This window comes from Gemmobacter aquarius (assembly GCF_003060865.1).
Lineage (GTDB): Bacteria > Pseudomonadota > Alphaproteobacteria > Rhodobacterales > Rhodobacteraceae > Paragemmobacter > Paragemmobacter aquarius.
Map to the genome: position 1 here is coordinate 55,294 of NZ_CP028920.1, position 57,671 is coordinate 112,964.

The 57,671-nt window shown below is 60.3% G+C and carries 51 protein-coding genes (2 of these 51 only partly in view); 21 read left to right on the plus strand and 30 right to left on the minus strand.

Going from position 1 to position 57,671, the window contains the following annotated elements; translation table 11 throughout:
- The 14 genes from HYN69_RS19520 to HYN69_RS19580 form a co-directional block, all read left to right on the plus strand.
- A protein-coding gene (locus HYN69_RS19520; RefSeq protein WP_108437575.1) for a VirB4 family type IV secretion/conjugal transfer ATPase crosses the window boundary here: on the plus strand, nt 1–2,138 show its 3' portion. The gene continues 205 nt to the left of window position 1, outside the view; only the last 2,138 of its 2,343 coding nucleotides appear in the window; the start codon falls outside the window, past its left edge; the stop codon is at nt 2,136–2,138.
- 31 nt (nt 2,139–2,169) lie between these two features.
- Nucleotides 2,170–2,349 carry a hypothetical protein gene (locus tag HYN69_RS21270; protein WP_216824711.1) on the plus strand — a complete coding sequence of 60 codons (180 nt, stop codon included), beginning with the start codon at nt 2,170–2,172 and terminating at the stop codon, nt 2,347–2,349.
- A 10-nt stretch (nt 2,350–2,359) separates the two neighbouring features.
- The gene (locus tag HYN69_RS19525; protein WP_159082588.1) at nt 2,360–3,472 is read left to right on the plus strand and encodes a lytic transglycosylase domain-containing protein; all 1,113 of its coding nucleotides are present in this window, start codon (nt 2,360–2,362) and stop codon (nt 3,470–3,472) included.
- The gene (locus HYN69_RS19530) at nt 3,469–4,260 is read left to right on the plus strand and encodes a type IV secretion system protein (protein ID WP_108437577.1); all 792 of its coding nucleotides are present in this window, start codon (nt 3,469–3,471) and stop codon (nt 4,258–4,260) included. Before HYN69_RS19525 ends, HYN69_RS19530 begins: the two co-directional genes overlap by 4 nt.
- Before the next feature lie 2 nt (nt 4,261–4,262).
- Complete coding sequence (locus tag HYN69_RS19535) at nt 4,263–4,745, plus strand: hypothetical protein (RefSeq protein ID WP_108437578.1); 483 nt, start codon at nt 4,263–4,265, stop codon at nt 4,743–4,745.
- The gene (locus tag HYN69_RS19540) at nt 4,745–5,743 is read left to right on the plus strand and encodes a type IV secretion system protein (protein WP_108437579.1); all 999 of its coding nucleotides are present in this window, start codon (nt 4,745–4,747) and stop codon (nt 5,741–5,743) included. The genes HYN69_RS19535 and HYN69_RS19540 overlap by 1 nt, the downstream gene beginning before the upstream one ends.
- A gap of 66 nt (nt 5,744–5,809) precedes the next feature.
- Nucleotides 5,810–6,490: a virB8 family protein gene (locus tag HYN69_RS19545; protein ID WP_108437580.1), complete on the plus strand. Its 681-nt coding sequence runs from the start codon at nt 5,810–5,812 to the stop codon at nt 6,488–6,490.
- A 1-nt stretch (nt 6,491) separates the two neighbouring features.
- Nucleotides 6,492–7,208, plus strand: coding sequence for a TrbG/VirB9 family P-type conjugative transfer protein (locus HYN69_RS19550; RefSeq protein ID WP_108437581.1), 717 nt, complete (start codon nt 6,492–6,494; stop codon nt 7,206–7,208).
- Nucleotides 7,205–8,524, plus strand: coding sequence for a TrbI/VirB10 family protein (locus tag HYN69_RS19555; protein ID WP_108437582.1), 1,320 nt, complete (start codon nt 7,205–7,207; stop codon nt 8,522–8,524). Before HYN69_RS19550 ends, HYN69_RS19555 begins: the two co-directional genes overlap by 4 nt.
- The gene (locus HYN69_RS19560) at nt 8,524–9,510 is read left to right on the plus strand and encodes an ATPase, T2SS/T4P/T4SS family (RefSeq protein ID WP_108437583.1); all 987 of its coding nucleotides are present in this window, start codon (nt 8,524–8,526) and stop codon (nt 9,508–9,510) included. Before HYN69_RS19555 ends, HYN69_RS19560 begins: the two co-directional genes overlap by 1 nt.
- A gap of 70 nt (nt 9,511–9,580) precedes the next feature.
- Nucleotides 9,581–11,764, plus strand: coding sequence for a hypothetical protein (locus HYN69_RS19565; RefSeq protein ID WP_108437584.1), 2,184 nt, complete (start codon nt 9,581–9,583; stop codon nt 11,762–11,764).
- A 2-nt stretch (nt 11,765–11,766) separates the two neighbouring features.
- The gene (locus HYN69_RS19570) at nt 11,767–13,758 is read left to right on the plus strand and encodes a type IV secretory system conjugative DNA transfer family protein (RefSeq protein WP_108437585.1); all 1,992 of its coding nucleotides are present in this window, start codon (nt 11,767–11,769) and stop codon (nt 13,756–13,758) included.
- 640 nt (nt 13,759–14,398) lie between these two features.
- Nucleotides 14,399–15,214, plus strand: coding sequence for a Hachiman antiphage defense system protein HamA (locus HYN69_RS19575; RefSeq protein WP_108437671.1), 816 nt, complete (start codon nt 14,399–14,401; stop codon nt 15,212–15,214).
- On the plus strand, nt 15,204–17,687 hold the full coding sequence (locus HYN69_RS19580; protein ID WP_108437586.1) for a DEAD/DEAH box helicase: 2,484 nt from the start codon (nt 15,204–15,206) through the stop codon (nt 17,685–17,687). Before HYN69_RS19575 ends, HYN69_RS19580 begins: the two co-directional genes overlap by 11 nt.
- An 86-nt stretch (nt 17,688–17,773) precedes the next feature.
- Here HYN69_RS19580 and istB read toward each other — a convergent pair whose 3' ends face one another.
- Together istB and istA are read right to left on the minus strand one after the other, a co-directional pair.
- Complete coding sequence (gene istB, locus HYN69_RS19585) at nt 17,774–18,532, minus strand: IS21-like element helper ATPase IstB (protein WP_108434714.1); 759 nt, start codon at nt 18,530–18,532, stop codon at nt 17,774–17,776.
- Nucleotides 18,533–18,546: 14 nt separating this feature from the next.
- Nucleotides 18,547–20,085 (minus strand): IS21 family transposase, encoded by a 1,539-nt coding sequence (gene istA, locus HYN69_RS19590; RefSeq protein WP_108434414.1) that lies wholly within the window; start codon nt 20,083–20,085, stop codon nt 18,547–18,549.
- A gap of 146 nt (nt 20,086–20,231) precedes the next feature.
- Here istA and HYN69_RS19595 point away from each other — a divergent pair, with 146 nt between their 5' ends.
- The gene (locus tag HYN69_RS19595) at nt 20,232–20,927 is read left to right on the plus strand and encodes a hypothetical protein (protein ID WP_108437587.1); all 696 of its coding nucleotides are present in this window, start codon (nt 20,232–20,234) and stop codon (nt 20,925–20,927) included.
- A gap of 38 nt (nt 20,928–20,965) precedes the next feature.
- Here HYN69_RS19595 and HYN69_RS19600 read toward each other — a convergent pair whose 3' ends face one another.
- The 5 genes from HYN69_RS19600 to HYN69_RS19620 form a co-directional block, all read right to left on the minus strand.
- Nucleotides 20,966–22,237, minus strand: a complete 1,272-nt coding sequence (locus HYN69_RS19600; protein ID WP_108437588.1) for an abortive infection family protein — start codon at nt 22,235–22,237, stop codon at nt 20,966–20,968.
- A 14-nt stretch (nt 22,238–22,251) separates the two neighbouring features.
- On the minus strand, nt 22,252–23,136 hold the full coding sequence (locus HYN69_RS19605; RefSeq protein WP_108437589.1) for a hypothetical protein: 885 nt from the start codon (nt 23,134–23,136) through the stop codon (nt 22,252–22,254).
- Nucleotides 23,133–23,744 (minus strand): zeta toxin family protein, encoded by a 612-nt coding sequence (locus HYN69_RS19610; protein ID WP_108437590.1) that lies wholly within the window; start codon nt 23,742–23,744, stop codon nt 23,133–23,135. Before HYN69_RS19610 ends, HYN69_RS19605 begins: the two co-directional genes overlap by 4 nt.
- Entirely contained in the window at nt 23,741–24,100 is a 360-nt protein-coding gene (locus HYN69_RS19615; RefSeq protein ID WP_108437591.1) for a TA system antitoxin ParD family protein, read from the minus strand. The genes HYN69_RS19610 and HYN69_RS19615 overlap by 4 nt, the downstream gene beginning before the upstream one ends.
- Nucleotides 24,101–24,326: 226 nt before the next feature.
- Nucleotides 24,327–26,420: a UPF0149 family protein gene (locus HYN69_RS19620; RefSeq protein WP_108437592.1), complete on the minus strand. Its 2,094-nt coding sequence runs from the start codon at nt 26,418–26,420 to the stop codon at nt 24,327–24,329.
- Between the two features lie 367 nt (nt 26,421–26,787).
- On the opposite strand from HYN69_RS19620, the gene HYN69_RS22005 reads away from it, so the two are divergent.
- Nucleotides 26,788–27,126, plus strand: a complete 339-nt coding sequence (locus HYN69_RS22005; protein WP_407925267.1) for a thermonuclease family protein — start codon at nt 26,788–26,790, stop codon at nt 27,124–27,126.
- A gap of 38 nt (nt 27,127–27,164) precedes the next feature.
- On the opposite strand, the gene HYN69_RS19630 is transcribed toward HYN69_RS22005, so the two are convergent.
- On the minus strand, nt 27,165–28,988 hold the full coding sequence (locus HYN69_RS19630; RefSeq protein ID WP_108437594.1) for a relaxase/mobilization nuclease domain-containing protein: 1,824 nt from the start codon (nt 28,986–28,988) through the stop codon (nt 27,165–27,167).
- Nucleotides 28,981–29,367 (minus strand): plasmid mobilization relaxosome protein MobC, encoded by a 387-nt coding sequence (gene mobC / locus HYN69_RS19635; RefSeq protein ID WP_159082590.1) that lies wholly within the window; start codon nt 29,365–29,367, stop codon nt 28,981–28,983. The genes HYN69_RS19630 and mobC overlap by 8 nt, the downstream gene beginning before the upstream one ends.
- 708 nt (nt 29,368–30,075) lie before the next feature.
- On the opposite strand from mobC, the gene HYN69_RS19640 reads away from it, so the two are divergent.
- The 3 genes from HYN69_RS19640 to HYN69_RS19650 are packed head-to-tail and all read left to right on the plus strand — an operon-like array spanning nt 30,076 to nt 31,735.
- Nucleotides 30,076–30,801 (plus strand): nucleotide-binding protein, encoded by a 726-nt coding sequence (locus HYN69_RS19640; protein WP_108437596.1) that lies wholly within the window; start codon nt 30,076–30,078, stop codon nt 30,799–30,801.
- Nucleotides 30,798–31,517, plus strand: a complete 720-nt coding sequence (locus HYN69_RS19645; protein WP_108437597.1) for a hypothetical protein — start codon at nt 30,798–30,800, stop codon at nt 31,515–31,517. Before HYN69_RS19640 ends, HYN69_RS19645 begins: the two co-directional genes overlap by 4 nt.
- Nucleotides 31,514–31,735, plus strand: coding sequence for a hypothetical protein (locus tag HYN69_RS19650; protein WP_108437598.1), 222 nt, complete (start codon nt 31,514–31,516; stop codon nt 31,733–31,735). Before HYN69_RS19645 ends, HYN69_RS19650 begins: the two co-directional genes overlap by 4 nt.
- A gap of 118 nt (nt 31,736–31,853) precedes the next feature.
- On the opposite strand, the gene HYN69_RS19655 is transcribed toward HYN69_RS19650, so the two are convergent.
- From HYN69_RS19655 to HYN69_RS19720, 14 genes are all read right to left on the minus strand, one after another.
- Complete coding sequence (locus HYN69_RS19655; RefSeq protein ID WP_008030505.1) at nt 31,854–32,258, minus strand: single-stranded DNA-binding protein; 405 nt, start codon at nt 32,256–32,258, stop codon at nt 31,854–31,856.
- An 824-nt stretch (nt 32,259–33,082) separates the two neighbouring features.
- On the minus strand, nt 33,083–33,343 hold the full coding sequence (locus HYN69_RS19660; protein WP_108437599.1) for a WGR domain-containing protein: 261 nt from the start codon (nt 33,341–33,343) through the stop codon (nt 33,083–33,085).
- 82 nt (nt 33,344–33,425) lie between these two features.
- A complete protein-coding gene (locus HYN69_RS19665; RefSeq protein WP_159082591.1) occupies nt 33,426–34,157 on the minus strand; it encodes a hypothetical protein in 732 nt (243 codons plus the stop codon).
- A gap of 94 nt (nt 34,158–34,251) precedes the next feature.
- The gene (locus HYN69_RS19670; protein ID WP_108437601.1) at nt 34,252–34,827 is read right to left on the minus strand and encodes a PIN domain-containing protein; all 576 of its coding nucleotides are present in this window, start codon (nt 34,825–34,827) and stop codon (nt 34,252–34,254) included.
- Nucleotides 34,824–35,303, minus strand: a complete 480-nt coding sequence (locus HYN69_RS19675) for a helix-turn-helix domain-containing protein (protein WP_230426606.1) — start codon at nt 35,301–35,303, stop codon at nt 34,824–34,826. Before HYN69_RS19675 ends, HYN69_RS19670 begins: the two co-directional genes overlap by 4 nt.
- Before the next feature lie 148 nt (nt 35,304–35,451).
- A complete protein-coding gene (locus HYN69_RS19680) occupies nt 35,452–36,471 on the minus strand; it encodes a hypothetical protein (protein WP_108437602.1) in 1,020 nt (339 codons plus the stop codon).
- A gap of 40 nt (nt 36,472–36,511) precedes the next feature.
- Nucleotides 36,512–37,984 carry a class I SAM-dependent DNA methyltransferase gene (locus tag HYN69_RS19685; RefSeq protein ID WP_108437603.1) on the minus strand — a complete coding sequence of 491 codons (1,473 nt, stop codon included), beginning with the start codon at nt 37,982–37,984 and terminating at the stop codon, nt 36,512–36,514.
- The gene (locus HYN69_RS19690) at nt 37,981–39,912 is read right to left on the minus strand and encodes a DUF262 domain-containing protein (RefSeq protein WP_108437604.1); all 1,932 of its coding nucleotides are present in this window, start codon (nt 39,910–39,912) and stop codon (nt 37,981–37,983) included. The genes HYN69_RS19685 and HYN69_RS19690 overlap by 4 nt, the downstream gene beginning before the upstream one ends.
- Nucleotides 39,902–41,476 carry a restriction endonuclease subunit S gene (locus HYN69_RS19695; protein ID WP_108437605.1) on the minus strand — a complete coding sequence of 525 codons (1,575 nt, stop codon included), beginning with the start codon at nt 41,474–41,476 and terminating at the stop codon, nt 39,902–39,904. The genes HYN69_RS19690 and HYN69_RS19695 overlap by 11 nt, the downstream gene beginning before the upstream one ends.
- Nucleotides 41,473–44,223, minus strand: coding sequence for a type I restriction endonuclease subunit R (locus HYN69_RS19700; protein ID WP_108437606.1), 2,751 nt, complete (start codon nt 44,221–44,223; stop codon nt 41,473–41,475). Before HYN69_RS19700 ends, HYN69_RS19695 begins: the two co-directional genes overlap by 4 nt.
- Nucleotides 44,224–44,441: 218 nt before the next feature.
- A complete protein-coding gene (locus HYN69_RS19705) occupies nt 44,442–46,412 on the minus strand; it encodes an ATP-dependent nuclease (RefSeq protein WP_108437607.1) in 1,971 nt (656 codons plus the stop codon).
- Between the two features lie 175 nt (nt 46,413–46,587).
- Entirely contained in the window at nt 46,588–47,523 is a 936-nt protein-coding gene (locus HYN69_RS19710) for a DUF2493 domain-containing protein (RefSeq protein WP_108437608.1), read from the minus strand.
- 362 nt (nt 47,524–47,885) lie between these two features.
- Nucleotides 47,886–48,917, minus strand: a complete 1,032-nt coding sequence (locus HYN69_RS19715) for a DUF7146 domain-containing protein (RefSeq protein WP_108437609.1) — start codon at nt 48,915–48,917, stop codon at nt 47,886–47,888.
- An 11-nt stretch (nt 48,918–48,928) separates the two neighbouring features.
- Complete coding sequence (locus HYN69_RS19720; RefSeq protein ID WP_108437610.1) at nt 48,929–53,320, minus strand: strawberry notch family protein; 4,392 nt, start codon at nt 53,318–53,320, stop codon at nt 48,929–48,931.
- A 176-nt stretch (nt 53,321–53,496) separates the two neighbouring features.
- On the opposite strand from HYN69_RS19720, the gene HYN69_RS19725 reads away from it, so the two are divergent.
- Both HYN69_RS19725 and HYN69_RS19730 read left to right on the plus strand, forming a co-directional pair.
- A complete protein-coding gene (locus HYN69_RS19725; RefSeq protein ID WP_108437611.1) occupies nt 53,497–53,793 on the plus strand; it encodes a hypothetical protein in 297 nt (98 codons plus the stop codon).
- 81 nt (nt 53,794–53,874) lie between these two features.
- Entirely contained in the window at nt 53,875–54,138 is a 264-nt protein-coding gene (locus HYN69_RS19730) for a hypothetical protein (protein ID WP_108437612.1), read from the plus strand.
- Nucleotides 54,139–54,440: 302 nt separating this feature from the next.
- Here HYN69_RS19730 and HYN69_RS19735 read toward each other — a convergent pair whose 3' ends face one another.
- The 7 genes from HYN69_RS19735 to HYN69_RS19765 form a co-directional block, all read right to left on the minus strand.
- Nucleotides 54,441–55,058, minus strand: a complete 618-nt coding sequence (locus tag HYN69_RS19735) for a GNAT family N-acetyltransferase (RefSeq protein WP_108437613.1) — start codon at nt 55,056–55,058, stop codon at nt 54,441–54,443.
- Nucleotides 55,059–55,367, minus strand: a complete 309-nt coding sequence (locus HYN69_RS19740; RefSeq protein ID WP_108437614.1) for a type II toxin-antitoxin system TacA family antitoxin — start codon at nt 55,365–55,367, stop codon at nt 55,059–55,061.
- An 89-nt stretch (nt 55,368–55,456) separates the two neighbouring features.
- Nucleotides 55,457–56,101, minus strand: coding sequence for an antitoxin of toxin-antitoxin stability system (locus HYN69_RS19745; protein ID WP_108437615.1), 645 nt, complete (start codon nt 56,099–56,101; stop codon nt 55,457–55,459).
- A complete protein-coding gene (locus HYN69_RS19750) occupies nt 56,094–56,513 on the minus strand; it encodes a hypothetical protein (protein ID WP_108437616.1) in 420 nt (139 codons plus the stop codon). Before HYN69_RS19750 ends, HYN69_RS19745 begins: the two co-directional genes overlap by 8 nt.
- An 87-nt stretch (nt 56,514–56,600) precedes the next feature.
- Nucleotides 56,601–56,795 (minus strand): hypothetical protein, encoded by a 195-nt coding sequence (locus tag HYN69_RS19755; RefSeq protein ID WP_108437617.1) that lies wholly within the window; start codon nt 56,793–56,795, stop codon nt 56,601–56,603.
- A 1-nt stretch (nt 56,796) separates the two neighbouring features.
- Nucleotides 56,797–57,174 carry a DUF6915 family protein gene (locus HYN69_RS19760; protein ID WP_108437618.1) on the minus strand — a complete coding sequence of 126 codons (378 nt, stop codon included), beginning with the start codon at nt 57,172–57,174 and terminating at the stop codon, nt 56,797–56,799.
- A gap of 10 nt (nt 57,175–57,184) precedes the next feature.
- Nucleotides 57,185–57,671 carry the 3' portion of a DUF6878 family protein gene (locus HYN69_RS19765; RefSeq protein WP_108437619.1) on the minus strand. Its footprint extends 5 nt past the window's final position, so 487 of the gene's 492 nt are visible here — the last part of the coding sequence; the start codon falls outside the window, past its right edge — the gene reads right to left on this strand; it ends in the stop codon at nt 57,185–57,187.

Genomic DNA, 57,671 nt, shown 5'->3' on the forward strand with positions numbered 1-57,671 from the left:
GGTTCGCGCATCTGCTCGACACGTTGGATGAACGTTTCAGCTTCTATCTGCACCGGATGATGCGCCCGGCCCAAGCTCAGCTGAAACCGATCCACGGCCAAAGCTTTGCAGCCGATATCGACCGGGCATGGAACACGGAACTGCAGCGCCGCAACCTGCAGGAATCCGTGCTGATCCTCACGGTCGTCCGGCGGCAAGTTGCTCCGCTGGCTGTCCCGCTCTTTGGCAAAGCGGCGGCAAAGGTCTGGGGCGAGGATACCGACCGGCGCTTGGAAGAGTTGCGCGAGGTGGTTTCGATCCTCGAGACCGGACTTGGCGTCAAATCCCATCGGCTCAAGATCAGCGATGGCAGCCTGATCGGCTTTTACGCCTCGCTCCTGACCGGCGAGTTGCGCAGCAAACCACGCAGTCCCTTTGGCATCATCGCCGAAGATGCCAGCGATGCCGCCATTCGCTTCGGCAAAGGTCAGTTCGCGGTGGAGGAGGGGGCAGATACGCCGCGCGTCGGTGCTGTTCTCTATGTCAAATCCTATGCGACCTCGACCTGGCCCGGCATGCTGGATGCACTCGGGGCCTCCCGCAATACCATTATCACCCACAGCTACACGCCGATTGAGCGAGGCAGCATCACCGAACGCGTGAAACGCCGCGTGGCGCAAATGCGGGCTTCCGAAGACATCGCTGCGACGATCGAGGCCCAACTTTTTGAGGCTGCTGACAAATCCGAAAGCGGCGAGCTCGGCTTTGGTATCCATCAGATGACCATCACGGTCTTTGCCAGTGATCAGGCGGCACTGGATACCGAAGTCGCCCGCATCCGCGGAATCGCGCATCAAAACGGCATGCGGTTGGTTCGCGAAGTCACAGCGCTCGAGGCCGCCTTCTTCGCCATGCACCCCGGCAACATGGACTACCGGGCGCGGGACATGACGGTCTCGTCCTTGAACTTCGCCGATATGGCAGCACTACATGCCGCAGATACCGGGACGGAAGCCGCGCGCCTGCCATGGCAAACGCCGCTGACGTTGTTTCAAACTTTGCAGGGCAGTCTGCATCGGTTCAGTTTCCATGAACCCGGCGACCCGAAAGCTGAGCCGACCAACGGCCATACGCTCGTCTTGGGCAAGTCCGGCGGTGGTAAGACCACCACTGTCGCCTTCCTCGCGGCCCAGGCTCAAAGGGTAGGGGGCCGTACGATCATCTTTGACAAGGAAGCGGGGCTCAAAATGGCGGTCCGTGCCCTTGGTGGCCGCTATGCAGAAATCCGTGCCGGACGGCCGACCGGGCTGAATCCGCTTGCCACAGAATCCGGCGAACGCGGAGAGGCGTGGTTTCTGGATTGGCTGGTGGCCCTTCTCGAACAGCGCAGCGGGCCGATGACACCGATGCAGTCTGAGGCCCTCAAATCCGCCATTTCTCAGAATGGCAAAGCCCGCGAAGGGTTGCGGAACTTCCGCGCGTTTCAGGAGCTTTTCGGTGATGTCGGCGATGGGCTCGATCTCGCGCAGCGGATCAGCGAATGGGGGCCGGAAGGGCGCTACGGCTGGGTGTTCGGCGAGGCCGAAGAGCCGGTGGTGGATTTCACCAGCCATGATGTGACGGCCGTGGATCTGACAGAAATTCTCGACCTCGGCACCGAACGCACCGCGATCCTCGGCTATCTCTTCCGCCGTATCGAGATGCTGATCGAAGAAAAGCGCCCGACGCTCATTCTGATCGACGAGGCATGGAAGGTCCTCGACGACGAATACTTCGCCAAGAAGCTCGCCGAATGGTTGGTGACCGCGCGCAAGAAAAACGTCGTCGTGGTGATGATGACCCAGTTTCCAAACCAGATCCGGGGCTCAAAAGCCCGCTCGATCCTTGAGGCACTGCCAAACCAGCTCCTGTTCCCGAACGGCGAAGCTGCAAGTGCTGACTATGACGGTTTCCGGTTGACCGATGGCGAGTTGGACTTTGTCCTGAGCCCGATCCCGGGCCAGCGCATGGTTCTGTCGCGCACACCGCGCAGCTCCACAGTGCTGAACGTCGATCTCAAAGCCCTGGGTCCGCTGTTGACAGCCCTTGGCGGTGGTCAGGCTGGGCTCAATGCCTTTGGCGCCGACTATGCCACGCGGCCCAAATTTTGGAAGGAATGATAGTCCAATGAAATCAATATATTACATAACCTTGATTATCGGACTCGGGTTCTTGCCCCTCGCTGGCTGCACCGGCGTGCCGATTGCCAAGACCAATTGCTGGGCCACCGCTGGGTCCAATGTGACCACTTCCACCATGGGTGCAAGCCCGGATGCGGGCCTTGTCTCACGCGGCAACACCTCGGTTCTCGATGTCATTCCCTGCGAATAAACCTCTTGGCATGATCGGGGCATTGGCCTTGGGCGCGGCGGTCCTGCCTTGGCCTGCGACGGCGCAAGGCGTGCCGATTGTCGACCCGAAGTCGATCATCCAACACGGCCTGGAAATCGCTCAGATGTCCTATTTGACCGGTGGGCGCGAACTTGAGGCCGACAAGAAGCGTCGCATTAATGAGTTGCATCAGGACCAGCTTGACGCGCTGGATGCCACGCTGGCGATGATGACGGGCCAAACGCCGTGGATCGGCGATCTCGAAGTGATCCCCGGGGCTGAGGCGGAAGTTCTCTATGCCGTCGAGGACAACAATCCCTATGCCGACCGTCTTTTTGGCGATGCCAAGACCAGCATCGAAGAGATGATCGTGGCCACGGCGCAGAAATACGCCGGTCACCCGGGCCTTGCCCGCGCCGGTTTGAACCCGGTCGAGTTCCGCATCTGGTTCCAAAGCCTTGTGAAACAAGAATCCGGGTTTTCAATCGGGGCGCGCAGTCCTGTTGGGGCCTTTGGCCTGACGCAGGTGATGCCGGACACCGCGAAAGGTCTTGGCATTTACCCTGCCTATTACGATGACCCGATGCTGCAGCTCGATGGCGGCGCGCGGTATTTCCTGACCCAACTCAACACCTTCGGTTCTGTGCCGCTGGCCTTGGCGGCGTACAATGCCGGACCCGGCAACGTCACCAAGTATGGCGGTATCCCGCCCTTTGAAGAGACGCAGAATTACGTCGTTCGCATCACCGGGTTCTTCAACGCCTATGCGGGCAAGATCACCGGCGTGGATCAAGTCGGCACCTTCGATCCCCGCGATATGGCGATCGCCGAGGCCAGCAACACATCAGACGCAGGCCTCCACTATGGGATGGCCGCGTCGCTCGAGATTGAGGCATCGCTGAAGCGGCTGCGCGCCATTATCGAGCGCATCCCGACAACCAAATCGACCAAAGAGGCGCTGGACCTCAACAGTTATGCCCGGGCGGAAGCCGTCCGCATCGGGCTGATGGTCGAGCGGGTTAAGGCAGCCCGCGTGAAAGTCGATCAGGCCCGCTACGCCCTGTGGCTGCAGGCCTATGCCATCGACGCAACATTCATCAAAGTGAAGGGTGGTTCCGAATGATCCGCAATCTTGTCCGGGGTCTTGGCCCCCTTCTGATTTCTGCCGCGATGCTCTCCCCTGCCCTCGCGCAGGGCGTGCCGACCGTTGACCTCACCAGCATCGCCAAGATCGGCGAGGTGCTGACCGAGGCCAAGCTGCAGGTGAAGGAGATGATCGCGTCGAACCTCAAACTCGATGAGCAGATCCTGAAGCAGATCGAACAGATCGCGACGCTGAAGGCGCAGCTGGACGCCTTGCGAAACGGGCTGACACTGGAGGCCTTGGGCATTCCAGACCCGGATACCTTCTTTGACGACATCTTGCCCGACGTTGCTGATCTGACCGGTGGCCTGATCTCGGCAAAAGATGGCAAGTATTCTCTGATGACCACCTCGGGCAAGGTCGGCGACAAGCCCGCCGCCCAGTATGTCTCTGAGTTCTTCGCCTCTGCGGGGCTCGACGTGGCCACAGTCGACAGCCTTGCGAACAGTGAAGATGAAGGGGCAGCCCGGATTGGTACGCAAGCCAACACCGCCGCTTTCCTCTCGGCCGCAGCAGAGACCTCTTCGGTCAAGGCCTCGGAAAGCCTCGAGCGAGTCCACGAGCTTGTTCAGGAAATTCCAGACACCGAAGGGCTGAAGGAGGCCATCGATCTGAACACCCGTGTAACGGCGGAGCTGTCGATCGCGCTCGCCAATATCTGGAACATGGAATCCGCCCAACTGATGGGCATGGGCGAAGCTGGCGTCATGGACGCCGCCACAGCAGCGGAGGAACAGAAGTTCATCAAAGTCCTTGGAGGAGAATGAGCATGGCCAATGATTTCAAAGTGCGAACGATGGGCGGTGCCCTTTGGCTGATCGCGGTTTTCTCGGCCGCAGCTTGGGCCGAAACCCCTGCCCCGGCAGACATTTCCGAAGAGGACGCCTATCTCGACGTTTTGCCCAAGGTCGAGATTCCCGACGCCGTCCAACCGATCCCGGGAGCGGTGAACGAAGAATTCCGCAACTGTGAGGCCTCCTGGCCCGCCGGTTACGCGTTGGCGCGGTCTGGCCCCGAAGCGCGGGCACTGCGCGACATCTATGGTCTGGTCCGCGTGCGCAACGTAATTGAAACGCAGAATTGCGGCTGCACAGGCAAAGTGGCGAACTGGGAAGACGTTGAAGCCGTCGCGGCTGCATTGCGCGATCATCACGACGTCCAGCGCCTCAGCTGGCAACAGACGAAGGCGATTGCGGAGGAGGCCGCAACCCTGACGGCTGTCGCAGAAACCATGTGTGGCGGTAGCTTCTGATGGATAGCGTCTCGGCCATCCTGACAACGCTGGATGCGGCAATCACCTCAGCCGGGCGACAGTATTTCGAGGCGACGGCGGGTGCGGTCGGTCCGATCTACACGACCCTGCTCGCCCTCCTGCTCGTCATGGTCGGGATCAACGCGGCCTTGAATGTCTACCGGATTTCCATGCGCGACGCGGTTCAGCTGTCGTTCCGGATCGTGATGGTCCTGATGTTCGGTCTGACTTGGTCCAACTTCACCCAGATCTATGAGGCCGCTAGCAACGGGCTCAGTGCTCTTGCACTGGAATACTTTCGGTTCGGGGGTGGCGGTGTCGGTGCATCCGCCACTGCAGCGATGGATGACATGGCGAACATGATGGCCGGAAACGTGGATTCCGTGTCTTCGGCCATGTCCTCGATCATGCGCGGCTTTGTGGCCGCTGTTCTCTATGTGGTGCTCGGCGTGTTGATGGCAGTTTACGTGTTCATCGTCGGCTTCTCGAAGCTGATGATCGCCTTCCTTCTCGGGGTCGCTCCGATCGCCATCGGTGCCACGATCTTCGAGAAGACCAAGGGCATGTTCGAGGCCTGGCTCTCGGCCATGATCGGTTATCTGATGTATCCGGTCGCCTCCGCTGGGGTCATCGTGGCGGTCGTCACCGTTGCCCACGACGTTTTCCGCGAGACAAAGGATGTGACCGACCTCGGCTCCATCCTCGGCTTCTTTGTCATCGTGTTTGTCGGCATCTTCGCCCTGATGGCGATCCCGAATGCCGTAACCCACATCACCGGCCAGATCAGCCTCGCGAGCATTGCGCCGCAAGCACTGCGGGTTGCGGGCAAACCGCTGGAAAAGGCCTCCGACTATTCGGCGCGCCGAATGAACGAGGTGCGATCGGGTTTCATGCACGGCAAGACCGAACACCACCATTTGCGCGATCAGGCACGGTCCGATGCTGAGCGCGGCCAAGCCGCAAGGGCGCGTTTGGGTCAATTCATCCGCGACAGTTGACGCTGACGAACTGGCCCACGCCGCACAACTGCCGACCGCGCAAATCCCCATTTCCGGAGCAAGACAATGACAGGTTCACCCCCTGAATTGAGAAGTTTTCTCGAAGCCGAGATGTTCTACGGCGTCAAAAAGCGCGAACGGATCGCCTATCTGGTGGCGGGCGGCGGACTGGCCATCGGCCTGATGGGCATAGTCGCTGTCGTCACAATGCTCCCCTTGAAGCAAACCGAGGCCTTTCTCGCCATCGTCGACAAAGACACCGGGGTCGCCGAACGCGTGGTCGCGGTCGAAAAGGCCGGGATCGAGCAGGCCGAGGCCATCCGGCAAAGCCTGCTCTTTGCCTATGTCACCGACCGAGAAACCTATGACCAGCACGACAATGAGTCCCGCATTCTGCGCGCCTACACATGGTCCGAAGGCAATGCCCGCCAAGGCCTCGTGAGCCTTTGGACGGAAGGCAACGCCAACTATCCGCCCAAACTTTACGGGCAGAATTCCAAAGTGGTCATCGATGTTCTGTCAATCACGCCGGTGACCGACACAACCGCCCAGGTCCGTTTCACCAAGACCTGGGTGTCGGATGGCGAAGGTGTACCTGACCGGATCGGCAAGTTCACCGCCACCGTCACCTATCGCTTTGAGCCCTCGAAGCAAACCGCGCTCGATCTCGTCTGGCAGAACCCGACCGGGTTTCTGGTGACGGACTACCGCATCACCGCAGAAACCTTGGCCCCCACGGAGGAATGACATGACCCATCCCCTGACCCTTCCTGCGCTCGGATTTCTGATCTCGATCACCGCCCTTCCCGCTTTGGCCGAAACCGCACCAAAGCCCGGCAGCCATGATGCCCGCGTGACCTATGCCACCTATCAAGAGGGGCAGGTCTACCGGATCAACACACGCCTCAGGAATGTGACCCTCGTTGAACTTGGTGAAGGCGAGAAGATCCAGTCGATTGCCATCGGCGATCTCGAAAGCTTCAAGATCGACAAGCTGGAGCGCGCCAATCTCTTCATCATCAAGCCCGTCGTCACCGGGGCCACGACCAACCTGACGGTCGAGACGCAGCGCAATATTTACTTTTTGCAGGTCACCGAAGGTGGCCGTGGAGAACCGAACTATTCGGTGAAGTTCACCGTGCCGGGCAGCACGCGTGCCGCCACCGCCGGCAGCGATATCCCCGCCTCCCTGCCCATGACCTACAAGATCATGAAAAAGGGCCGCGCCTTGCCCGCATTCGCACCGGTGTCGATTTCGGATGACGGGCGGAAGACCACTTTCGTGATCACACCCGGCGCGCCAATGCCGACGATCTTCCGGGCCGATGCCAAGGGGCAGGAATACTCGGTTAATTCTTCCGTCCGCGGGACCACCATCACCGTCAGCACCCGTTCTGAGCGTTGGGTGCTGCGCTATGGCGATGAATATGTTTGCGTGACCGGTGACGCGGGAGTCAGCCAATGAGCGACGAGACGCAGGCCGAAAAACTCACCGCCCGCATGGAGCGCATGAAACCTTCCGAGGCCCCAAAGCGCCGCCGGGGCATAAACCCCTACGCGCTTTCCGCCATGACAGCCGTCGCCGGTGTCGGCGTTGGGGCATGGCTGGTGCTGGCCGCACCCGATGCCCCTGCCCCAGCACCCGCGATCGAGACCGCTTCGGTCAGCGATTTTCAGGGCGATGGCACGGGAACCGACGGGTTCAGCGTGTCACGGCCAAAGCCGCAGATTGTCCCGGCAGCACCAGACACCTCGGAGGCAGAACGGCTGCAGGCCGAGATCGAGGCGCTGAACGCCCAGATCGCCGATCTGAACGCCAATCCGGTGACCGTCACCGACGAGGCGGCACTGGCAGACCTCAAGGCGCAGGTTGCGGCCCTCGATGCCGATGCAAAGGCCCGCGCGGCAGCGCTGTCCGATCTCGAGCGCGAAAACATCCGCCTTCAGACCGAGCTCGAGACCAAGGCGCTGATCGACGGAGACTCTGAGGCTGAGGCGGCGCGCGCCCGGGAAGAAGAACTGGCTCGGCGCAGGCAAGAGGCCGAAATGCTGAACGAGGCGCAGATCCATTCCGATATGGTGGCCTTGCGCTTCAGCATGGATATGGGCGGAGAGGCTGGCGCCGCAGCCCCTCCCACGGGTGCGCCGGGACAGGCCGCCACCGGCGATGATGCATTCCGCAGGGCGGGGGCAAAGGCGGCTGAAGTCCGACAAGCCGAGGTCATCGCCGATCCAGCCCATACCGTCATGCAGGGCACGCTGATTGAGGCGGCCCTAGAGACCGCGATCAGCACGGATCTGGCAGGAAATGTCTCTGCCATCGTCAGCCACGATGTCTGGTCGTTTGATATGTCCCGCGTGCTGATCCCGCGCGGCTCGCGTCTCTTCGGGCGCTACGATTCCGAAGTTGATGCAGGACAGCGGCGCGTGCTGATCGCCTGGGACCGGCTGGTCACCACCGATGGGCAGTCCGTCACCCTTGCCGCCTATGGCACCGACCGCATCGGGCGCTCGGGCCTGCCTGGCACAGTCCGAAACCACTTCCTTCAGCGGTTCGGCACGGCCGCTCTGATTTCCCTCATCGGTGCCGTACCAACACTGGCAGCCGACAAATACGCGGCCAATGAAGTGGCTTCGGACACCGCTGAAAACGTCGGCACCGATTTGGGCGAGGCGGTCAACACCGTGATGGCCGATTATCTCAGCATCCCGCCGACGATCAGCGTCAACCAGGGCGCGGTCGTGATGATACGCGTCGATGCGGATCTGGCGTTTTACTGATGAGCTATCTCGACACCTATCTCGGGCAGCTCGACGCCGCCTTGTCGGATCCGGCCGTCATGGAACTGGCGATCAATGCCGACGGGTCGATCTGGCTGGAGCGTGCGGGGCAGATTCACATGACCCCAAGCGGGCTTGCCGCCCTGCCGGCGCGGTCTGTGCGCGATTTGGCCTCCCAGATCGCAAACTCGACCTCGAACACCTTCACGGAAACCGCACCGCTGGTTTCGGCGGCAGTGCGGTATCGCGATCTGATGCTGCGCTGTCAGGTGGTGGGCTCCCCTGCCGTCTCGGGCGGCACAGTGATCGGTATCCGGGTGTTTCGATCCCAGCACGGAGATGTTCGGCGCGTCGCCAAATCCTTCAGCTTCCTGAGAGGACAGGAAAACTCCCTGGAAGAGGAGCGCCGCGCGATGGTGGCAGAGATCCGCGCCGGATCGGAAGGGGCGGATGTCGAGGCTTTCTTGGGCAAGCTGGTCTCCGAGCGGCTGAACGTCATCGTCTCGGGCGGCACCTCGACCGGCAAGACCGAGCTTGGCCGAAAGCTCTTGGAAATGGTCGCGGCCGATGAGCGCATCGTCACGATTGAGGATTCCCTCGAACTTCTGCCCGGCCAGCCCAATACCGTCAGTCTCATCGCGCAGCGTGACGAGGGCTCGCCTCGGTCTGCCGACAAGCTCTTGCAGGCAACGCTGCGTTTGCGACCTGACCGGATCATCCTGGGCGAATTGCGCGGTGCCGAGGCCGCGACGTTTCTGGACGCGATCAACACCGGGCATTCGGGTTCGTTCACCACGTTGCACGCCCATTCGGCGCGCAAGGCCATGGACCGGCTGGCGCTTCTGGTGATGGCCCAAGGCACCAAGCTCAGTTTTGGCGAAGTGATCCGATACCTGCAAACCTCGATCGACGTGATCCTGCAGATGGGCCGCATCGGCGACCAGCGCGGGATCATGGAGATGTATTTCCCCGGCCTCGACGACTGACGCCAGCGCGGAACCCGACAGCGCCCCCCTCCTCTTCCCTCTTTCCGGCTCTTTGCCCCGCAGGTACCCCATGGAAAACGACAGCAATGCAGGGCTGAACCGCCCAGAAACAGAGCGCCGTGATTTGGAGCGTCCTGCAACCGAGCGACACAAGGAATATTTCTCGGTCCGGCTGACCCTTTCAGGGGCGGCGCAAGAATTCGAAGACTCGCGCCAAGCTGGCGAGGCCTTCTTCCGCGCCGATCCTGCCGAGCGGCCCTCGGTCGCGCATATCGATGGCAACACCGCGCGCACCATGGCCCGGACAGAGATCCACGGGGCCAATGAGACAGGCGAGACGCGGTACTTCAAATCTCTGCCGGACTCGCATGCGCCGGATGCCGAGTTCCGCGCCGGGTTTTTGAATGCGATGGAAGCATCGCTGACGGAACGGTTGGGCAAAGTCGAGTGGGGCAAGGATGGGCCGGCCGTGACCGAACGGATGGATACCGGATTGAGGGATGATCTCGAGGCCTTCGCGCGCCGCGCGCCGGAAAAGGCAGCGGCGATTTGGGCGGACCACAGCGACGCGGTCCCACCCGGGCCGACATTGCGCGCGGCAGTGCAAGCCCGGGAGGAAGTGGCGGATCGCGAAGTGGCAGCCTCCCAGGACACCCTTGCCGAAAGACCACCCATCATCGCTGCAGGCGACTGGGTCACCACTGATGCAAATGTCGAGTTGCGGCCCGTGGCGGTTGCAACCGACCGAGGGATTCACACGGGCTACGAGGCAAATCTGCCGGGAGGGGCGAGTGAGCTCACCGTCTCGGAGCGCACCTTTCCAAATTCCCGCGAGGCCCTGCGCTACGCCCATGATTTCTACGAGGGTGGCGAAGAAGGTCTTGATCTGGCCGTGAAGCGCGCGGCCGAGGTGGACCGCGCGTTGGTGGAAGAACCCGATCGCGGGCCGGAAGGGCTTGTCCTTGAACATCGGCCACAGCCCGAATTCGCCCGCCCCGAGACCGCAATCTATGCAGGCGAAGATGCGCAGCTCGTCCTGACCCTTGGCCGGGACAATGAAAACACCCGCTATCTGGCCGAGCGGCTCGTCGCCGACCCGGAGTTTCGCAAGGTGGTGGCCGAGCATATCCCCGATGCAGAGGCCACGCTTGGTACAGGTCGCTTTGTCGACGGCGAAGGCTCTAGCGGCTTTCTGCCCGACGAGCTTTTGGCCGTCACCTCCTACGGTCGCGATGGTGGGGCCGAGGTTCTGGCGAAGTTTCCTGATGAAGGGCCACTCAGTGAAGCCTTGGCCAAGCATCTGACGCAAAGCCCGGTGGTGGCGGCCTATGTCGAAGAAGAACGGCAGCGGAGCGATTTTGCTTCCGACCCTGCGCGGGCAATCTCGGCTTGGGTGGCGCAATCTACAGCCCAGATCGACAGATTGCCCTCGGACCGACAAGACGACCTCCGCGCGGAAATGCAGGGCATCGCCAAAGAGGCGACGGCAGCCTTTGGGCTGGATCGCGCAGTTGCCGAACCCGAGGCACCCGCCCGTTCGACAATCTACAGCACTGCGATCAGCACGAACGCCGTGACTGTGCGCGGCTCTGAAACAGAACTTCAGACCGAGAGCGCAAGCAGCCTTCGGGATGAATTGCGGCTGCGAGCGAGCTTGGTTGGGATCGACGCCAGAAAGCTCGAGAAGCGGCTGGAGACCGGGGCCACAAACGCCCGAGAGGAAGAAGCTTGGGTGAAATCCGACATCGCCGAAGTCGCAAAGTTTCGGGGTTATGACCTGAACAGCACGCAGGGCCGTGGAGCCGCAGCAGAGCGGTTGGATCGCTTCTATGAGCGCGCCGCCGAGCTGATCCAGTCCGCCCGCAGCATCGAGGTGTCGCGAGGACCTGATCTGATGGTCGAGGCTTTGGGCAAAATGGCAAAGGTTCACGCGCACCAAGGTTCCGTCTCCTTCCGCAACGAGGATCAGGCGCGGGATTTCGTCGAAGAAATGAAAGAGCGCTACGGGGCGAACGTGTTGAAAGACATCGCCGCTGGCCGTACCGAGGCATTGGCCAAGGATGTACCGGATCCGGCCGTACGGGCGGCGATGGCAGTGGCCGTCGTTTCGGCTGCCAAAGAACATCCCTCGCTTGGTCTCAGCGCGCATGAAGCGGAGGCAGCAGAACGCAGAATGGTGGCGCAAGCGGCGTCGCGGCCACCGGAACACGCGCGGGCATATGCTCACGATCGCAATCAAGACCGGGAGTTTTGATCATGCAACGCATTGCACTGCTGCTTCCCCTTGGTCTCACGTCCGGCCTGCTGGTTGGTCTGATCGCCGGAGGGCTCGTTCTCAACCTGATCTTGGGGCGCGATCCGAATGCGACCGGCATCTTTGTCCTGATAGCTGAGTTTCCCGGCTTTGCCCGGCTGACCTCCGTGCCCTGGGTCTTGCCTTGGCAAATCGTCGGCGCGTCCACCGTGCTCTTCACGGTTGCGGCCGTCGCACTAACCTTTCGCCAACAGCTCACCGAATACGGTCAGGCCAAGTTCCAGTCGAAGGCGGAGATGAAAGCCAATGGCCTTCTGCAGCCCTTGGGGGCGGGAATGGTCTTCGGCAAACTCGGGGCCCCTTCCAAGACCGCGCCGTATGTCAGCGCCACTTTCCAGAAATTCCCGCATTGCCTCGTCGTGGCACCTACGCGGGCCGGCAAGGGCGTGGGCTATGTCATCCCGAACACCCTCCTCTTTAACGGCAGCATCGTTGTCCTCGACGTGAAGGGCGAGATTTTCGAGGCCACTTCCCGGCACCGCCAGGCCGAAGGCGACGCGGTCTATCGCTTCTCACCCTTCGATTTCGAACATCCGACCCATCGCTACAACCCGCTCGAGCGCGTCGCCCGCATTGAAAATCTCGAACAACGCTACACGGAGCTGGCCAAGATATCGGACTACTTCTTGACGGTTTCGGACAAGGGGACGGCTGGTGACTTCCTGACCGAGGGACGTGAGCTTTTCGTGGCCGCTGGCCTTCTGGCCATTGAGCGGGGCAGACCCACGATCGGCGAGATCAGCCGCATCCTCTTTGGACGGGGTGCTACCCAGGAGGTTTACGGCGAGCATGCCGAAGAAGTGAAACACCCCAACGCGGCTCAGACCTTCCGCAAGTTCGCGGGCTATTCTGACCGGACCTTGTCCTCCCACGCCTCGGTCCTTGGCGGAGCGGGCATGACACTGTGGAACAACCCAGCCGTCGATCGCGCGACCTCCGGCAATGACTTTTCCTTCGCCGATCTCCGAAAGCGACCGATGTCGATCTATGTCGTGGTCAATGCCGACGACATTCGCACCCTGTCGCCTCTGGTGCGCTTGTTCTTCGGCGAGCTCATCGCCACCATGCGCTCCACCCTCCCCGACCCGAAATCAGAGCCCTGGCCCGTTATGGTCATGCTGGATGAGTTCGACCAACTGGGGCCAATGCCCATTGTCGAGCAGGCCCTGAAACAGCTCGCTGGGCATGGCGCGCGCGTGTCGATCATCACCCAGTCGATCCCCGGTCTCGACAATATCTACGGCGAAAACGTCCGCCTGTCGCTCGAGTCCGCCGCCGGCATGAAGCTCTATCTAGCCGCCAACGACAAAAAGACGGCGGGGGAGATTTCGGACGCTCTGGGCAAGACGACGAAGCTATCGGTGTCAGACAGCGTCTCGCGGGATCGGGATTTCATGCAGCGCCGATCAGTCAGTCGGCGGATGGAGGAACGGCCGCTGTTGACCCCGGACGAGGTGCGGCGATTGAACCCGGATCAGGCTATCCTCATCCCGGAGAGGCAGAACCCGCTTCTGGTCCACCGGATCGTCTATTTCCAGGACCCAACATTCAAGAAGCTGTTTGATGCCCAGAAGGGTGCCCTGCCTTATCCGCCCAAGGAAGCTGCGGACGTGCAGGTCCTGACCCAACGGATGGAGGCGTTGGAACGGCGGCTGGCTGAAAAGATGGTAGTCGATTTTGTGCAGCCGGAGAAGGTGAAGGAAGAAGCACCGACGGAGCTTGAACCGAAACTGGCGGCGGAGATTGTGGCGCGGGAGGAGGCTACACGGCAAATACCAACGGTGGCGGCAGATGCTCAAGCTCCTCAGATCACGAAACAATCCGAGCGCTCCGTTGAAGTCCAAGTGAATCTCGAAGTCCTGAAACCGCCGGCAGCAATCTCGGTAGCCCGGATGAACAAGTTCACCCTCAAGCTTCAGGCACAAGACGCATAGGTGCCATTGTGCGCATCACGAAGGACCCCAGTCCGAATCAGGCAGAGTGCCCTTTGGGAGGGCCACACCACGGACAAAAACCCGCAAAGGTTCTGTCATGGGTGTCTGTCCGACTTAAGCTCTTGATGCGGTGTAAGGCAAGAGGCAGGGACAGAAGCCGTTCAGAATGCGGGCAGCTTCCGCACCCTCAGTGGTTTCAATGATGCCTACGCCAGATCAGGACGCTGGCATCGCTTCCCTGCTTCGCACAAACTTGTCCCTCGCTTTGCCCGACAGATCGAACCCTATGTCGCGCGCGGCCAAGTGGAAGTTCGCATCGACGGAAAAACCATGAGCCTGCTCAAGAAGGCCGGTTGAACCTTAAGCGCGGTTCATCCATCAAAGGGATAGTCGGCCCTTGAGCCAATGGTTTCTATGATGGTCGGGAAACAGGATGCTTTCGACGGGCGAGAACTCACTGGCCGACATGTGGAACCGCGATCGGACCGTTGGCAAGACGGATTGACAAAGGGAGGTATGGCGTCAAGACGGATCGACGGGTGCGTTGAAGCTACCGAGGACTCTCAACAAGGGGGCCCTTGCTTGTTTCCGCAACCAGTTAAAGGCATCTCAGCACATCGATCGCAAAGGATTTTTGTTCGTGGCACCACCGGGTTATTTGAACTGGCTAATCGATACCGGAGAACGTCAGGCGACAGCGTGCGGCCGCGAAATCGAAATCTGGGCGCTCAATCCACAAGAAGATGCCGCAGTTTTATCGGAATGGTCCAAACATTTTCGCGAACACTATATTTCCGATTCTGATTTGCCGTTCATGGCCGGCGGCACCGGGCTCGACCACGCCACTTTTCTGCGAACGATTCTCTTCCCTGATGCGAAGGTGGCACCTGGGCCAAGTCTCCGATCAGGAGACTTTGGCGAGATCATCGTCGCCGACTTCATTCAATATTTTCTGGGATACTGGTGCCCGCGCGAGCTGCGTTATCAGGACCGCTGGAACCGAAATGACTCGACAAAGGGGTGCGATGTCATCGGGTTCAAGTTCGCGAACGAGGAAAATCCTGGACCGGCCGACGAGCTTTTTATCTTCGAGTCCAAATCCGGGATGTCGACGACCGACGCAAATCGGCTTCAGGATGCGATCAATGACAGCATTAAGGACAGACTACGGGAGGGCATGAGCCTGAATGCCATCAAACGGCGCTTCTTCGATCGAGGCGAGATGGGAGATGCTCGCAAGGTCGAGCGCTTTCAGAACCAAGCCGACCGGCCCTTTTGCCGTATAAACGGTGCGGCCGCCATTCTCGATGAGGCCGTGTTTGCCGGGACTGATTTTACAGCAACCGACGGCGCGGTTCATTTCAACCAAGAGAATCTGCGCCTTCTGGTGATCCGCGGACCGTCGCTGATGAAGCTAGTGCACGCGCTTTACGAAAGGGCAGCCGATGAGGCCTGAAGCGACCGCGCTTACCATCCTGTCCACCACGCGAGCACGGGCAAAGATGCACGAATTCCGCGTTGCGCCGGCGGACTTTAATGCGCTGCCGCGCGACCCATCGATGCTCTTCCCTTTGGCTATCGGCATTTTGGGTGACGTTGCGGCAGCTGTTGCTGACACGCTTGAAGGCGTGGCTGTGGCACCGGCTACGCTTCCCCGGCCGCTCGGTTGGGGCGAGTTGGACGAAGATCCACAAGGCGTGCTGCGCTTCGCCTCGATTTTTTTCGATGCCTATCTGAACGCGCAACTCGATGCTGACCTAAACACCGAGTTTTCTTTGTTGTGTGCCGCGGCCTATTACATCGCTGGGAATGTCGGCAGCGCGACCGTAATCATACGACACATGGCTGCGCCCGATCTTGGCCTCGCGGGCGGCCTCGGCCATCTTGTCTACAGCATCCTCAAGAACAGCTTCTTTCCCATTGACGGGCCTCACGCTCATCAAGCGGTGACGAACCAGCTCCTGCAGGCTTTGGGCGGCTATTTCAGCTTTGAGGCTGAAACAGGTGACATCGCTGAGGTTTGCCGCGCATTCCGTGGTTATTTCCACCGATCTGGCTCCCCGCGCGAATTGTTCTACTCCGACGTTGTGGGTGCCTTGTGTGCGCTCAAGCTCAGAAACGCCGCGCGGACAATACTGCCAACAGCGTCAGGCATGGCGCCAGACATCTGGCGCCCGGCGCTCGCAAAGCCGCATTTTCCGATCGAGCTTTGGCCCGCCCAGCAGCGGATCGCGGATGCTGGCGTGTTCGCAGGTCGCTCCGTGGTCATCCAGATGCCGACGAGCGCAGGCAAGACCCGCGCTACAGAAATCATCATTCGATCGGCCTTTCTATCGGGTCGAGCACACCTTGCCGTTATTGTCGCCCCCTATCGTTCGCTCTGCCACGACATCCGTGGAGACTTGGTGACAGCCTTTGCCGGCGAGAATGTGCGGCTGGACGAAGCATCGGACGCCTATCAGTTCGACCTCGCTCTCGATGCGCTGTTCGCGGAAGACTCAGTGCTGATCGTCACACCCGAAAAGCTCCTCTACATGTTGCGCCGCGCGCCCGAACTAGCCGAGCGGATCGGTCTGGTGATATACGACGAAGGGCATCAATTCGACGGGATGACACGGGGGCCAACCTACGAACTCCTCCTCACGTCGCTGCGTATGTCGCTCCCTACCGAAACCCAGATCGTCCTGATCTCCGCCGTGATCGGCAACGCGCCAGATGTCGCCGCATGGCTGGTCGGCGATTCCGATGCGGTTGTCGGCGCCGAGGGCCTGCTGCCGACAACCAAGAGCATCGCGTTCGCGAGTTGGCAGGACCAGCGCGGGCGGCTCGAATATGTGAAGCCGGAGGATCCGGCCGAGCGAGAATACTTCGTGCCGCGCATCATCGCCGATATCGCTCTGCCGCTCCGCGGCAGGGAAACTGCACAGCGCAGATTTCCAGAGAAGACCGGCGGTGACGTCGGTTTGTTCCTCGGCCTGCACGTCGTACGCAATGGCAGTGTTGCGATCTTCTGCGGTCGAAAAGACAGCGTGACCAAAATCTGCTCGCGCGCCGCCGAAATCGTTGATCGCGGCGTCGAACTCGAATGGCCGATCGAAACCTCGGACGCCGCCGAAGTAGAGAAGATCCGCGCGCTCTGCGAACTCGAGCTGGGAGCCGGCGCATCTGCGACCCGCGCGGCGGCTCTTGGCCTATTCGCTCATCATGCTGACACGCCGCAAGGCATCCGGCTTGCGATCGAACATGCCATGAAAGAGGGTTTGGCAAAGTTCGTCATTTGCACCTCTACCTTGGCCCAGGGCGTTAACTTTCCGCTCAAATATCTGATTGTCACTTCGACGCGCCAAGGCAGGGAACAGATCCTAGTGCGCGACTTCCATAATCTGATGGGCCGCGCAGGTCGCGCCGGGATGCATACCGAAGGCAGCGTCATCTTCTCGACCCCGTCGATCTATGATCAGCGACAGCAATTTCTCGGCCGAAGGACCTGGAACAGCGCCATTGAACTTCTTGATGCTCGAAACTCCGAACCGTCGCGCAGCTCGATCCTCTCGCTATTTGATCCGTACCAGCAGCGTCAGCCGCCGATTGTTCAGGAAATCCCGCCGGAGTGGCTCGATCTCGTCTTCGCCGATGCCCCCCGGATCAATGAGATAGTGGCCGCGGCACTCGCGGCTCAACCAAATATTAGCGAACGGGAGTTTCGCGGGTTCATCGAAGGCCGCGCCCGCGCAGTACAGAACGTTGCCGCTTTCCTCGTTGCCAATATGACCTTTGCTGAAGGAGAGGACGCCGCAGAGCGCACCACTGAACTTGCGGCCAATACGTTGGCCTATCACCTCGCTGACGAAGAGACGCGGATGCGTCTCGTCGAAGTGTTTCGGTCGATCGGGGTGTCGGTTGCGGATTTCGCGCGATTGGGGCAGTGATTTCGCGCGATCGCGGGCGCTTGTTTCACGGCATCGCGGGCAGCCATTTCGCGGTCGCGGGCAGGCTGATCGACGGCTTCATGGAGTCAGGCCTGATGGCCGAGGTCAAGGGGTTTCGTGACTTTTCGGCGCATGCTTTCGCCTGAGAGCTGAAGGCGATGAGCGTTGTGGACGAGGCGGTCCAGGATGGCGTCAGCCAGGGTGGGATCTCCAATGGCTTCATGCCAGTGCTCAACCGGGAGTTGGCTCGTGACGATGGTAGAACCACGGCCGTGGCGATCTTCGAGGATTTCCAGCAGATCGCGTCGCTCCGATGGGGCGAGGATGGCCAGACCCCAGTCATCGAGGATCAGCACGTCCAGTTTGGCGATGGCTTTGAGCATGCGGGCGTGACGCCCGTCTCCTCTGGCCAGGGCGAGGGCCTCGAAGAGGCGCGGGACGCGGTGGTAGACGACGCTGCGTCCGTCACGGCAGGCTTTGTGACCGAGGGCACAGGCGATCCAACTTTTGCCGAGGCCGGTCTGGCCGGTGATCAGCAGGTTCTCATGCCGAAGGGTCCACCCCCCGTCGATCAGATGCGCCATGACGGCGCGGTCGAGGCCACGCGGTGTGCGCAGGTCGAGATCCTCGACGCTGGCGGTCTGCCGGAGGGCCGCGAACTTCAGGCGGGCGGTCAGGCGTTTGGTGTCGCGCTCGGCGGCCTCGCGATCGACCAGAAGGCCGAGACGCTCCTCGAAGCCGAGTGCTTCATAGGTGGGGCCGGCACGGCGCTGCTCATCCAGCGCGCGTGCCATTCCGGCCAGGCCGAGCGCGGTGAGGCGCTCGGAAGTGGGGTGGGTCAACATCAGTCTTCTCCTTCTCAGTGGTAATAACCCTGCCCACGGATATTGGCGTGGTGCAGGGGGCGGTCTTCGGGTCGGTCCTCAAGGAAGGCCCGGTCGAGCCCGTTCTTCAGGATCGACCTGATCGAGGCGACAGATCGGGTCTGGATGGTCAGGCCGCGCCGACAGGCGGCATCCAGGCGCGTGGCGTCGTAGCTTTTGGCCAGGGCCAGAACCCCGAGACAGGTTCGAAAGCCCTGCTCGGGATGTGGCCTGGCGGTCATGACCGCCTCGCAAAAGGCGGTGACCGACGGTCCCAGCTTGGCGGCCTGCGCCAGCATCCGGGCCGGGGTCCATTCGGCGTGCCGCCGATGGGCCGAGGGCATATGATCGGGCAGCGTCACATGGCTGCGGCGTCCGGGGCAGCGGAGGTGGCTGGCAACCCTCTGACCTTTATGGAAGATCTCCACGATGTCGCCACTGATGCGAACATCCACCTCTTCCCGGATCAGGCCGAAGGGCACGGAATACCAGGAACTGTCCACCTCGACATGATAGTCCAACGCCACTCGGGCGCGTTTCCATCGCGCGAAGGTATAAGCGGCCTGCGGCAACGGCTGGAGATGCGGCCGATCGAGCGTCGCGAAGAGATCGGCCCGGCTGGCGCCGTAGCCGCGCATGACCCGCATGTTCAACTCATCCAACAACTGCCGGATCGCGGCATTCAGCTCCGCCAGAGAGAAGAAGCGCCGGTTGCGCAGCCGCGCCAGGATCCAGCGTTGCGCCACCTGCACCGCAACCTCGACTTTTGCCTTGTCGCGGGGCTTGCGAGGCCGGGCTGGCAGGATCGCCGTGCCATAATGCTCCGCCATCTCGGCATAGGTCCGGTTCAGTCCGGGATCGTAGCGGTCCGGCTTCAGCACGGCCGACTTCAGGTTGTCGGGCACGACCACCTTGGGCACGCCACCCAAGAAGGTGAACAGCCTCACATGGGCACCGATCCAGTCTTCAAGGCCCTCCGAGGCGACCGCTTCGGCATAGGTGTAGTTCGATGCGCCCATCGCGGCGACGAACAGCTTCATGGGCTGCACTTCACCGCTTGCCGGGTCTATGACGTCGATCGTGTCGCCGGCAAAGTCGACGAAGACCTTCTCGCCGCCAACATGGGTCTGCCGCATCGTCGGGCGAACCCGCCCTTTCCAGGCGTCGAAATGGGTGCAGAACCATGTGTAGCCAAAGCCTGCCGGATGGGCCGCACGGTATTCTTCCCACAGCAGCATCCGGGTCACCCCGGGACGGCGCAGCTCTCGGTCGATGCTGATCCAATCCGGAAACGGCCGCTCGGGGGCGGGCACGGTTGGCGCTGCGGGAAACAGCAAAAGCTCCAGCCCGTCATCGTCGAGACCCTGTGGCAAAGGCCAGGTCAGACCCGCCTGCCGCGCCCGGTGCAGGTAAGTTCCAACGCTTGTCTTGCTCAGCCCCAGAGAGGCGGCAACCTGCCGCTCGCTCAGGCCCTGGCCAAACTTCAATCGTAAAACATCGCGTATCCGCCGCATGTTCAGTCGTCCCGTCGGCATCCTGCCCCCCTCTCTTCAAGGAGCGCAGCTCTATCCTCTCTTTGCCGACCAGGCCTGCCCGCGATGACGCGAAATCGCTGCCCGCGATCGCGTGAAATAGCTGCCCGTCATCGCGCGAAACGGGTGCCCGCCATCATCTGAAATCAGTGCCCGCCATCACGCGAAACACGCAGTCGGTCGCGGTCAACACCGATGGCGACCAACGCGCGCTCATTCGACGTTCGCCCCTGCCACCGGCAGCGGTTGCCGAACTCACAAACTGGCTCAATGAGAATTTCGAGAATTTGCAGACGGCAGTGCAGGAGAACCGGCTGCTTGCCGTAATTTCTCCGTTGGCGCTCCGTTTCTCCACGTCCCGCGCGATCCAGGCGATCAGCATTCAGGATTTAGTTCCCCGTGCTCTCCAAGAGTGGGTGGCGGGTAGATCCTATGCCGTGATCTTCGACACACTGGCTGAGGCAAGAGTTAAGGTCGGGCGTGACCATGTCACCGTCGAAGATGCTGTTGCGTTGTGTGAGAGCGGCTTTGGCTACGATGTTGCGATGATTGCGGCATCGATAGCGGATCTGACCGAGGAACTGGACGACGCACTGCACATGGGCACCAGCCTGCTGCAAAAGCAGATCAAGTACGGCCTGACCGATCGCGCGGCGATTGCATTTCACGAGGCCGGGTTCGCGGATCGATACGTTGCGAGTACTCTCGGGCTCGTCTGGGGAGATGTCGTCGACCGGGACGGCGTCCGTGCAGCCTGCCAGCAAGAGGAGATCGTACGCGCGGTTCTAGCGCACATCCCGAGCTATTTCGTCGGGGTCGCTGCTGAGCTTGGGGGATGGGCCTAAACTGGTGCCAGGTTTCTGGAGTGATGGGAACCGGCCGGTTACGGTTTGTCCTGCGGCATCGGCGTTTTTCGCGCCAGATACGTTGATGAGACAAATTCCACAAATGCCGATGCTGAGTTCACGGCAAGTCGAGCATGCCTTGCCGTCAGCCCACGGTGTACCGACGAACGCCCATGGCCAGTGCCATAGAGCTTCCTCAGCTCCGCGAGGCCTTTGGTGATCTGCCCTAGACTGCTCAACGTGCGCTTGATTGTCTCTGCACCCTTCGCCTCGTCCGATATTCCTTCTGGTACAAGCTTGAGTGCCTTCAAAACTGCCTTCGTCAGGTCAGGCATGTCAGGATTGGCGGGCAACGGGATGTTCAATGCGTCAACGATATGCTTGCAACACGTCTCGACCATTTCCTTTGCCGTGCCGATGGCCAACGCCGGGTCCGTGTCGATAGCGGCCTCGATACGTTCGAGTTCTTGATGCATCCAGCTGCTTGAAAGGATGGCGGCGGACGCCCGCATGGTCTGAAGGGATCGGAGCAGCACCGGCTCAAAAGGTTCGGCTCGGTAGCGTATATCGCCCGCGAGGGTTTCTCGCTCGACCAAAGTCCAACTTGTGCGTCGCAACTCCTCGTTCATGCGCTGCACCATGGCGGATGCCAGCTTCCGATCCGGTCTGACTTTTGGTGCAACCAGACGCTCGACGAAGGCCAGAAACGTTACGTCGGGGCCTCCGAGCAAATTGAACCGCTCATCTGTGAAAATCCAGTCGTCTGGCCAATCCTCGGGATTGTTGACCCTATGCTGCCAGATGTCTTGGCCGGCTGTCTTGAATCGACTGTCGTGAGACGGCATCACATCAAGGTCAAATACCGGTGCAAGGAAATCGACATCCGATAATTCGCCACGCCAAGGGACATCTTCCTGTCGCAGCAGATCAATGATGGCGCGCCTGACTGAATAGGAAACCGGCCCACCTTCCAGATCCGGGCGGCCTGGCATGGAGACGATCATTGGTGACAAGGCGACGGAGTACCAATCAGTACCAAACTGACTGGCCGCTTCTTCCAGGCGCTTGACTATGACTCCTTCGAGTGCTGTCTTGCGATCGCCAATAGCCACGAAATTTTCAGCGGCAATCGCGATGCGAAGGACATAGCAGTCCGTTCCGCCGTTCCAGTTGTCCCTGTGATCCCACTCAAACTTGCAGCGGCCGCTTCGGATCAGGCTTGCTGCCTCGGTCTCTCCCGCCGCGGCCAGCATCCGGGCCATGGTTTCAAGCACGTCCTCATCGTCAACCGGGAAACCTCCATCACGCATTTGACAACCTGCCCTTAGTATCCCGGATCACTATATTCAGACCAACGGCCCCTGTCGCGCTCCTCCTCCATCTCCGCCAGTGGTACATCCAGTTTCTTGAGATCCATGCTCCACATTGGAAACGGCCAAGCATCTTTGACCTGCCAAACGTCATTTGGCTGGGCGTCCTGAGGTATTTTGCCGCTCTTCTCTAGCTCAATCAACGTTTGGTGGCTGAGGTCGCGCGCAAGCACCGCGCCATCCGTATCCATGAAATCGACCTTGCCCCATGTTTCCTCGATGGCCTTGACGCCCTCCACAGTGAGCAGGCCAATTCGAGACATCGATATGATCAGACTCACAATTGCAGGCGGATGGTCGAAGAAAGGAAGGGTGCCCTTCGCAGCACCCGATCCGACAGGGTCGTTCCAATGGATGGCCCTATCCTCATAGGCGATCACATCCGCATAGAGCTTTCTCTCACGCTCAAAGACGGGTCCGTTTGGCAAAATGAACTCACCTGCAGGGCCATCAAGCGTGTGGCTTCTCCGTGTATGGTCAAGATATTCTTGGAGCTGTGCCCTGTGCATCGGCTTCCACTTTACGGCCTCAGCATAGATTAATCTGTCGTGGTGACTGTAAAACCGTTTCAGCTGTTGGCGTAGAACGTCCCCGTGCCGTGCGGGTGGTGCGCGAAAAACGTCAAGAAGAATCAAAATCTTTGCCGCCTCTTCGGTGGCGTATTCTTCCAGTACATCTGCTTCACGCGTACGGGAACTGAGCAGTCGGGCACCTTCCCAGAAACTGATTGCACTCGTGTAAATAATCGTCAGACCTTCCGAAATGAACGCACGCCTATCATCTGTTGGCATGCTGGCCAGGCGGTCAGCCTGCTTCAGGCCTATCCTTAAAGATTTCATTCAGTGTCCTCGATGTTGCTCGCCCCCAAAATATCTGCGGCGTAGGTTCTGCCGATCCAGACCGATGGATTGGGCCTGACCCGGACCAGAAGGCCACGTTCAAAGGTTAGAACAAGCTTCGGGGGTCGGCCCGCAACCGAGTTGTCGTAGACGAGGCCAATATCGGCAAGGTGCACGGCCTCGCGGATGAGGGGTGCCGAGCGGTCATATCGCTCGCGAATCTTGCCTTCGGGCACGTCGTGGCCGCCAGTTCCGACCCGGTGCGCGACGCGCGCTACCGAGAGGTCGGGGCTGTCCACGCCCACATGCATCACCCAGATGGTGTAGCCTAAGGCGCGCGCCTCAATTACGAGATCAAGCTTTGATGGATGCGAAAACACCGTCTCGGTCGCGAAATCGCCGCCAGCGGCCAGGATCGCGCTTCGTCTTTGCGTTGCAATCTCCGCTGCCCTATACGCGGCCTCGGGGCTAGGATCTCTAAGCTCTTCGCGCTGAATGATGTCGGCATTGATGAAAGTTCCTGCAAAAGCAGGCGCCACGCGGGTCTGATAGAGCGTCGACTTACCAGCGCCGTTTGGCCCTGCAAGCAGAATAAGAGTGGGGCTCATTCCTCGGCTTGCGCTTCTGCGGCGATGAGTTTGCCGGAAGCATCAAGACCGACCGCTTTGCCGCTGACGCGCAGCTCGGTGAAAAAGGCCTCTTCTGCGGGTCCGGGTTCCGACATTTTAACCAAGAAACGTTCCGACCAAACCGCCTTCTCCTCGGGTGTGAGGGCGGTCGTCTCAGCCTCGCCCGCCAGCACCCGCGACAGCCTAACATGATCGAACCGGCCAGACCGCTCGATGGCGCGACCGATGCGCGCCCAGTGCGTGATCTGCCCGGCCAAAGACCGGCTCTGGAGCTCTGCCATGACCCGCGCGTCATCGACCAGCCTGTCGTCAGCAATTTTCACAGACTGAGCCATGGGGCACCTCCTGCAACTAAAGGTGGCGCTTCGACACCCAAGTGTCAAGCTCAACGGGCTCGGGGATGATCGGGCAGTGCTAGGCGTGCCGATATGCCAATTTTATCGTCAAAGTCTCGAGCCGGTGGGCACTAGGCTGCTCGCTTGGCGTTGGTCCGCCGCAACTGCGACACCGCACTGCGGTCAGGCTGCTCCCCGCCCTCATCGAACCCCATGAATATCCTCCTCAACCAAGATTGCGCTCTTGGCGATGCCCGACCAGAGCCGCAAACTCCGTCATGTCCGCGCTTGTAAATCCACCGGTGACAATCTCAAAAAGCCGCCGATCCTCTTTGGTCATACCCTTCTTTGGCCATGCGCTCCGAAACTTCTCCATGGCATCCGAAAACCCGCTCCACCATTCCGCCTGCCCCTTCTTCGAGCGGCCGGATATCGTGGCGACAAGTTGGTCAGGGACAGAGGCAACATCCGAGACGGTCTGAGCGCGCATCATGAGAAGGTCCATGAAACGCTGGAATTGCGACGGGTTGATCCGTGGCAAGACCGGCTCCAAAACTGCAGGCAACCATTGGTTTGGCATGATCATCTTCGGCGCGATCACTATGCCGGTCATGTAGCCGTCAAGCCAGTCCACCGAAAGCTCGGTGCCCCGTAAGAGCGCTGCGACTTCACCCTTCCTTTCGGGCGCAGGTGCTTCGTGCGCCAGTTCTTCAAACGTCAGGCCCGGATCGAAGTCTGGATCATCTCGGACCCAGGCTTCAATGGTCTGTTCATGCACATCAAGCATGACCGGGATCTTCTTCAGATCACGACCCTCCAGCAAAGCCATGGCGCAGGCGGCAAAACCGGTCGCATCCGGGTGATTGGCCGTCTCCAGGACATCTGCGGCTCGGGCCAGAATGCGTGCCCACCAATCGCGTCGGGTCTCCAACCATTTCCAAAGTGCCGACTCGGCAGATTTCGCGCTGCGCGCCTTGTCGAGAACGGAATGCGCTGCATCGCTGTCTTCGAACCAGCTTGCGATGGTCTCGTGACGATCCCACCATTCCTCGCTGGCGGTAATCAGATCCCCGTGCTGCCACGGCGGAAGCGCTTGCACGGCTCGCGTTGACGCGAGATCAGCGATGAGGTCCGGTGTCGATTTCACATCCGGCCGCAACCCGGCAAATCCACAAAGACGGACGACCTCGATCAGCCCCGGAACGGGCGGCAAACCTTGGGCCAGACCATCTGCCAGCGCAATTGAAACGGCACGCCGCACATAGTCTGATGTAACCGTCAAAGCGCCGACCTCTTCGGTCATGCGCTCAACGATAGATTTCTGGTCCCGCGCTGTTCGGCAGGTGATGGTATATGCGTCTTTCACACCCTGCCCCTGTTTTAGGAGCAGCATCGCCATTTTGCGCTGCGTACCGGATTGTAGCGCAATGCCGATGCTCTGAGCCCCTCCGCCATCGGGCAAGGACGCGCGGATGCTGTGCATCGTCCACGGCACCTGATCTGTCGAAGGTGCGACGCTCTTACGCATCGCCGCTTTGAGAATGGTGTCCACCCTTGCACGCGCCGCATCGTCGGGCATCCAGCTGCGCAGGACGACCAGTGACGCGAGAATTCGCCCAGGCAGTTCAGCACTTGCAAGGCGATGGGCGAGGCCTTGTGCTGCGGTGAGACGAATGTGCTGTGCTGGGTCAAGCAACCAATAACAGGCCAGTTCGGCATGGATGGGATCACTGCGGCCGACCGAATAGGCCACGACATGATCACGCATTTCAGGCGGCATCGCCGGGAAGCTCTCGGTCAGCGCGTGATGCAGAGCAAGTGGTTCGCCCTCCGCCTGCTGGATAAGTTCGGCAAAGAGTCCTTCCAGCAGAACATCACCTTCAGCAGAATTGGACGCGCGCCGACCAGCAGCAGGAACGACCTCTTCGGCCTGAAGTGCGAGAGCAGCCGGCGCGGGCAAGCCATTTCGGGTCCAAAGCTTCGCAAAGAGCAAACTATGCGCGGATGTCATCCGGCCCTGTCCGCGTGCTAGTTCAAGCGCCGCTTCGACTGCATCGATAAGCGCTTGGCCACGTACTTTGCCGTTTTCACGGGCGATGCGGGCAGCATCAAGTCCTGCTCCTAGAAGGTCGAGCAAACCCTCGTCGCGTGGGCTTGGCTCTGCGATGGCGCAAATTCGTGCAACGATCTGACCGCCCAGAGCCGGTCGATGCAGTAGATCCAAGCCGAGACGTTCAAGAACCTCCGGGCGCGCCCCGAAACCGTCATTGCCTGCGGCTTTCAGAGCGGCCAATGCCTCATCGATCCTGCTCTTCGCCATTGTTCACCATCCTGGACTGCGTGACTTGTGGGGCCAACCTACCAATGCCATTCTGACTTGTCAGGAAGTCACGGCATGATTGCCGCCCCAAAAACTTGAGCAGTTCAGCTAAACAGCATGCCCTCGTGCCGAACCCTTGGTGGCGCTGGATAGTGCCTGATGCAAGCATCCGTCAGCCCGCCGTCGCCACCCACACCTGTTTTGTCCTGGTTTCCATCAAGGAAGCAACTTGCAGTGATATGACGAGCCGAGCGATAATGGTCGCATGTATAGACACTTGAGCCGTTTCAGACTTCGTCGCGCCGATCTCGCTGGCATTCCCTCATCGGTGGCAATCGGGATTGGTTTACTTTTCCTTGTGGGCGGGATGGCTCGAGCCGAGGAAGCACCCATCTTTGAAGCACGTGTCAGCAAGGTTCTGGACGGAGACACCTTCACGCTGAGTGGCGAGTCGCGTCGAATTCGTGTCTGGGGCCTCGATGCACCGGAATGGAACCACCAGGGCGGCTCAACCGCCACGTCGACCCTACGCAGTTTGATATCCGGGAAGCATCTACGTTGCGCTGTTCTGGACGTTGATCGGTATGGACGCCTCGTTGCCCAATGCCTGCTGCCCAACGGCCGAGACATTGCTGCAGAGATGATCCGTTCCGGCGCTGCCACAGAATACTGCCGATACTCCGGCGGCTACTACGGCACGTGCTAAAATCCTTAGCGCTACCTTTATGAGGACATTGAGCGCAATCACCGCTCCCAATCGTGCTCGCCCCGAGCAGGAGTGGATGCGAGCAGCCGCTCAGCGTGCAGTGCCTCTTTCAGCGTCAGCCCGAGCGCCAAATGCGACTTAGCCGAAGAAACAACCGCCCGCGCGATCCACTGCCGCTGGTCTGCGTCATCGAAATCACCAGCTAGCGCATCCGTCCGCCCGCTGGCCAGTTCTGCCACAACCCCGGTGCCATACCGCTGACGCAGCTCATCAGCGAACCGCTCAGCATGGGCATCTCCCCGGAACTCAACCTTGCCATCCGCCTGCATGATGCGGCCCATCGACCCGAGGGCGCGCAGCAACCGGTCATTTTCGGGAACGACTTCATGCGCCCGGGAATGCTCGATCTGCTTGGCCGCCGCTTCATAGAAGCCTTCAAGACCATCTACGACCTTCCGACTCTGATCCGGATTTCGAAGATCGGCATGCCGCCGCCCAGACAGGGTTGCCAAGTCACTGCGCACCCAATCGCGCTCTTCCCAGGCATTGGCGGCCCCTGTCTCCAGACGCTCGGCCATCCGGTCACCACTGAGACCCAAGGAAACTGCCTTGCCGACGATATCTGTTTTCAGCCGGTCGGCGGCACCTAGCTGCAGTTCGACGGCCTCCTTGCCCTGTGTCAGGCGGTCACCCTCAAGACCCGTCGCGTAAAGCTTGGTCTGCGGCAGCATCTGCAGCAGTTGCGCGCCGCGGGCGTCCCCCAACCCCTTCGCAATGTCGACGGCATAGCCATAAAGCTCGTCCCGCATTTCCTTGCGCTCGGCGACAGGCATCTTTCGGATCTTGCCCTCCGCCTCTGCCATCCACCCGCTGAAATGCCGGTCCAGATCGGCCCGCTCAGCCGTCGCGGTATCGCCCGGAAATGGCTGCAACACCCCGCCCCGCCGCAGGGCTTCTTCCGCCTTGGCAATCTTCTCGCCAATCTCCGGCAGCCCGGTCAGTGCCGCCACATGCTTCAGGCTCCTCATTGCATCCGCCGTGCGCGCCATCGTGGCCAACGCATCGTCCAGCGCCTTGCCCTCACGCGGCCGTTCCTCGGGTGCCCGGCCCTCTGCCCGCGCCCGCTCGATCTCTGCCCGTGATGGCCCATATGTCAGCAAGCCGCGCTCGGCGCGCGAAGTGGCATCCAGAAACACGCCCTCCTCGGCCGCAATTGCCGCCATGCGCTCCTTCATAACCTCCAGGTTGAAGGCATGCTCCTTGGCCATGAAGAACCAGCTGTCATTCACCGTGCCTCGGTTGTTGACCACCATGTGGACATGCGGATGCGCCTTGTCGGTGTGCAGGGCAGCGACATAGGACCAGACATCATCCTGATGCTCGCCCGACTGGAACATCTCGAAGGCCCAGGCCTCGGCAATCAGCTTTGCCTTCTCCGGACGGATATGAGACGGGAAGCTCATCAAGAGATGTGTCGTGTGGCCGTTCTTGGGTGAGCCACGCCAATCCTCGACCCAGTCGCCGACGATGTCATTCCGCTCATCTTTGGTCAGACCCTTGGCGTCGGCATCCAGCACGACCCCGTTGCCGAAGATCGAGGCCGACTTCGAGAACAGGTAGTCCATCTGGGCGGCCAACTCCTTGGCATTGGCCGTGCCACCCTTGCCGATTTTCTTCAGGATCGCCGCGCTTGAGCCCAGCGAAAACCGCCACAGCTGGCTGGCGCGAGTTGAGAAACTGAACCCGCGCTTGGGCGAAGACGAACTGCCCGCCTTCACTCTGCCCTGCTGCGGCCGCAGAAAGTTGATCTCCCCGAGAACGGCCTCGGCAACCCCGATGGGGCGCGACCCAAGCTTAACCATGGCGCGCGCCCTCCTGAGCTTCGACAAATTTCCGGAACAGCGCCACGCCCTGACGCCGGCGTTCGGCGATAATCTGGCTCAGCGCCTTCGCCACCATCGGCAACGACCGCCGCAACTCGTCCACCGACGCCCACTGCGCCTTGACCATCGGCGCTCTGCCCCGGTTCGCAGCCAGAGCAATCTGGTTCACGTTGGTGCCGATCTTGCCCAACTCGTAGCGGATTTCTTCGAGCTTGGCGCTGTCCTCCCGGCTGAACTCGAGGAAACCTGAGGCCATCCGCACCACTGATCGCACCCCGTCCGACCGGGACTTTGCGCCAAGCTGGGTGCAGAGCGCATCGAAAGCATGAAGTTCATCGGCGGGCAACCGGCAGCTCACGACCTGTCCTTTGTCCTCCGACCGAGGCCGTCCGCGCCCAGCCCCTTGCTGCACTGCAGAATCAGAAACTTCATTGCCAGCCTTCGCCAAATCCTTGGACCGTGACTTAAGTCTTGTTTTGCGAAGATCTGATTTTACCGCCAACTTCTGCTACCGATTATTTGTAGACACATCGCATTTCCTGCCACTCTTCCTACCCCTTCCTTCACCTCCCTTTCAAGTGCAATCTAAGCGCGATTTATGCTCTTGCAGATTGTGCTGACCTTGGGTAACTCCCCCGCCACCGAATGCGTTTCGCTGATCGCGCAACACACAAGGTGAGACAGGGATCGCGCACCCCCAGCCACATGGCCAGAGGCGCATTTTCCTTGTCGTTATGGGCCTAAAGCCTTGTTTTGTTTACCGTGCGGAGCCTGTCGTTCAGTGTTCAGGTTCCGGAGAAAGGAAGTGTGGGATGCGTCTTGTGGCATCAGGGATGTGTGTTCGGGGTTCCGCCTTGTGATACACGCATTGCGCGATCAGATAAAAGACATACGCATCCAGTAATCAGACAAACGATTAAAGAGATACGCCTTGCGCAATATGATTTGCGTAAGCCGGTTTCTGATATCCGCAATCGGCGTTCAGATTAAAGCGATGTGAGTTAAGATAATAGATTTAAGCGTTCCGCATTGTGAGAAACGCACTCGGAGAAGTGAGGAAGGTGGTATGGGTTACGGGATACGTGTTGTGCTGGTGATGAACCGCAAGGGGGGATCGGGCAAGAGCACCCTCTGTCGCGCCTTGGCTTCTGCTGCGGCTGCACGGGGCGAGACGGTGACGATCTTCGACACCGATGCCTCAAAATCCTGCCTCACGTGGATGCAGGCGGGAAAGGAGGCCGGCAACTGGTCCCCTTTGGTTGAGGTGATCCACACGCTCGACGCCCTCCGGGTGGCAGAAGCAATCGGGCAGATCTATGAACAGCCCGATCAAGAGCACCTCATCCTGATCGACACCTTCGGCGGCGGATCTGAAGCGCAAGACGTTCTGGCGGTCGCAGCTCACCGGATCATCTGCCCGATGATGTTGTCGCGCGGTGATCTCAGCGAGACGCTGGAAACGGCCAACTGGTACCTCAAGCTGCGCGGCCGGGTGGAAAAGCCGGGCGAGCTTGCAGGGTTTTCTGTGTTGCTCAACCGTGTGCCTGTGCGGGTGTCAGAGACCGAGCGGGCGGTGGCTGAAGAGCTGTTCCAGTCCTTGCCTGCCCTTGAGATCTATCTTGGTAGCCGCGCCGCTTATGTTCGGATGGACAGAGAAGGGCTTCTCGGGGTGATCGCGGACAAGACGCCAAACCGGGCGCTTGCTGCACATGTCCAGAGTGCCGTGAAGGAGGCAGCGGACCTTCTGGAGGAAATCGACCAGCTGATCCTCAATCCGGCGGAGATCGCATGATGGCGCAGCGCAAGGACATGATGCGGATCATCCGGCAGGACATAGGGTTTTCGGCCAAGCTGGGTTTTGGTGGGAATCTGGGTGCGAGTGATGTTGCTGGTCGGGCAATCCCGGTGCCGCCGACATCGGTTGATGCATTGACCGAGACAGACCCTTCGTCACCCGCGATTGCGGCGGCGGCGGCGGCGACGCCAGGTGGCGACGCAGGCGAGGTCAGCATCAGACCCTTTGGGTCCAAAGAAGAGTCCCGGGACGAGAAGAAGGTTTTCAATACCCAGAGGGCTTCGGATGGTAAGGCGGCTGGTCTTGCAACTGGGTCAGTTGCGCGCGGGCATGTTGTCCATGTCTCATTGTCGCTGACCACCCGTCAGGCAAGGCTGGCAGAAGAGTGGGCCACGGCTGCGCGTTGCACCGTCCAGTTTTTGATCCGTCGCGTTGCCCAGAGTCTGCGCGATCAGGTCTTCGACGATTGGGAACGGGATGGGATGCCGGAGGTCGAAGAGTGCCGCGGCGCACGGGGCAAGCATCCGACCAGCGTGACCTTGACCTTGCGCCCGCAGTTCGCAGCTGACCTCGCGAAAATCCATGACCCGCTTGGCATTCTTGGATTGGCGCGCGCCATGGGCCCCGCCTACCGCGCCCGGTTCCAGGAGGCTTTCGACGTGGCACTGGCCAAGGCAAAAATTCAGACAACAAACGAGGGAGACGAACAATGACCAGCACAGAAGCCCCTGCCCTCAAGCGGACCATCCCGCCGTCTGAATTTGACATCGGCACACCCGTCGAATGGATGGTCGATCCGGATCATCGCGCGAGGATCCTCGGGGTGACCTATGAGTTCAGCCAAACAGGCGAACGCAAGACCGTCTGGTACACGCCTAACAAGCGGCGCGCAAAGAAGGCATTGGTCTTGTCTGAGTTGACCCAAACGTGAATTGGGTTGGCGCGGCGCAGCTTATCCGCCGTCTTTATGCGGGCTGGCTTCTGCGCCCGCCCGCTGGCGAAACGAAGAGACCCGGCGGCTTGCGCCACCGGGTCGGATCTCCGGGGTCTCAGCCCGCGAACTGATCCTCGCGGTCGACCAGTTCAGGGTCTTCGCCTTCACCAGCCTTCGGGCGGCTCAGGAAGTCGACCTTCTCCGCGATGATCTCGCAGCCGTAGCGGTCGACCCCGGCGGCATCGGTCCACTTGGTGTAGTGGATGCGGCCGTGGACCATCACCTTCATGCCCTTTTCGCAGTTATCGGCGACCGTCTTGCCGAGACCGTTGAAGCAGGTGATGCGGTGCCATTCGGTGTCCATCACGCGGTAGCCGTTCTCGTCGCGCTGGACCCGGCCTTCGGACAGGCGCGGGCGCGAGGTGGCGAGGGTGAAGTTGGTGATCTTGGTCCCGCCTTGCGTGGTGCGGACTTCCGGGGACTGACCGATGTTGCCGGCGAGGATGACGATGTTCTGCATTTGAAGCTCCTGTATCTGGCTGAAGGGACCATCCCTTCGACAAGACCCGAAAGAAGCCTGTCGGCTGAGGCTTGCACGGTGGCCCTTTCGCCACCGGAAACCCCCGAAGGCGGGGGTGGTGCGGGCTGGGAGCGGCACGCGACCAACACGGCCCGGGCCTGAGCGGGGTTGCGAGCCAGAGGCTGAACAGGCTTAGGGGATTGTCAGTCGAAGGGAGGTGCCTGAGCTGGGATCACAGGAAGCGGCAGGGCAGAACGATGACACCCTTCCCCGGCGATGTCAGACCCGGAAGGCCAAGAGCCCGGAAAGAGAGAAACCAGATCAACACCGACCAAGCCGAATGCACCGCCAATCCGATGGGTAGAGGTGGGTCCTGCGCGACAGGCAGGCCGCCAGGATGGGCAGACCAAAGCACCGGCCCGCGAAACCGGTGAGGCCGTGTCGCTTGCTGCGATCTGGAGGGCATATTGGTGATGGTGGTTCCGGTTCGCCCTGACGCCATGTGCCGATGTCCCGACTGTGACCGTAGGGTTGCAAAGAGTGTAGGGGATGGTCGATACCCCTGCCCGGCTGGAAAGAAGGTGATGCGCGTTCATCAGGACATCGAACCACAGGAGCAGATCGAAGGGCCTAGCGACAACATGAATGGCCGACTGCCGGCGCGAGATGACGGGTCGCGGCACGTTGATTTGCTCGGCGTGGCTATTGGTCAAATCAAGGACGATGATATCTATCGCTCATGCTAGGGCCATGCACTGAGTTATAGAAACCAGTTCTATTGCTCATTGCCCTGACCTTCAGACAAATCGACCAAGCGCGGCCTGCTACCGCTGATAGCCCCGCCGCTGCTTATGAGCGGCAAGCCGCATCAGCGAAGTGATCGCCCTGCCCTCGTCCTCATGGCTCTCGATCAGGGATTGGCCACGTGCGCCAATTCTTCCCCATTCACGAATGAGACAGGCACGACCGAACAAGTCGCGCTGAACGCTCAATCGGTAGTAACGCCGCATGTTAAGGGCCAAGTCGATACGACGCAGATCCAGCGTCGTCGGGAAGATTTCTAGCTGGACACCTGAATCAAACATGTAGTGATCATACCGACCATCACCACCATATCAAGTGCAGAACGCGCGCCCACACGGTGTTCCAAGGCAAACCTAAAGGGTGTCATCCCCTCGAGGGAAACGTCACCACATTCGTAGCTATCGTCCGATGTTGAAAATCCAGCCCTGCAGCCCAAAGCGGTGACCTGCGCCAGAGCATTTCCTCGATGCCGCCACCACCCGTCCGGACTAGCAGCCCCACCCATTCAAGTGGCATCGCGACTGCGCTGAACAACCCGCCCGCCGGACCACGCCATCCACCGCCTGCACTGGGGCCATAGAGGAAGTTCGCCAGTTCAGGCAGCGTAAAGCCATCCTGCGGCATCCGGTTGACTGCTTGCAACCACAATTCCAAGTCTCCGCCAGGCGCCTCACCCGTGCGCATGCCTTCGGAATGGTCAAACCGAAACAAAAACGCTGGCGCGATGGTGACAAAGGCCGCCTCTGGGTCTGCCACAAGTGTCATGCCCGGCTTTGTTAGCCGCCAGCCACCACCCATTTTGCGCCCAAGGCGCAAGGATGTGAGGAGGACGCGCAAATACTCCAAAGGCGGGACATCGTATTCATCGAGCACCTTGTTGACAGAATACAGCTTTTCGGCAGTCCAGTTCGGGAAATTCATACGCCGCACGACCCAATCAATGCAGTGCCGGTTCCACGCACCTAATTTGGTCAGTCTGATTTCACTATGCTCAACCTGATACGCCGCGATGGTCTGAAACGCGCGCAGCATCGGCGCACTTGTTTGCACCAAGTCGACTCCAGGATGCGGTCGAAAATTAATAGAGTTGGTCATGGGGCAGCCATTGAAGTGGACGACAAGGGAAGCGACATCTTCGGCAGTTTGCGATTTGCTGGACCGTTGCGGCGGCAAGCCATTAAAGTCCAGCTCAAATCAGGTTTTCATACTCGCGCAGAAAGTCGGCTGTTTGCAACAATCCCTGCCCTTCCAGTTTCAGGACCAGTGCGGAAACCGTATACTTCGGATCTTTCAACCGTGCGCGCATGTCGCGCAGCGCGCCAATTGCAACGGCGTGATCCAAATCCATTGCGTTGGTAATGAAGTCGTCGGGCGACATGACTTCGATGCCCCAACGATCAAGTACGTCCTGCGGGAAATCTTTGAGGTTGTCAGTTACTAGAGTATCGCAGCGAGCAGCTATGGCCGCAGCCAGTACATGTTCATCATCGGGATCGGGCAGCGAACCAAACAGGTTCGCACTTTCGCTCGGTGAAACGATCGCTTCTGGAAATGCCCTTTCGATGGCGCGGCGCTGACGCCCAGGATCAGCCGTGCCTTTTGAGATCGCCAAGATCGCCTTCTCGGTCTCGTCCAGAATGCGCGCGGACCAGTAGGGTCGAAACAAGCCAGCCTCGGCCAAACTCAAAATAATGTTCCGCTTGAGGCCACCCCCAAGGACGCAAGCATCGATGATAGCCGCGTATCGGTTCATCGGGCCGCTCAAATCAGGTCGCCCTCCGCGTCCAGCCCCGCAAGTTCGGACAGGGCATTGGATCGGGCCTGGTCGCGTTCGGTCATGTAGGCGAAAAGATCCTCTGCCCGGACACGACGATGGCGACCAACCATTGTGAACGGGATGTCGCCCTTTTCGAGCAACTTGATCAGGAAGGGCCGGGAGACATTCAGCATATCTGCCGCTTCTTGCGTCGTGAGCTCAGCTTCGACCGGGATCATGCGAAACCCGCGGCCAGTTGAAATCAGGCGCAGAATATCCAGCAAGGTATCGGTGAGCGCCGGCATAAGCGTGATGTTGCGCGTCTCGCCGCCATCGACGGCGAGCGAGAGGTCGACTGGTTGGCCCTCGGTCACCTGCGAAGCGATGATGTGACGAAGTTGATCTGCGTTGTTGATCTCGACCTTCGTGGGTAACCGGTTCGAGAACCGCTCCTTGTGCAATGCCGCCATTTTGCCCTCCTGCATCGCCGTTCGGCGTCCATCTAGAGATGGGTGTGCCATGCAATCGAAGCAAGCGCAATATTCGAATTATTCGAAACGGCCAGTGTCCAGCACTCAATTATGCTCGGGCACTCCCAACCCGGCCGAGATCACAGGGCAAAATCATTCCTGATCAGAGCTCTAACTTCGGGCCAACCACTCTAATTGGCAAAGTCTTGTCTGCAACAATGCCCCGCTTGTGTCCACGAACTCGGACGACCTTGCCACTGGAGTAGCGCCGCTCATGCTCGCTCACCCAGTGTTCGGTCGGTGTCGCGCGGCCGGAAGCCCGGGCCGCTTCGAATTGACGCCGTGCTTCGCGCTCAACGAGGTGCCGTTCGCCGGATGGTCCGATGCGGATGGTAAGATGGGACCGGAGCGTCTCCGTCATCCAAGTCTTGCCGAACTTTCGGGCGGTCTTCGTCTGCTCCGGCGAAAGACTTGGTGTTTCTTCGGACAGAAGATCATCCTCGCGCGCGGCTAAGGCTGCGAACATCATGAAGCCGATCACCAACTCATAGCTGACGTGCCCTTTGTGTTCTTCGAGCAAAGCCTGCACGTCTTTGACATGCTCATCCGTGTCGCCTCGGGCATGCGCCATCAAGACGTTCATCTGGGGTTGCCAAACTGCGTCGGTGAACTCCGGGCGACCACTCGACTTTCTGAGAACAAGAGTTGCCAGCGGCTCTATGAAACTGCGGTCCATCATACCGTTAAAGAGCCGTACGGTCATTGCGCCGTCCGACCGGTTGTCGAACAAGAAGCCTCGTTGGGAGAAGTGCCGCAGGTCAAGACGCGCCATCGTGGTCAGACCCCTGGCAACGCGGTCCACCCAGAGTTGTCGGGCGTCATATTCAACCCAGACAAGTTCGCGCGGAAAATCTACCTCGCGGACATAGGCTTCGATCTCTGACTCTTGTCGAGTCTCCCAAGGCATGCCCTGTACATCCATGCGCAAGCTGTCGAGATAGTTTGCGGCGCGATGATCGAGCAGATAAATGCGAGCCCCGCCGAGCTCGCTAAGGATTGCCCGGCGATTGACCCGGGTTTCTTCGGTAGGAACGTTGCGGCCAACGAGATCAAATTCATTGCCGGGCCGCCCAGTCTCGAGGAAGCGCCCAAACTGCAAAGCAATCGTCTTATAGAGGATCATGTTTGGTCCTAAAGCAGGTACGGGTAGGCGGGCGTATTTTTCAGGCCCTACTTGCCGCCGCGAATTGTTCCATCGCCGCCTCAAGATTTTCCATGATTTCAGACATCAGAACATCGGGTTCCGGCAGATTGTCGAGGTCGGTCATCGTCGCGTCCTTGAGCCAGAAGAGATCAAGGCTAGCCTTGTCGCGCTGTAGCAGTTCGTCCCGCGAAAAGGCGCGCCAGCGGCCATCGGGCGTCTCTTCCGACCATGTCGCCTTGCGATCATGTCTGGCAGCAGGATTGTAGCAGGCTACGAAATCTTCCAGATGCGACTCGGATAGTGGCTTTTGTTTCAGGGTGTGATGAACGTTCGTGCGGTAATCGTAGAACCAGACTTGCCCGGTCTGCGGGTCGGGGCTAGCGGGCCGGTTGTCGAAAAAGATCACATTGGCCTTCACGCCCTGAGCATAAAAGATGCCCGTTGGCAGTCGAAGGATCGTATGCAGGTCGGTGTTCTGCAAAAGTTTGCGCCGGATCACTTCGCCGGCGCCGCCCTCGAACAATACGTTGTCGGGCACAACCACGGCCGCCCGTCCAGTGGTTTTCAGCATGGCCCGGATGTGCTGCACAAAGTTCAGCTGCTTGTTTGATGTCGTCGCCCAAAAGTCCTGCCGATTATAGGTCAGATCCTCAGTCTCCTGCTCGCCCTCGGCATTGGTGAAACTCATCGAGCTTTTCTTGCCGAACGGCGGGTTTGCCAGCACGATATCGACACCCTTTGAGGGAGCCGAAATCAGTGCGTCTGCGGGGGACACAAGGCTTTCGCCTGTCATCTCGCCGATCCCATGCAGGAACATGTTCATCAGGCACAGCCGTCGGGTGCCGGCCACGATTTCGTTCCCGACAAAGGTGTCGTGCTTCAGGAATGCCTTCTGATCCTTGTCGAGGGCGAAATGCGCAGGGTTGGTCAGGTAGTCATGCGCGGCCAGGAAAAAGCCGCCCGTGCCACAGGCTGGATCGGCGATGGTCTGGCCGGGTTCTGGGCGCATGCAGGCAACCATCGCCCGGATCAACGCGCGCGGCGTGAAATACTGCCCCGCGCCAGATTTCGTATCTTCGGCGTTGCGCTCCAGCAGCCCCTCATAAATGTCGCCCTTCACGTCGGCACCCAGCATCACCCATTTCGTGCCGTCCACCATGTCGATCAGGCGGAACAGTTTGGCAGGGTCGGTGATCTTGTTTTGCGACTTGGTGAAAATCTGCCCCAGCATGCCCCGCTGTTCGCCCAGTTTGCGCAGCAGCGCCACATAATGGGCCTCCAGGTCTGCGCCGCGCCGGGTGGTCAGGCTGCTCCAGTCGAACCCCATCGGAATGCCGATGTCACGGTTATATGGCGGGCGTGCATATTCATCGGCCATCTTCAAGAAGATCAGATAGGTCAACTGCTCCAGATAATCGCCATACCCCACGCCATCATCACGCAGGGTGGTGCAAAAACTCCAGACCTTGGAAACGATGGGGGCGGTGTTCATACCGATTTGCCTTCTACAGTTTGGTCGCCTTGTTTAGGCAGGGCAGGCCAGATATTTACCGCCATATTTGCCAGCGCCTCTCCGCGTGCGGAAATCACGGCCTCGTTCCACTGATCCAGCCTCAGGAACCACTTGTTCAGGAAAAGCCCGGTGTGCTCTTCCAACTTTGCGCGCTTCTCCAAGAACCCCTTGTTCCCGACCGAGATGTTCAAACCGCCCGTCAACAGAGTGAGGTTGCCAAGGGTTTGCACGATCGTGTCTCGGGCTTTCGCCTTCGGGTTGCCGGAGAACCGTTCGACGAACGCCCCCTCCTCGAATGGCCAGGCCTCAGTCCATGATTGAGGAAGGACATGTTCTGTCCACAGCCCGGCAGGCATTGGTATCTCTTCGGCGAACCTCGACCGACTGGCGAGCTCCAACTCCCAGAGCACATCTTTGATCCGGGTGTTCGGAGCCAGAGTGTAGGCTGCCTTGGTTAGCAGCCCATCGCGAAATTCTTTTTCATCTGGAAACCTTGTGCTGTCGCCTGGCCGTTTTGCAAAGAACTCCTGCAAAGCACCAACGCTGGCGCCTTTTTCCACGAACACCTGTGACAAGCTTTGGAACACACGGTTCAGGTTTTTCGCCGTCAAGCCGGACAAGGCACGGCGCACTACATAGGAATAGATCAGACGATAAAGGGTGCGCTTCTCGGCATTGGCAATTTTGCTGGCGCTGATCTGCATGGCAATGGGATACGCCGTGGTGACCTGCCAGGCGGACAACTTGCGCCCGAACCAGTGCAAGTCGGCATCCTCTGCAATCCGCCCTTCAAGCGTTTCATACATCGGGGCATATTTTCCCAACACGCGCAATTCGTCCTCGACCTGCTGAAAGCGAGGGCGGCCTTTCGGCACCGCGAAGGCACGGTATTCCGCGTATAGCTCGCGCATGGAAATCTTGTCGCCCGTTTCCGCGGCCAACACGTGGGCAAGGAAGTGGTCGATCCGAGGACGTGTGGGGCGTGCAAAGGGGGCCGCCTCGCGCCACCAGGCGTGGTCAAACGGATCCCAAAGGGTCTTATAAAGATCTTCGACCTCGGCTTGTTCCTTCTCAGCGCGGTAAAAGATGTTGTTGCGCACCAGATCCATCGCCAGCAACGGCTCGCCCTTTGAATTCAGCGTCTCGAAGATCACCTGCGCGTCGTCGCCTTCACCCAGCGTGATCACCACCAGCTTCATGCGGTTCAGCACGGCTGTCAGCATCGCCTCCAGCCGGGTACCGATGGCCTCGGTGGTGTCGGTCTCATCCGCGATTGTATCCACGGCGTCCGGCGTATCATCGTCCGCCATCATCTCGGCGGACCCGAACTGGGCAAAGCGGTTAATCAGCTGATAGAACTCATCATAGGCCCGCAGCGCCCGGAACGGCGTGTTCTTTGGCACGCTCCGCCCCCAGTAATTGGCAGCATACTGCGTCCGGATCGCCCGGTAGTCCTTGTCCATGATGTCATGGAACACCTTTTGGTCTGATGGGGTCGGTGTCAGTTTAAACCGGGTCAGCTTGTCTGTGTCTTTGGTTTTCAGGTTGTTGAACAGATAGCCGCCTACATGGGCTGCAACATCGCTGTGCCCGTGGGTCTTTGCCACTTCGCGCAACGCCGCAAGGAACAGTTGAAACGTGGTCAGTCGCTGTTGCCCGTCAACGATCTGCACCTTCGGCGTGACGCCGATCTGGGCCGCCTCGCCGATGGGGGCAAGGATCAGCGCCCCCATGTAATGCTGAAACTTGCTTTCGCCCTCCAGCACCTCGATCGCCTTGGCCTCGACGTCCTGCCAAAAGGGGAGGAGTTGAAAGTCGTGCCATTGGTATTTCCGCTGATAGAGCGGCACCATGAACCGGCGGCCTTCGGCAAGGATAACCTCGATGGGGTGATCGTCAGCCTGCATGAGCGGTCTTTCTGGGTTTTGTCTTGCCCGCCTTTGCCCGTTCGGCCTTGATGCGGGCCAAAAGGGTGGGGGCGGGTTCGTCGGTGGGGTCTTGGGGGACGAGGCTGCCTGCGAATGCACGTTTCAGGATGGATTGGCGCAGGGCGCCCGAGCGGGACAGGGCGGCGTCGATCTCGGCCTCCATCCTGTCGGCGGCGGTAAGGCGGGCGTCGAGGATGCGGATGATTTCGGCTTGTTCGGCGGGGGAGCAGATGGGGACTGGGAGGTTTGCGATCTTCGAAATACTCAAGGTATGCAAACCGGACGTTGAACTTGCTTGCGCCTTGATCAAGTCGCGGCCAACCGGCGAGATCATAAACAACATCGCAAACTGTGAATCTAACAGCCCATCTGGCGAAAAGCGGATTAAATGGTTCTGGTGGGTGATGTCCGGGATACTTCCGTCCCAAACCGCCACCCGTCCGATCTGATCAAGTGAGCCATTTCCTTCGACGAAAAGCAGGTCACCTTTTTCAAGGCGTGATTTGCTGAACTCTTCATCGGTCACGCCAATTTCCGAGATGTGGTCAAGCCTCAGCTCGTTGGAATAGATGTTTGCAACCCGCAAATATTTAGCTTTTCGCGCCAAAGATTCACGCTTTTGATTTTTCGTCAGGCCTCCACTTGTGCGACCGACGTCTGACATGGGTGACCAGCGCCATGATGTTGGAACCTGCGCAACCTTACCAGAAGGGAAAACGGCTTCCCCAATGATCTCCGGCGGCCGCCCCGGCTTCCCAGGCTTCCTACCCACCTCACCGCCTGCGCGCCATTCGGCGAGGGCGGTTTGCCAGTCGTCGAGGGCGGACTTGTAGCGGGTTTCGCGTTCTTTTTGGATGCGGGCCAGCAGGGTTTTCGGGGTTTCCAACTTATCCGCGTTCTGCGCGCGCCAGTCGGCGGTCAGTTTGCCCTCGAACGCGGATTTGAGCAGGGATTGGCGGTAAAGCGCCAGCGTGGCCTTGGCCCCGCGCAGGTTTTCGGCGCCTTTGTCGATCCTCTCGAACATCGCCTCGATCTTCTCAACGATCCGGCGTTGTTCGTTTAGGGGGGGGAGAGGGATAGATACGGATTTCAGCTCATTTTGCCCGATGTTCCTCATGGAGGCTTGATTGCCAGTGGACACAGCAGCCAATTTGCGTTTGCCCTCTAAGCTTTGAAGGTATTTCAGAAGCCATGGCTTCAGAGCTGGATCGAGGTCCAGCCTCAGAATTTTGTCGCTCAAGAATAAATTGGGATGGTCATTCCGGACCAATACGACCGCGCCGACCAATTCCAGCGTGTTTGCTCGTGAGAACAGGAAGTCGCCGGCCTTGATTGCGGTATCCGACATGGGTTCGAAACTTTTTGGCAATGTCTTGGATTGAGCTGCGTCAAATGTGCCCCAAGTCACTGCGCTCACTTTGACAACGCCGCGCTCGTTTTCCTTTGGTGGTCGTTCCTCACATTTAAGGCTCTTCCCAGCTTGAATTGCCAAAAGCAAGTCGCCCATCGTGGCAACCGTCCACCCCTTCGGCAAATCCGTCATGCCGAGAGCGCCTCATTCATCTCGGTCATCACGGCCTCCATGCCTTCGCCAAACAGCGCATACATCTGCCCCATTCCGCCCTTGCCGTCAAAGGGCGCCATGTCCAGATCATCACGCTCGATGATGAAAGACGTGGCCAGGTGGTCGCGGATCATGTGCAGCCAGTCCATCTGATCCTTGGTGAATTTCTCGCCCGCGCCCGAATGGCGTTTCAGGATCCAGTTCTGGAAGTTGCGGCGCACGCGGTCGGAATGGCGGGTCAGCGTGGGATCAAGCCCGGTGACGCGGCGGATCAGCGCGACAAGGGCTGTCAGATCGCCTGCGGGCGTGTCGCCCTTATACCCGTCCAGATGCGCATAGGCACGCCAGACGGTCAGGGGGGCAAGGCGGGGTTGGTCGGTGGTCAGCCTGTGCAGCACGTCCTTGACCATGGCAAAAGTCACCTGCGACCGCCGTGCAGGGGTGTTGAAATAGATGGTCAGGGCGGCAACCTTATCGCGGTTGTCATTCAGGTAGGCTGCGAAATCGCTGGTGATCTGCTTGGCGTTTTCGGTGACATCGCCCGCCCATTCGGCACGCAGCAGTTTGTCTTTGCTATCATGGTCGATGGTCTGTTCATGGTCGCGGCGGATGGTGTCGATCAGGTTGATCAGCGGGCCGGTGAACAGGTTGGCGGCGTGCTTGATCCGCGCCTCACGCGCGGTGTTCATGGCGGCGTCATCCGGCTCGGGGTGGCCTGCGGCCTTGGCGTCCGCCTCGACCTTGTCGGCATCTATCGCGTCGAACAGATCACGGATGATGCCCGCCAAGGGGCGGCCCGCCAATTCCGCGATCTGCGCCTGATCGGTGGCGTCCAGTTTGGTATCCAGCCGCGACAGGCGCGAGGCAAGCGAGCTGACAGTTTCCTCGGACCGGTCGCCCATCATCAGACCGTAAGCAAGGTCTTTGAACGAGATCGACGGCTTGCTGTCCAAAGGCTGGCTGGCGGTCTTCAGCGATTTGGTCACGCCCACAGCATCAATGATGACATAATGGGTTTTCGCCAGCGCCGAGGGGCTGACCTTTTTCAGCGCGTCGGCATCGACCACTCGGGTGCCGCGCCCCTTCATCTGTTCGAAATAGTTTCTCGACTTCACGTCGCGCATGAAGATCAGACATTCCAGGGGTTTGACGTCGGTTCCGGTGGCGATCATGTCCACGGTGACGGCGATGCGCGGGTAATATTCGTTGCGAAAGGCGGAAAGGGTGGATTTCGGGTTCTTGGCCCCGTTGGTGATCTTGCGGCAGAAATCGTTGCGCTCGCCAAATTCAGTGCGGACCATCTGGATGATGTCATCGGCGTGGCTGTCGGTTTTGGCAAAGATCAGGGTTTTCGGCAGTTCCTTGCGGCCGGGGAAGATGGCTGGCCACTGGTCTCGGAAGGTCTGGATCACGGTGCGGATCTGGTCGGGGGCCACGATGGAACGGTCAAGCTGGGTCGCAGCATAGGCGGCCTCGTCTTCCTGCGTTTCCCAACGACGCGCACGGGTCTGGCGTTCGCGTTTTTCAATCAGTTGCTGGGCCTGCAGTTTGCCGCCCGCCTGACTGATTTCGGTTTCGATCAGGAAGACCTCGTTGCCGACGTTGACCTTGTCGGCGATGGCGTTTTCATGGGTGTATTCGCTGACGACATTTTGTTGGAAAAACCCGTAGGTGCGGGCGTCGGGCGTGGCGGTCAGGCCGATCAGAAAGGCGTCGAAATATTCGATCACCTGACGCCAGAGGTTGTAGATAGAGCGGTGGCATTCATCGATGACCACCACATCAAAGGTCTCGGGCGGCAGTTTCGGGTTATAGACCACCGGAAGGGGTTCACGGCGGCGCCATTGCTGATCTTCGGGGTGTTGGTCTTCGGCAGCCTCATCCAGCGGCTCGCCCTTCAGTGTGGCATACATGCGCTGGATGGTGGAAATCACGACCTGAGTATCGCCTGCCATCGACGGGGAGGTGAGGCGCTGGACGTTATACAGTTCGGTGAATTTGCGGTTATCGTCGTTCGGCAGATAGGCCATGAACTCGCCCTCGGCCTGTTCGCCAAGGTTCTTGGTATCGACCAGAAACAGGATGCGGCGCGCGCCAGCGTGTTTCAGAAGACGGTAGATCTGGGTGATGGCAGTGAATGTCTTTCCCGAGCCGGTGGCCATCTGGACCAGAGCGCGGGGTTTGCCCAGTTGGAGCGAGGCCTCCAGCTTGGTGATCGCCTTGATTTGACAGTCGCGCAGGTTATCGGTGTTCAGGTCCGGCAGCTGCTGCAACCCGGCGCGCAAGGACAACGGATCATTGCGCCAGGCCTTGAGGGTATCGGGGCGATGAAAGGTGAACACCTCACGCGAGCGGGGGCTGGGATCGCGACCATCGGTAAAGCGGGTAACGACGGCAGTGCTTTCGTAAAGGAACGGCAGCGGCTCGGCGTTCGACACCCATTTCAGCTTTGCGCTGGCATAGCCTGATGATTGCTCTTCAACTGTGGTCAGGCGTTCGCCCCAGCTGTCCGGCTTTGCTTCCACCACGCCAACGGCACGTCCATCGACGAAAAGCACATAGTCGGCAGGCCCGGTATCGGTTGGATATTCCCGAACAGCGACACCAAGGGCCGCATTCGGGTTCAGCGATGACTTGTCCTGCACCAGCCAACCCGCAGCCAACAGCCGCTTGTCGATCTGATCGCGGGCGATCTGTTCGGGGTTCTGGTTGACGGGTTCTAACACTGGCACACAAAGTTGTTTGTTTTCACAACCATGATGGTGTGTGGCCTGTTTTTCAATCCCTTAAGCCTGACGTGTTGAACTCAGTGACTGGAAACGTTTAGCCTTTTGGGGATGGAGACAAGGCGCAGAACAATTTTCAAGCCCTAGTGTTCTCCATCTGATGAGAGGGTCCCATGCACCACAGGCTTGGTCTGGTCACGTCAAGCAGCTATTTGGACTTACCTACGCAACAGCCCGTTCAAATGCTTGAACGCTGCCTCGAACCGGTCTTTTGTTTCGTCCGACACCTTCGGCCAAAGAGTGGATAGCTGCTCGGTGAAAAAGCGTGCGGGCCTGTAGTGGCCGAATGAACCAGACTTCATCGGGTTTTCGGCTAGCCAAGCGTCAATCGCCCGAAGCGTGCGCGGCACATTCTGGTTGAGCTTTGAAGGCGTGATTCTTGACGCAAGCTGTTTGCCGTATTCGCCGTTGACAAGTTCGAGATAGAAGGATCGGTCGAACATGTCCTCTACATCGGCTTCAGCAGTGCCGGTGAAGTCCGCGTACGTCGACACCTGCTTCTTGTTGAGCAGATTCTTCTTGTATAGGTCTTCGATGAGTTGCTTATCGCTGTTTTGAATATCCAGCAGCGTTGCAACGTTGATCCCCTTTTGCGAGCCGAGGAGCGCCACGAACGTTGGCACTTTTCCGCTGCCGCCGACGGGAGTGATGGTCCACTGTTCCGACAACCCCTCGCGGCCCTCGCGCTCCATTTGGGCCGACATCGCCCTGAGATAGAGCATATCCGCAACACCCTCGACAATAAGTGAGTTCGGACCGATGAAAAGGGTCTGCTGGATTTCGTAGCCGAGCGCGCCCTGCAAAGGGAATAAGCTATCGTCGGTGGCGTCGAACACGTTCGCCAGCACTTTCGTGCCGTCTTCTTCCTTGGGAAGAGCCTCGAGGGCATCAATGCCCAAATCCTGCACGATGCGAACCCGCTCGAACTTAGTCGGGTCGATCATGAACGGTGAGTGTGTGGTATATAGGAGTTGGTGGCCCGACAGCTCGCTGTCGAAATAGCGTAACAAGTCAGCCTGCGCTCGGCCGTGCAGTGATAGGCCAGGCTCATCGAGCAGTAGGATGACATTCTGCTTCTGGCGTTTTATGTCCTCGTACCAAGCCAAGAACGAGAAGAACCACACAAATCCCCGCGACCGATTGCTAAGCGGCGTCGTGGCCCAGTGCACTGAGTCATACACCTCGCCCCAGACGTTGACTCCTTGCTGCATCCCGTCAGGGTCTCCAGCTTTCGCGTCACGCACATCGAAGCGCATCTGTATGTGCTTGTTTTGAGACCAGTACTTGACGATACGCTGGGTTAGGTGGTTCCCAGCACCTTGCAGCTTGTTCTTCAGTTCCACCGTGTTGTTGGTGGCCACGAGTTTGCGGTGGTCGAGGCGCGCGAGGTTGATGAGGCCTATGAGCGGGTAGTCCGAGTCGAGGAGCTGGTCGCTGTCTTCGCGCGCAATGAGGGCGTTGAGGTTGGCCTGCCCTTCCATCTGGTAATACTCATCGAAGTAGAGAAACTTGGGCACGCGGGGCCAGATCAGGTTGTGATAGATGTAAGAGCGAACATTGCCACTCTTGGTGACCTTATCGACCAGAGATTTAAGCGCCATGACAGCTTCGGTAGCTTCTGCAACATTGATGGTATCAGCAAATGCCTGCCAGCCTGAAGCTTCGAGCAGCTTGGTCTTTAGGTCATCAGGCAACGCTGAGTTGTCAGCGAGGTGCTTCCTTGCAGCAGCCTCATCGCATGTCAGGAAACCCTTGCTGCTATTGTTGCCATAGTAGCATTCACGGGTAAATGTTGGGCCGGTGAATGCCTTTGGTCCGAAGACTTCTGATATAGCGTCGAAGTCATCCTGTTCGAGTTCGTAAGTGCAATTGACAACTACAGCCTTCTCGCGCTCGCCACTTTCGACCGCGTGCAAGTAGTCCTCGACCTCGCGCTTGGGGTAGTCGTAAGTCTCGTCGAAAACCGCGTCCTTGGGTCGAATAGGGTTGGTGCGATAAAGAGCAGTCAGAACAGTGGTTTTGCCTGCCTCGTTCTTGCCGACGAAGCAGGTTGTCTGATCGTCTACCTTTATAGGACCAGTGTCCCAGATGCTGCGGAACTCACGGACCCTGTATTCCTTCAGCTTCATCGCAAATCACCCCGTTATGTTCGCCCCCAACGTTACCAAAACAATCTATGAGTGAACAGGTATCGAACGGCAAGTCTCGCCCCGCGATGCATTAGTGGCCGCTTTGAAGAAGGAGCACGCAATATTTGGTAGCACCAGCAGACCGCTCTAGACCGAAAACGAGATCTGAGGGGGCTCACGCCCCCTTCTCGAACTTCAGAACCGGGATGCCGAGCTTCTTGGCCTTGTCGGCGAGGTTTTCCTGGATGCCATTGCCCGGGAAGACGAGAACGCCCACAGGCAGCACTTCCAGCATGGCATCGTTGCGCTTGAAGGGTGCGGCCTTGGCGTGCTTGGTCCAGTCTGGTTTGAAGGCAACCTGCGTGACCTTGCGGGCTTCAGCCCATTTGGCGGCGATGAGTTCAGCACCCTTGGGGCTGCCACCGTGGAGAAGGATCATGTCGGGATATTTGGTTTGGACCTGATCCAGCTTGCCCCAGATCAGGCGGTGATCGTTGAAGTCGGTCCCGCCGGTGAGTGCGATCTTGGTGCCTTGGGGCAGCATCACTTCGGTTTCCGAGCGGCGTTTGGCGGAGAGGAAATCGCGGCTGTCGATCAGCGCTGCGGTCAAGTGCTTGTGGTTCACCATCGAGCCAGAGCGGGGCCGCCAGGTGGAGCCGGTGTGCAGCTCAAACGCCTCGGCGCTGCGGTCGCGGAAGGCTTCCAGACAATGCCGCCTTTCGACCAGGCTGGTGCCTTCGGCCGTCAGGCGCTCAAGTTCGGTCGATTTCACCTCAGAGCCGTCCTGTTCACGCTGCAGGCGGTGTTGCGCCACTTCATTGCCGTCGAGCAGGCGCTCGGTGCGGGCGGCGGCGCGGTGGAAGAGGTTGACCTGGCCCCAGAGCAATTCTTCGAGGTCGGGTTCCATGCGGGTGTCGCCAAGGGTTGCGACGAGGGCATCGAAGATATCGCTGACCGCGTCGATGAGGCGCTCGGGTTCCGGCATCGGGCGCAGATCGACCTCGTCCTGAAAGGCACGGGTGCCGTAGAGCTGAAGCTCCTGAAGCGCCCAGGCGGTCTGGGAAAGGGCGGGGCTGCGGTCGAAATCCTCGCTCTGGAATTGGGTCGTCATGGTCTTTTGCCTCCGGCTGCTCGGGCCCGCGCGACATCCCGCGCGGCCTTCATGGGCTGCGGAAGCCGTGGAAGGGGACGCCCCTTCACCCCCTCTTTGGGGCCGGAACGCATGTGGAGGAGGACGGGGGGCGGCTGATTTGCCTCGCGATGCAAAGGCGGGGCGAGCCCCGCCGGCGGAAATCAGTTGCCCCCCGTCCTTGAAGGGGCGGCCCCTTTGACGGCCGCCTGCCCATCTCTTGAAGGACGTGCGGATGCCTGCGCGGGTTTGACAGCCGGGGGTTGGGCAAAAACGCGGCCCTGTTCCTCAAGCGATGCTTGACCCCCTGCCCCGCTCCCTGACTGCCTTTGCGCTTTGAGAGTTCAGATCGTCAGCAGATGCTGATCCTTGGGGTCGATCTGCTCTGCCAGATGCTGGCGCAGCGCGTCAGCGCCGTGGGCGCGAAGATCGTCGTTGAAATCCCCGAGCTGCGGCTCGAGCACCCTTACGGCAATCCCGGCCTCGGTTGCTCTGGCGGTCAACCTTTCCGCCGCACGCTGCCCCGCCGGATCGCGGTCGATGGCGATGTAGAGGCGCTGCAATCCCACCGGCAACAGGACGGCTCCGAGGTGACCCGACGAGAGTGCCGCCCAGACGGGCAAAGAAGGTGCCGCCTCGCGGACGGAAAGCATGGTCTCGAGGCCCTCCCCCAGCACGAGGGTTTGATCTGCTGGTGCGATCCTGACGGCATTGCCGAGGAGGTGACCCATAGCCCGACGCGGTGTGTCGACAGCCGCCTTGTCCTGTCCGTTGCTGCTGAGCCAAGTGCGATGCACGCCCTGCAAGGCCCCTGCTCCATCGGTGACCGCGGCGATCAACGCTGGTCTGGGAACAGGTTTGGTTTGACCTTCATCCCGATGCCAGCACTTCGGGTGGAAGCGCAGGCTTGAACTCTGCAACGCTTGGGTGATGCCCCGGGCGCGCAAGTAGGCTTCTGCCAGAGTGCCTGCCAATGGCAGCGAGGCCGCAAACAAGCGCGCCGCTGCTGCTGGCGTACCCGAGGGGGATTTTCGGCTGCGCGGGAAATTGGCATCCGGGAGAACCGGCTGCGGACGGCCAAGATGCATCCGTGCCTCGGCCAGAAGATCGGGAAATCGGGTGATCCCCGTGCGTTCGCGGATGATGTCGAGGAGATCGCCGAATTCCGACGTGGCTGAATCGGTCCATTTGCCCCGAGCTCCCGGCCCCGAGGTGGGACCGGTCAGCCTGACGAACAGCGAGCGGCCCGGATTGTTTTGCAGATCACCGACCATCCAATAGGAGCCTTCCCGCCTGCCGGCGGGAAGATAATGGCGGCAAACGCTTTCGGCATTTTGCGAGAGGTCTCGCAGTATCTCTTCTGTTTCCAATGACATGGCACACACGATTAACAACCTTTGCGTGCATGTAGACCCTGGATGGGGAAACGTGCAAGCAGCTGATCGAGCACTTTCACACCGCCGGAATCGGTCGGACAGAAGAGGCGCAGCTTCCAGGCGATGATTTCCGAGAAAAAGCCATCGGCCTTGAGCCGGTCCTTCTGCGCTTCCGTGAACCCGGAGAGCTCGATCCGGTTGACCCCCATGACGCGGGAGCGGTGCAACTCCATCCCTTCGGCCAAGCGCACGACGGTCTTGCCCTCCAGAACGAGCGCATGGACCTGCGCCGACGTGAGCTTCGGCGCGTCCTCGGCTAGCGTGGTCGCGACCCAGGCCGGCGAGACACGGCGGCCGATGATGCGCTGGCCGTCATCGGTCTGCAGCCGGTAGACGCGAGTTTCATCCTGCGGAAGCTGCTTCCAGATTGGCAGCAGCAGGCCCGCCACGATGTGGATCGTGGACTCGGAGAACTCGGGAACTTCCGCGAATTCATCTGTCCAGGCGGCGATAAAGGCCGCGCGATCAGCCTCCAGCCAATGGGTGTCCTCCATCATCTTGACCGGGAACGTGTGGGTTTCCGTTGGCCGGATCAGCCGCAGGCGCGGCTCGATGGTGCCGTCGTCCAGCATCAGGCTGGTGGCGGGCACCTGCACGGCGGCACGGCCTGAGCGGCTGTTGACCAGAAGGCGTGCCTTCGGATCGTCGAGCCAGTCCAGCGCGTCCGCCAGCGAGGTTGGCGTGTTGCGACGCTTTTCTGCGATGGTCAGAAGCTGGGTTTCGGCACCGGAGCCAGGATGGGTGTAGATCACCCGCGCATCCGTGACGCGGAAGCTCTCAGCGCGCAGGGTTTCGAGTCCGAGGTCGTAGACCCCGGCAGCGATGGCACCCTCGATCCGCTGATCGAGAATTTCTTCGAAGGCCGCGAAGAGCACAGCCTGCATGTTAATCGTCAGCGCCAGCAAGCGATTGAGGAAGGTCGTGATCGGCGGCAGGTCATCCTTCAGGCCGTTGTCATCGGTCAGGCTGAGGCCGGTCGCATCCTCGAATGCGCCGAGTGAACAGCCAGCCACATCGCCGCGATAGATGCGGCGGTAAAGTTGGCGCAGGGCGTCGCGGGCGTAAGGAGACTCGAGGTTGTCCTCAGGCCGGAACAGCCCCTGCCCGCCGGTCTGGCGCTGCCCTCGCGTGATTGCCCCGAGCGTGTCGAGGCGGCGAGCGATGGTCGAGAGAAACCGCTTCTCCGCCTTCACGTCCGTGGCGACCGGCCGGAAGAGCGGCGGTTGCGCCTGATTGGTGCGATTGGTGCGCCCGAGACCCTGGATGGCCGCATCGGCTTTCCAACTGGGTTCCAGCAGGTAGTGGACACGCAGCCGCTGGTTCTTGGCACCGAGATCGGCGTGATAGCTGCGCCCCGTGCCGCCGGCATCCGAGAAGATCAGGATGGGCTTCTGGTCGTCCATGAAAGCTGCGGTTTCCGCGAGGTTGGCAGACCCCGCTCGGCTTTCCACGACAAGTCGCGCCGCCGGACCCTCGCCCTTGCGCACGATGCGGCGCGAGCGGCCTGTGATCTCGGCCACGAGGTCGGTGCCGAAGCGCTGGACGATCTGATCCAGCGCCCCGGGCACGGGCGGGAGTGATGCCAGCTTCTCGATCAGCGCGTCGCGCCTGCGGGTGGCCTCGCGGCATTCCACTGGTTGGCCGTCACGGACCACGGGTCGCGACGACAGATTGCCCTCGCTGTCGGTGAAGGGCTCGTAGAGCTGCACCGGGAAGGAATGGGCGAGGTAATCGAGGACATATTCCCGCGGCGTGATGTCGACGCGGATATCATTCCACTCCTCGGTCGGGATGTCCGAGAGGCGACGCTCCATCAGCGCCTCGCCCGTCGACACAATCTGAATGACGGCGGAATGCCCTGCAAGCAGATCGGCGTCGATCGAGGCGATCAGGGTGGGGGTTTTCATCGAGGTCAGAAGATGGCCGAAGAAGCGCTGCTTGGCGGACTCGAAGGCCGAACGCGCGGCGGACTTGGCCTGGCGGTTCAGCGTGCCGCTGGAGCCAGTCGAACTGGCGGGGCCAGTAATGTTGGCGGCCTCCATCGCGGCGGCGAGATTATTGTGGATGATGGCGAAGGCCCCGGCATAGGCATCATAGATAGCACGCTGCTCCGGAGTGAGGGGATGTTCGACCAGTTCATATTCGACGCCGTCGTAAGACAGCGACCGCGCGGTGTAGAGGCCGAGGGCGCGGAGATCTCGGGCCAGCACTTCCATGGCCGCGACTCCGCCCGCTTCGATGGCCTCGACGAACTCGGCGCGGGTCGCGAAGGGGAAATCTTCCCCGCCCCAAAGGCCGAGCCGCTGCGCATAGGCGAGGTTGTGAACTGAGGTCGCCCCGGTGGCCGAGACATAGACCACCCGCGCATTCGGCAGCTTGTGCTGCAGGCGCAAGCCTGCCCTGCCCTGCTGCGAGGCCTCAGTGTCGCCACGCTCGCCTTTCGAGCCGGCGGCATTGGCCATCGCGTGGCTTTCATCGAAGATGATGACACCATCGAAGTCGACCCCGAGCCAGTCCGCGATCTGGTCGACGCGGGATTTCTTGGCCCCGCGTTCTTCTGAGCGAAGTGTGGCGTAGGTGGTGAAGAGGATGCCCTCGGTGAGGGGGATGTCGCGCCCTTGGGCGAAGCGCGACAGAGGCGTGACAAGCAGCCGCTCTTGCCCGAGAGCCGACCAGTCCCGCTGCGCATCCTCGAGAAGCTTGTCGCTCTTCGAAATCCAGAGCGCCTTGCGGCGGCCTTGGCACCAGTTGTCGAGCAAGATCCCGGCCGACTGGCGGCCTTTGCCCGCCCCTGTGCCATCGCCAAGGAAGAACCCGCGACGGAAACGGATGGCGTCAGGGGCATCATCGGGCGCGGCCGAGACCATGTCGCCGGTTTCATCGACAGTCCACGACCCCGCGAGACAGGCGCCATGCGCTTCACCAGCATAGATCACGGTCTCCAGCTGCGCGTCGGAGAGCAGGCCACAGCGCAGGACGGCGGCAGGGAGTTTCGGACGGTAGGAAGGTTTTGGGGGCATGACCGACGCCATCGCCGCCGATTGCACGAGCTTGGTCGGGTGTGGGACCGCGCCGGGGATATCGATCGCCTGCAGGCGGAAGGTCTCATAAATGGCATCCGACAGGTGCGCGGTATCATCGTTCTCGCGCACCTCGCGCAGGGTGTAGGCGAGGTCTTCGGCCTCGATCCTAGCGTTGGCTTGCGCGGGTTGGGCCGCAGAAGTCGCGCGAGATATGCCGATGGCCTTGCGCGTGAAGGGGGCAGAGTTTCCCGGGAAGAGGGAAGAACGGCTCTGACTTGCCGTTGCGGCCTGATCCGACTCAAAGCGCGGCGGTACTTCGGCGGTGATCCGGGCGAGGAGATGCGCTACTTCCGGAGACATTGCCCGACGCAGGTCAGCGGTGACGCCACCCATCTCGCCACCACGGCATTTGTCGAAGACCGAAATCCGGGTCTCGAAAGTGGTGCCATGCTTGGCGAAAGCCGCCCCCGACACTGCGCTGGTGAAGACGAGATGTGCGGTTTCGGTCAGGCGGGCGAAGGTCTCGGACCAGGCCGGGGCATCTGGCGCGAAACTCGCACCCGTGATGGCGACCAGCCGCCCACCAGGGGCCAGCCGGGCAAGCGCCGAGCGCAGATGCCGGGCCGTCGCCTCGGTCGTCCGACGATCGACGTTGGCCATGGCCGAGAATGGCGGGTTCATCAGGATGACGCTTGGGCGCATGCCCGCGTCGAGATGATCGTCAATCTGTGCAGCGTCAAAGCAAGTGACCGGGCAGCCCGGGAACAGCAGTCGCAGAAGGTCGACGCGGGTGTCTGCCAACTCGTTCAGTGCAAGGCTGCCGCCCGCGATCTCAACCAGGATCGCCAGAAGGCCGGTCCCAGCCGAAGGCTCGAGGACCAGGTCACGGGGAGTGATCTGCGCAGCCGCGAGGGCCACGAGCCCCATGGGCAGCGGCGTCGAGAATTGCTGGAATCGCTCCATCTCCTCCGAGCGCCGGGTGTGCGTGGGCAAGAGGCCCGCCACCTTGGCGAGGATGGGCAGCAGCGCTGCAGGCGAGCCAGCCCGAGCCAACAGCGCACGGCCGAATTTCCGCAGGAAGAGGACAAGTGCCACCTCGCCCGCTTCATAGGCCAGTTTCCAATCCCAAGCGCCCATCGCATCGGAGTCGCCGAAGGCACGCTGCATCTCGAGGCGCAGGCGCAGCGCGTCGATCTGGAATCCCTGCGCCAGATCGGGCTGCAGGGCCTCGGCCACGGCAAGGATCCCGGTCGCAGGATCAGGCAGGACAGGAACAACGACCGGCGTCAGCACGGTCGGGATCAACGGTTGGAAGGTCATCAGAACACCTCAGGTTGGGGAAAACGGTGAGCCGAAGGCGCTCTCACGCGGCCTTCCAGCTCCCCCTGCCCCATCCTGCCTCTGCCTCTCGAACGTCGATCCTTGGCAGAGCGGTGGTTGATTTTGTTCCTGTTATGTTCTATAAATGGGAGCCAAGCAGCAAAGGAGTTTCCCCGATGGAAGACACCAGTTTTGCAATTCCCGTCACGCCCAAGCAGATTGCCTACGCGCGGTCGTTGGCGCTCAAGAACCAGACGCTGTTGCCATGGGAGGTGCAGCAGGATCGGCGGGCTTTGAGTTCTTGGATCGATGCGCAGGCCAGGCTGAAGCCGGTTTCAGCGCTCGACCAGCTGCCGTCGTCGAAGCAGGTCGCCTTTGCTGAGCGTCTTGCTCGCATCAAGCGCCGCGCTGTTCCGGACGAGTGTTTCCGAGACAAGGGCCTGATGTCGAAATGGATCGACGGGAACAGGTGACGATGCGCGATCGGGGCTTTGTTGTTTTGGAAAGCTCAATCACCTATCTTGTAGAAGCAGTTCCAGCACAGAGATGATGCAATGGCCTCGGTCACAGCGAAGGTAATGTCGACAGTCAGCGCGCCTTACGGCGTGCTGCTGACGGCTGCCCAGCTGGCCGAAAAAATTGCCGACATTAATAGTGCGGACTCCTACGATTGCAGCGTGTTCGCCTTCCTGTCCGAAGTGTCCCCCAAGCTGCAGCAGTCGTTTATAGACGAGATGGGGGTCAGCAAGGACGCTTTCGCGGAAGTCGCGCGCAAATTCTCCGATCTTGCCGGATACAAGCTTCCTTTAGCGATTTGAGTGAACGCCCCGTAGCCAAGCCGCTGACTCGAGCTTCTTGAAGTGGCGATGGCGATCATCGCAAGACCCCGCACCATCGGCCCCGTTTCGCTTGAGGCCGCTCGTCGATTTCTTTGGAAGATCACGATTTAAGGCGCCGATGACGCTGAAAACTGTTGTCCATCAAAGAAGCTGCGGCGCGCAGCTTCCATTCGACTCTACTTCAGGCAAGACCTGATTTACCACGCCTATGCTCACCCATGGCATTGCAAACACGGGCAATCTGCCATGCCATAGGTTGGCAGTTTCGGCCTTACGAGGCCTCACCCTCGGTCCAAGTTCTGTACTGGCAGCGCCAATTCCGTGAGCACCACATCCTTCTGTTGCCCGTCGTCATCTTCGACGATGAGCTTGCGGACAATACTGACGGGCAGGAACATCCTCGAAGGGTTCGACGCCTGCGACAGGAACCCATAGCTTTCGTAAAGTGTTTTGCGGCGCGCAACGCGGTCGGGATCGCCACAGTCAAGCACATCAAGCATGACGACGGCGACGCCGATGGCATCGGCCGCAACGGCAATCCGGCGAAGAGCGTCGACAAGCAGATCGCCACCATATCCACCCCCGCGAAACCTTAGGTCCCGCCCGATCATCGAGATGTAAGCAGCCGGGATGTTGCCGTGCGAAGGGCGTGTGCGCGCGAACTTTGCGGGCAGATCCGTGAAGTGAACGGAATGGGCATTGAGAGCATAGAAACCGATCACCGTGCCGGCAGGATCGACCATTACATAAAGTCGGACGTTGTCCGCCTTTGCCAGCTTGTTGGCAGTCTTTTGAAAATAGTTGTCGACCTGTTCGACGCCGCAAGAAAAAGCCGCTCGATCATGTCTCTCCGGATCGAACGGCTCAATGGTATGGGCGGACGGTTGTGATGCCGCCATTTACTTCGACACAACCGTGTCATTGTGCCGACGGAAAGCCGCGCGTAGAGCATCAGTCGGCGCCGCCGGGGCATCAAGTGCCGCGAAAAACGCTTCATGATCGACCGGCAACAGCACCGTCCGTTCATGCGCCGCGATTGTTGTCAGCGCGGCCTGGTAGGCAGCATTCATCGTGAAGACGGAATCGTCGACGCCTGAAAGTGCCGCTGCCTGCTGGATCGCAGTCTTGATGCGAGGCTTGGTCCGGAAATTCATCCGGGCCTCGTTGCGCTCATCGATCGCGCGCGTGGTGTCATGGAAACCAAGCATAGCCGCCTCCTGAATATCTCGTCATCATGTACGCCCAATTGACGTACATTTCAAGTGCCTGATGAGGGAAGATATTCACAATGTCGGTTTCACCCGAAACGCCGCCCTCCTTCGGTGAAGGTGTACTCGTTGACGATGATCCCCTCCTCGATGGCCTCGTCCGAGGTGAGGTGGTCGTATTCGGCCTGAAGTTGGCGATAAAGCCAACGGGCGAGATCACGCAGCGCTTCGGTCACGATCTCCTCCGCGTCCTCGGTGGGCGACTGCCAGGTTGAACTGTCGCGCGTGACGTCCACCGACATGGTGTATTCGTGATAGTAGCGGCCACGGTGACTGGTCTCGGCGGCGAGCTGGTAGAAGTTCCGCCGCTGGATGGCTTGCAGGCGGTCGGCGATGCCGTGCAGCGTCGCGTCCGTCGGGGCGTAGTCCCGAATGCGTGCGGCCGCGCCCTTGGCGTGGCTGAGGTATCCCTCGAAGGCCGCACCGTCGCCCTGGCTCCAGAAACCCGAAAACCAGATGCAGGGTTTCTGTCTTGTCCCGCCGCCCATCAGGCGGACGGGCGTGGTCTTTAAACGAAAGCCGAGGATTTCACAGACCCGTTCGAAATCCTCGTAGACCGCATCCCACCAGTCGTCGTGGGGCCCGAGGTCGCGATACCAGCTGCGCGCCTTGTCTTTGGCCGCATCGGAGAGCTCGGGGAACTGATAGACCGTCGTGCAGATGAGCTCAGGCATGTGCGTCTTCCCCGTTCAGCGCCGCAGCCAGCCATTCTTGCGTGCTGGTCCAGCCGATGGATTTGCGCGCACCCAAGTCGATGACATGTGCGCCGCCACCGAAAGCGTCGAGGCGGGGACGCGAACAGGTAAGAGCATAGGCGAAACCCCACACCCCCTTGAGGTCGAACGCTTCAGCCAGGCGCAGCACGAAGCCAATCACCTGTTCGACGTCGCCAGAGAGATCATCGTGGATCCAAAGGACATACGCAGCGTCGCCCTCTTGCAGCGAAAGCTCGAAGCCGCAGCAAAGCGGTTCATCGCGGTCAGCGTCTTCAAGCCGCGACTGGACGAACATACGATGCGCGGCAAGCGCATTTTCCGAAGTGCCAACATCGAGCAGGCACGAGAAATGCGTGAAGTAATCAGCCATAGGTGACTCCTGAATGAGAACCACCCGACCGAAGGGCCGGGCGGTATGATTGAAGAGGGGTAAGTCTTTGGGGTTGGTGTCTGCCGGTCAGGACGAAGCAGACCTTGCCCTCTCCTGTGCGGCCTCATGCGCATTCAGCATGTCGCGGTAGAACCGCCGCCGCGACAGCCGCAGACCGGGCTGACGGCGGATCCACGGATGCAGCGCTTTGGCCGCAGCCTTGATGACATCACGCGGTTTTGCCGTCAGGGGAAGATTCAGATGGGGATAGAACGGGTCCACGTCACCTGACCTCCAACACGGGCGATACCAGGTGCGGATCGACCAAAGGCTCAAGCTTCTCAGTTCGCCCCATCCAAGGTTCCGGTCGGATCGCCTTGATCCAGTCCGAAAAGCTGGGGATGAAGCCCAAATCTTCGCGGACGTGCTGCTCGCCGACCCATCGGGTTGGGATGATGCGGCCCGTCGACAGTGCGATCGTCGGCCCGAAGATCGTCTCAGCCATGAATATTCCCTCGGCATGGTGGCGCAGCGCCCGATGCCGAAAGTCCGCATGCAGCATTTTGCTGGCGTCAAACCACGAATGCACTGCCATGAAGTCGTCGGCCGTGCCGCCCCATTTTTTCACCGAGGAGAGCGCGTGGTGATACGGATGTGCCATCGCCGCCCCCTCAGAATTCATGGGTGAAGAGTTCGGACGACGTGAACCGTTCGTTGAACTCGAGGTGGATGCAGCGGGCGCTGGCGTCGAAGCAGAACTCGCCATAGGCGCCGTCGTTGTTCTCCCAACCGCCGTGGGTGTCGCTGAGGAAATCATAGGCGAGCTGTTCGACGACATCTTCGAGCGAAAGCTGCCGCATCTCGACCTCGGGACTGTCCCAGGTGATCGCGGCATAGGGCATTTCCACGGCAGGGAAATTGACGGCGGTCTCCCCTGACCAGGCGGCGACGCTTTCGATCTGGCCGCTGTCGCCCTCGCCATCGAAGCTGACCGTGACATGAGAAATGCCGGCGGCGGTCAGGGCATCGAATAGGCGATCTCTGTTGGCCGGACGCAGTTCGGCCTCGCGGGCGGCTTGTTTGGCCTGCGCCGCGAACACTGCGGCGAAGTCGATGGTGGACGGCGGCATCGGCGCCGGGAGGGTGGGTTCAACCTGG

Excerpts from the sequence above, each read along its gene's own strand:
- HYN69_RS19570 (WP_108437585.1), top strand. The coding sequence starts at position 11,767 with ATGCAACGCATTGCACTGCTGCTTCCCCTTGGTCTCACGTCCGGCCTG.
- HYN69_RS19600 (WP_108437588.1), bottom strand. The coding sequence starts at position 22,237 with ATGCGTGATGGAGGTTTCCCGGTTGACGATGAGGACGTGCTTGAAACC.
- HYN69_RS19760 (WP_108437618.1), bottom strand. The coding sequence starts at position 57,174 with ATGGCACATCCGTATCACCACGCGCTCTCCTCGGTGAAAAAATGGGGC.
- HYN69_RS19545 (WP_108437580.1), top strand. The coding sequence starts at position 5,810 with ATGACAGGTTCACCCCCTGAATTGAGAAGTTTTCTCGAAGCCGAGATG.
- HYN69_RS19560 (WP_108437583.1), top strand. The coding sequence starts at position 8,524 with ATGAGCTATCTCGACACCTATCTCGGGCAGCTCGACGCCGCCTTGTCG.
- HYN69_RS19725 (WP_108437611.1), top strand. The coding sequence starts at position 53,497 with ATGGAAGACACCAGTTTTGCAATTCCCGTCACGCCCAAGCAGATTGCC.
- HYN69_RS19640 (WP_108437596.1), top strand. The coding sequence starts at position 30,076 with ATGGGTTACGGGATACGTGTTGTGCTGGTGATGAACCGCAAGGGGGGA.
- HYN69_RS19565 (WP_108437584.1), top strand. The coding sequence starts at position 9,581 with ATGGAAAACGACAGCAATGCAGGGCTGAACCGCCCAGAAACAGAGCGC.
- HYN69_RS19555 (WP_108437582.1), top strand. The coding sequence starts at position 7,205 with ATGAGCGACGAGACGCAGGCCGAAAAACTCACCGCCCGCATGGAGCGC.
- HYN69_RS19720 (WP_108437610.1), bottom strand. The coding sequence starts at position 53,320 with ATGACCTTCCAACCGTTGATCCCGACCGTGCTGACGCCGGTCGTTGTT.
- HYN69_RS19690 (WP_108437604.1), bottom strand. The coding sequence starts at position 39,912 with ATGCAGGCTGACGATCACCCCATCGAGGTTATCCTTGCCGAAGGCCGC.
- HYN69_RS22005 (WP_407925267.1), top strand. The coding sequence starts at position 26,788 with ATGGCTCGAGCCGAGGAAGCACCCATCTTTGAAGCACGTGTCAGCAAG.
- HYN69_RS19535 (WP_108437578.1), top strand. The coding sequence starts at position 4,263 with ATGGCCAATGATTTCAAAGTGCGAACGATGGGCGGTGCCCTTTGGCTG.
- HYN69_RS19665 (WP_159082591.1), bottom strand. The coding sequence starts at position 34,157 with ATGACCAACTCTATTAATTTTCGACCGCATCCTGGAGTCGACTTGGTG.
- HYN69_RS19705 (WP_108437607.1), bottom strand. The coding sequence starts at position 46,412 with ATGAAGCTGAAGGAATACAGGGTCCGTGAGTTCCGCAGCATCTGGGAC.
- HYN69_RS19550 (WP_108437581.1), top strand. The coding sequence starts at position 6,492 with ATGACCCATCCCCTGACCCTTCCTGCGCTCGGATTTCTGATCTCGATC.
- HYN69_RS19730 (WP_108437612.1), top strand. The coding sequence starts at position 53,875 with ATGGCCTCGGTCACAGCGAAGGTAATGTCGACAGTCAGCGCGCCTTAC.
- HYN69_RS19675 (WP_230426606.1), bottom strand. The coding sequence starts at position 35,303 with ATGCAGGAGGGCAAAATGGCGGCATTGCACAAGGAGCGGTTCTCGAAC.
- HYN69_RS19715 (WP_108437609.1), bottom strand. The coding sequence starts at position 48,917 with ATGTCATTGGAAACAGAAGAGATACTGCGAGACCTCTCGCAAAATGCC.
- HYN69_RS19580 (WP_108437586.1), top strand. The coding sequence starts at position 15,204 with ATGAGGCCTGAAGCGACCGCGCTTACCATCCTGTCCACCACGCGAGCA.
- istB (WP_108434714.1), bottom strand. The coding sequence starts at position 18,532 with ATGTTGACCCACCCCACTTCCGAGCGCCTCACCGCGCTCGGCCTGGCC.
- HYN69_RS19630 (WP_108437594.1), bottom strand. The coding sequence starts at position 28,988 with ATGGTTAAGCTTGGGTCGCGCCCCATCGGGGTTGCCGAGGCCGTTCTC.
- HYN69_RS19745 (WP_108437615.1), bottom strand. The coding sequence starts at position 56,101 with ATGCCTGAGCTCATCTGCACGACGGTCTATCAGTTCCCCGAGCTCTCC.
- HYN69_RS19540 (WP_108437579.1), top strand. The coding sequence starts at position 4,745 with ATGGATAGCGTCTCGGCCATCCTGACAACGCTGGATGCGGCAATCACC.
- HYN69_RS19660 (WP_108437599.1), bottom strand. The coding sequence starts at position 33,343 with ATGTTTGATTCAGGTGTCCAGCTAGAAATCTTCCCGACGACGCTGGAT.
- HYN69_RS19650 (WP_108437598.1), top strand. The coding sequence starts at position 31,514 with ATGACCAGCACAGAAGCCCCTGCCCTCAAGCGGACCATCCCGCCGTCT.
- istA (WP_108434414.1), bottom strand. The coding sequence starts at position 20,085 with ATGCCGACGGGACGACTGAACATGCGGCGGATACGCGATGTTTTACGA.
- HYN69_RS19525 (WP_159082588.1), top strand. The coding sequence starts at position 2,360 with ATGATCGGGGCATTGGCCTTGGGCGCGGCGGTCCTGCCTTGGCCTGCG.
- HYN69_RS19610 (WP_108437590.1), bottom strand. The coding sequence starts at position 23,744 with ATGAGCCCCACTCTTATTCTGCTTGCAGGGCCAAACGGCGCTGGTAAG.
- HYN69_RS19645 (WP_108437597.1), top strand. The coding sequence starts at position 30,798 with ATGATGGCGCAGCGCAAGGACATGATGCGGATCATCCGGCAGGACATA.
- HYN69_RS19620 (WP_108437592.1), bottom strand. The coding sequence starts at position 26,420 with ATGGCGAAGAGCAGGATCGATGAGGCATTGGCCGCTCTGAAAGCCGCA.
- HYN69_RS19680 (WP_108437602.1), bottom strand. The coding sequence starts at position 36,471 with ATGATCCTCTATAAGACGATTGCTTTGCAGTTTGGGCGCTTCCTCGAG.
- HYN69_RS19750 (WP_108437616.1), bottom strand. The coding sequence starts at position 56,513 with ATGGCTGATTACTTCACGCATTTCTCGTGCCTGCTCGATGTTGGCACT.
- HYN69_RS19530 (WP_108437577.1), top strand. The coding sequence starts at position 3,469 with ATGATCCGCAATCTTGTCCGGGGTCTTGGCCCCCTTCTGATTTCTGCC.
- HYN69_RS19735 (WP_108437613.1), bottom strand. The coding sequence starts at position 55,058 with ATGGCGGCATCACAACCGTCCGCCCATACCATTGAGCCGTTCGATCCG.
- HYN69_RS19685 (WP_108437603.1), bottom strand. The coding sequence starts at position 37,984 with ATGAACACCGCCCCCATCGTTTCCAAGGTCTGGAGTTTTTGCACCACC.
- HYN69_RS19615 (WP_108437591.1), bottom strand. The coding sequence starts at position 24,100 with ATGGCTCAGTCTGTGAAAATTGCTGACGACAGGCTGGTCGATGACGCG.
- HYN69_RS19710 (WP_108437608.1), bottom strand. The coding sequence starts at position 47,523 with ATGACGACCCAATTCCAGAGCGAGGATTTCGACCGCAGCCCCGCCCTT.
- HYN69_RS19655 (WP_008030505.1), bottom strand. The coding sequence starts at position 32,258 with ATGCAGAACATCGTCATCCTCGCCGGCAACATCGGTCAGTCCCCGGAA.
- HYN69_RS19605 (WP_108437589.1), bottom strand. The coding sequence starts at position 23,136 with ATGAAATCTTTAAGGATAGGCCTGAAGCAGGCTGACCGCCTGGCCAGC.
- HYN69_RS19740 (WP_108437614.1), bottom strand. The coding sequence starts at position 55,367 with ATGCTTGGTTTCCATGACACCACGCGCGCGATCGATGAGCGCAACGAG.
- HYN69_RS19695 (WP_108437605.1), bottom strand. The coding sequence starts at position 41,476 with ATGACGGATTTGCCGAAGGGGTGGACGGTTGCCACGATGGGCGACTTG.